Origin of the sequence: Planobispora longispora (assembly GCF_016863135.1) — a bacterium.
Classification (GTDB): domain Bacteria; phylum Actinomycetota; class Actinomycetes; order Streptosporangiales; family Streptosporangiaceae; genus Planobispora; species Planobispora longispora.
The window spans coordinates 57,554-110,993 of sequence record NZ_BOOH01000019.1; the positions used below are offsets into that span (position 1 = coordinate 57,554).

61 protein-coding genes (2 of these 61 cut by a window edge) are annotated in these 53,440 nt (G+C 71.5%); 21 read left to right on the forward strand and 40 right to left on the reverse strand.

Going from position 1 to position 53,440, the window contains the following annotated elements; all coding sequences use genetic code 11:
* From Plo01_RS11210 to Plo01_RS11295, 18 genes are all read right to left on the reverse strand, one after another.
* Positions 1-84, reverse strand: the start of a protein-coding gene (locus Plo01_RS11210) for a thiocillin family RiPP (RefSeq protein WP_203890485.1). The gene continues 102 nt to the left of window position 1, outside the view; 84 of the gene's 186 nt are visible here — the first part of the coding sequence; the start codon lies at positions 82-84; its stop codon lies off the left edge, out of view.
* An 18-nt stretch (positions 85-102) separates the two neighbouring features.
* Positions 103-276: a thiocillin family RiPP gene (locus Plo01_RS11215; protein ID WP_203890486.1), complete on the reverse strand. Its 174-nt coding sequence runs from the start codon at positions 274-276 to the stop codon at positions 103-105.
* A gap of 17 nt (positions 277-293) precedes the next feature.
* Positions 294-464, reverse strand: a complete 171-nt coding sequence (locus tag Plo01_RS11220; RefSeq protein WP_203890487.1) for a thiocillin family RiPP — start codon at positions 462-464, stop codon at positions 294-296.
* A gap of 221 nt (positions 465-685) precedes the next feature.
* Positions 686-865: a thiocillin family RiPP gene (locus Plo01_RS11225; RefSeq protein ID WP_203890488.1), complete on the reverse strand. Its 180-nt coding sequence runs from the start codon at positions 863-865 to the stop codon at positions 686-688.
* Positions 866-927: 62 nt separating this feature from the next.
* Positions 928-1,662 carry a nitroreductase family protein gene (locus Plo01_RS11230; protein WP_203890489.1) on the reverse strand — a complete coding sequence of 245 codons (735 nt, stop codon included), beginning with the start codon at positions 1,660-1,662 and terminating at the stop codon, positions 928-930.
* Positions 1,659-3,320: a TOMM precursor leader peptide-binding protein gene (locus Plo01_RS11235; protein WP_203890490.1), complete on the reverse strand. Its 1,662-nt coding sequence runs from the start codon at positions 3,318-3,320 to the stop codon at positions 1,659-1,661. Before Plo01_RS11235 ends, Plo01_RS11230 begins: the two co-directional genes overlap by 4 nt.
* Positions 3,321-3,328: 8 nt before the next feature.
* Positions 3,329-3,979 (reverse strand): TOMM precursor leader peptide-binding protein, encoded by a 651-nt coding sequence (locus tag Plo01_RS11240; protein ID WP_203890491.1) that lies wholly within the window; start codon positions 3,977-3,979, stop codon positions 3,329-3,331.
* A gap of 16 nt (positions 3,980-3,995) precedes the next feature.
* Positions 3,996-5,327, reverse strand: coding sequence for a YcaO-like family protein (locus tag Plo01_RS11245; protein WP_203890492.1), 1,332 nt, complete (start codon positions 5,325-5,327; stop codon positions 3,996-3,998).
* On the reverse strand, positions 5,324-6,118 hold the full coding sequence (locus tag Plo01_RS11250; RefSeq protein ID WP_203890493.1) for an ABC transporter permease: 795 nt from the start codon (positions 6,116-6,118) through the stop codon (positions 5,324-5,326). Before Plo01_RS11250 ends, Plo01_RS11245 begins: the two co-directional genes overlap by 4 nt.
* Entirely contained in the window at positions 6,115-7,098 is a 984-nt protein-coding gene (locus Plo01_RS11255) for an ABC transporter ATP-binding protein (protein WP_203890494.1), read from the reverse strand. Before Plo01_RS11255 ends, Plo01_RS11250 begins: the two co-directional genes overlap by 4 nt.
* Before the next feature lie 94 nt (positions 7,099-7,192).
* A complete protein-coding gene (locus tag Plo01_RS11260) occupies positions 7,193-7,762 on the reverse strand; it encodes a class F sortase (RefSeq protein WP_203890495.1) in 570 nt (189 codons plus the stop codon).
* A gap of 15 nt (positions 7,763-7,777) precedes the next feature.
* Positions 7,778-8,434, reverse strand: coding sequence for a hypothetical protein (locus tag Plo01_RS11265; protein WP_203890496.1), 657 nt, complete (start codon positions 8,432-8,434; stop codon positions 7,778-7,780).
* Positions 8,435-8,690: 256 nt separating this feature from the next.
* Positions 8,691-9,143, reverse strand: a complete 453-nt coding sequence (gene tsaE, locus Plo01_RS11270) for a tRNA (adenosine(37)-N6)-threonylcarbamoyltransferase complex ATPase subunit type 1 TsaE (RefSeq protein ID WP_307837375.1) — start codon at positions 9,141-9,143, stop codon at positions 8,691-8,693.
* A 55-nt stretch (positions 9,144-9,198) separates the two neighbouring features.
* Positions 9,199-10,269: an alpha/beta fold hydrolase gene (locus Plo01_RS11275; RefSeq protein WP_203890497.1), complete on the reverse strand. Its 1,071-nt coding sequence runs from the start codon at positions 10,267-10,269 to the stop codon at positions 9,199-9,201.
* A 22-nt stretch (positions 10,270-10,291) separates the two neighbouring features.
* Positions 10,292-11,419, reverse strand: coding sequence for an alanine racemase (gene alr, locus Plo01_RS11280; RefSeq protein ID WP_239316161.1), 1,128 nt, complete (start codon positions 11,417-11,419; stop codon positions 10,292-10,294).
* Positions 11,420-11,436: 17 nt separating this feature from the next.
* Positions 11,437-13,017 carry an NAD(P)H-hydrate dehydratase gene (locus Plo01_RS11285; protein WP_203890498.1) on the reverse strand — a complete coding sequence of 527 codons (1,581 nt, stop codon included), beginning with the start codon at positions 13,015-13,017 and terminating at the stop codon, positions 11,437-11,439.
* Positions 13,018-13,026: 9 nt separating this feature from the next.
* A complete protein-coding gene (locus Plo01_RS11290) occupies positions 13,027-13,377 on the reverse strand; it encodes a holo-ACP synthase (RefSeq protein WP_203890499.1) in 351 nt (116 codons plus the stop codon).
* Positions 13,378-13,454: 77 nt separating this feature from the next.
* On the reverse strand, positions 13,455-13,775 hold the full coding sequence (locus Plo01_RS11295) for a hypothetical protein (protein WP_203890500.1): 321 nt from the start codon (positions 13,773-13,775) through the stop codon (positions 13,455-13,457).
* 111 nt (positions 13,776-13,886) lie between these two features.
* On the opposite strand from Plo01_RS11295, the gene Plo01_RS11300 reads away from it, so the two are divergent.
* The 8 genes from Plo01_RS11300 (at position 13,887) to Plo01_RS11335 (ending at position 21,749) form a co-directional block, all read left to right on the forward strand.
* On the forward strand, positions 13,887-14,540 hold the full coding sequence (locus Plo01_RS11300) for a response regulator transcription factor (RefSeq protein ID WP_203890501.1): 654 nt from the start codon (positions 13,887-13,889) through the stop codon (positions 14,538-14,540).
* A 13-nt stretch (positions 14,541-14,553) separates the two neighbouring features.
* A complete protein-coding gene (locus Plo01_RS11305; protein ID WP_203890502.1) occupies positions 14,554-15,765 on the forward strand; it encodes a sensor histidine kinase in 1,212 nt (403 codons plus the stop codon).
* 12 nt (positions 15,766-15,777) lie between these two features.
* The gene (locus Plo01_RS11310) at positions 15,778-17,343 is read left to right on the forward strand and encodes a sigma-70 family RNA polymerase sigma factor (protein ID WP_239316163.1); all 1,566 of its coding nucleotides are present in this window, start codon (positions 15,778-15,780) and stop codon (positions 17,341-17,343) included.
* Between the two features lie 118 nt (positions 17,344-17,461).
* Positions 17,462-18,061: a dihydrofolate reductase family protein gene (locus Plo01_RS11315; RefSeq protein WP_203890503.1), complete on the forward strand. Its 600-nt coding sequence runs from the start codon at positions 17,462-17,464 to the stop codon at positions 18,059-18,061.
* Positions 18,062-18,313: 252 nt separating this feature from the next.
* Entirely contained in the window at positions 18,314-18,904 is a 591-nt protein-coding gene (locus Plo01_RS11320) for a superoxide dismutase family protein (RefSeq protein WP_203890504.1), read from the forward strand.
* 190 nt (positions 18,905-19,094) lie between these two features.
* Positions 19,095-19,847, forward strand: a complete 753-nt coding sequence (locus Plo01_RS11325) for a peptidylprolyl isomerase (RefSeq protein ID WP_203890505.1) — start codon at positions 19,095-19,097, stop codon at positions 19,845-19,847.
* Positions 19,848-19,977: 130 nt separating this feature from the next.
* Positions 19,978-20,517, forward strand: a complete 540-nt coding sequence (locus Plo01_RS11330) for a SigE family RNA polymerase sigma factor (protein WP_203890506.1) — start codon at positions 19,978-19,980, stop codon at positions 20,515-20,517.
* Positions 20,514-21,749 (forward strand): TolB family protein, encoded by a 1,236-nt coding sequence (locus tag Plo01_RS11335; RefSeq protein WP_203890507.1) that lies wholly within the window; start codon positions 20,514-20,516, stop codon positions 21,747-21,749. Before Plo01_RS11330 ends, Plo01_RS11335 begins: the two co-directional genes overlap by 4 nt.
* Before the next feature lie 159 nt (positions 21,750-21,908).
* Here the strand turns inward: Plo01_RS11335 and Plo01_RS11340 are convergent, their stop codons facing one another.
* Positions 21,909-22,805 (reverse strand): alpha/beta fold hydrolase, encoded by an 897-nt coding sequence (locus Plo01_RS11340; protein WP_239316165.1) that lies wholly within the window; start codon positions 22,803-22,805, stop codon positions 21,909-21,911.
* A gap of 380 nt (positions 22,806-23,185) precedes the next feature.
* On the opposite strand from Plo01_RS11340, the gene Plo01_RS11345 reads away from it, so the two are divergent.
* From Plo01_RS11345 to Plo01_RS11355, 3 genes are read left to right on the forward strand one after another with little or no spacing between them, the layout of a single operon-like run.
* Positions 23,186-23,710 (forward strand): PadR family transcriptional regulator, encoded by a 525-nt coding sequence (locus Plo01_RS11345; RefSeq protein WP_203890508.1) that lies wholly within the window; start codon positions 23,186-23,188, stop codon positions 23,708-23,710.
* Positions 23,703-24,431, forward strand: coding sequence for an ABC transporter ATP-binding protein (locus tag Plo01_RS11350; RefSeq protein WP_203890509.1), 729 nt, complete (start codon positions 23,703-23,705; stop codon positions 24,429-24,431). Before Plo01_RS11345 ends, Plo01_RS11350 begins: the two co-directional genes overlap by 8 nt.
* Complete coding sequence (locus tag Plo01_RS11355; RefSeq protein ID WP_203890510.1) at positions 24,428-25,762, forward strand: FtsX-like permease family protein; 1,335 nt, start codon at positions 24,428-24,430, stop codon at positions 25,760-25,762. Before Plo01_RS11350 ends, Plo01_RS11355 begins: the two co-directional genes overlap by 4 nt.
* A 32-nt stretch (positions 25,763-25,794) precedes the next feature.
* Here the strand turns inward: Plo01_RS11355 and Plo01_RS11360 are convergent, their stop codons facing one another.
* Positions 25,795-26,370 carry a TetR/AcrR family transcriptional regulator gene (locus Plo01_RS11360; RefSeq protein WP_203890511.1) on the reverse strand — a complete coding sequence of 192 codons (576 nt, stop codon included), beginning with the start codon at positions 26,368-26,370 and terminating at the stop codon, positions 25,795-25,797.
* A gap of 83 nt (positions 26,371-26,453) precedes the next feature.
* Between Plo01_RS11360 and Plo01_RS11365 the strand changes: the two genes are divergently transcribed.
* Positions 26,454-26,864 carry an organic hydroperoxide resistance protein gene (locus Plo01_RS11365; RefSeq protein ID WP_203890512.1) on the forward strand — a complete coding sequence of 137 codons (411 nt, stop codon included), beginning with the start codon at positions 26,454-26,456 and terminating at the stop codon, positions 26,862-26,864.
* A 13-nt stretch (positions 26,865-26,877) separates the two neighbouring features.
* On the opposite strand, the gene Plo01_RS11370 is transcribed toward Plo01_RS11365, so the two are convergent.
* Positions 26,878-28,293, reverse strand: a complete 1,416-nt coding sequence (locus tag Plo01_RS11370) for a PhoX family protein (protein WP_203890513.1) — start codon at positions 28,291-28,293, stop codon at positions 26,878-26,880.
* 237 nt (positions 28,294-28,530) lie between these two features.
* Between Plo01_RS11370 and coaA the strand changes: the two genes are divergently transcribed.
* The 5 genes from coaA to Plo01_RS11395 all read left to right on the forward strand — a co-directional run bounded on the left by coaA (position 28,531) and on the right by Plo01_RS11395 (position 33,117).
* Positions 28,531-29,463 (forward strand): type I pantothenate kinase, encoded by a 933-nt coding sequence (coaA, locus tag Plo01_RS11375; RefSeq protein ID WP_203890514.1) that lies wholly within the window; start codon positions 28,531-28,533, stop codon positions 29,461-29,463.
* A 211-nt stretch (positions 29,464-29,674) separates the two neighbouring features.
* Positions 29,675-30,580: an ABC transporter ATP-binding protein gene (locus Plo01_RS11380; RefSeq protein ID WP_203890515.1), complete on the forward strand. Its 906-nt coding sequence runs from the start codon at positions 29,675-29,677 to the stop codon at positions 30,578-30,580.
* Positions 30,573-31,487 (forward strand): ABC transporter permease, encoded by a 915-nt coding sequence (locus Plo01_RS11385; protein ID WP_203890516.1) that lies wholly within the window; start codon positions 30,573-30,575, stop codon positions 31,485-31,487. Before Plo01_RS11380 ends, Plo01_RS11385 begins: the two co-directional genes overlap by 8 nt.
* On the forward strand, positions 31,484-32,398 hold the full coding sequence (locus Plo01_RS11390) for an ABC transporter ATP-binding protein (RefSeq protein WP_203890517.1): 915 nt from the start codon (positions 31,484-31,486) through the stop codon (positions 32,396-32,398). The genes Plo01_RS11385 and Plo01_RS11390 overlap by 4 nt, the downstream gene beginning before the upstream one ends.
* A gap of 2 nt (positions 32,399-32,400) precedes the next feature.
* Positions 32,401-33,117, forward strand: coding sequence for an ABC transporter permease (locus Plo01_RS11395; protein WP_203890518.1), 717 nt, complete (start codon positions 32,401-32,403; stop codon positions 33,115-33,117).
* 104 nt (positions 33,118-33,221) lie between these two features.
* Here the strand turns inward: Plo01_RS11395 and Plo01_RS11400 are convergent, their stop codons facing one another.
* A complete protein-coding gene (locus tag Plo01_RS11400; protein WP_203890519.1) occupies positions 33,222-33,740 on the reverse strand; it encodes a hypothetical protein in 519 nt (172 codons plus the stop codon).
* 178 nt (positions 33,741-33,918) lie between these two features.
* Here Plo01_RS11400 and Plo01_RS11405 point away from each other — a divergent pair, with 178 nt between their 5' ends.
* Entirely contained in the window at positions 33,919-34,695 is a 777-nt protein-coding gene (locus Plo01_RS11405) for a helix-turn-helix transcriptional regulator (protein WP_203890520.1), read from the forward strand.
* On the opposite strand, the gene Plo01_RS11410 is transcribed toward Plo01_RS11405, so the two are convergent.
* From Plo01_RS11410 to rplM, 4 genes are all read right to left on the reverse strand, one after another.
* Positions 34,674-35,624, reverse strand: coding sequence for an alpha/beta hydrolase family protein (locus tag Plo01_RS11410; RefSeq protein ID WP_203890521.1), 951 nt, complete (start codon positions 35,622-35,624; stop codon positions 34,674-34,676). The genes Plo01_RS11405 and Plo01_RS11410 overlap by 22 nt on opposite strands.
* 292 nt (positions 35,625-35,916) lie before the next feature.
* Positions 35,917-37,284, reverse strand: coding sequence for a phosphoglucosamine mutase (gene glmM / locus Plo01_RS11415; protein ID WP_203890522.1), 1,368 nt, complete (start codon positions 37,282-37,284; stop codon positions 35,917-35,919).
* 1 nt (position 37,285) lies between these two features.
* Entirely contained in the window at positions 37,286-37,807 is a 522-nt protein-coding gene (gene rpsI, locus Plo01_RS11420; protein WP_068921193.1) for a 30S ribosomal protein S9, read from the reverse strand.
* A 70-nt stretch (positions 37,808-37,877) separates the two neighbouring features.
* The gene (gene rplM, locus Plo01_RS11425) at positions 37,878-38,321 is read right to left on the reverse strand and encodes a 50S ribosomal protein L13 (RefSeq protein ID WP_203890523.1); all 444 of its coding nucleotides are present in this window, start codon (positions 38,319-38,321) and stop codon (positions 37,878-37,880) included.
* A gap of 513 nt (positions 38,322-38,834) precedes the next feature.
* Between rplM and Plo01_RS11430 the strand changes: the two genes are divergently transcribed.
* The 3 genes from Plo01_RS11430 to Plo01_RS11440 all read left to right on the forward strand — a co-directional run bounded on the left by Plo01_RS11430 (position 38,835) and on the right by Plo01_RS11440 (position 43,226).
* The gene (locus Plo01_RS11430; RefSeq protein WP_203890524.1) at positions 38,835-39,596 is read left to right on the forward strand and encodes a CAP domain-containing protein; all 762 of its coding nucleotides are present in this window, start codon (positions 38,835-38,837) and stop codon (positions 39,594-39,596) included.
* Positions 39,597-39,631: 35 nt separating this feature from the next.
* The gene (locus tag Plo01_RS11435) at positions 39,632-40,660 is read left to right on the forward strand and encodes a hypothetical protein (protein ID WP_203890525.1); all 1,029 of its coding nucleotides are present in this window, start codon (positions 39,632-39,634) and stop codon (positions 40,658-40,660) included.
* Between the two features lie 139 nt (positions 40,661-40,799).
* On the forward strand, positions 40,800-43,226 hold the full coding sequence (locus Plo01_RS11440; RefSeq protein ID WP_203890526.1) for a hypothetical protein: 2,427 nt from the start codon (positions 40,800-40,802) through the stop codon (positions 43,224-43,226).
* A gap of 136 nt (positions 43,227-43,362) precedes the next feature.
* Here Plo01_RS11440 and Plo01_RS11445 read toward each other — a convergent pair whose 3' ends face one another.
* The 14 genes from Plo01_RS11445 to rplO all read right to left on the reverse strand — a co-directional run.
* Positions 43,363-44,319 (reverse strand): tRNA pseudouridine synthase A, encoded by a 957-nt coding sequence (locus Plo01_RS11445; protein ID WP_203890931.1) that lies wholly within the window; start codon positions 44,317-44,319, stop codon positions 43,363-43,365.
* Between the two features lie 83 nt (positions 44,320-44,402).
* Complete coding sequence (gene rplQ / locus Plo01_RS11450) at positions 44,403-44,951, reverse strand: 50S ribosomal protein L17 (RefSeq protein ID WP_203890527.1); 549 nt, start codon at positions 44,949-44,951, stop codon at positions 44,403-44,405.
* A gap of 275 nt (positions 44,952-45,226) precedes the next feature.
* Complete coding sequence (locus tag Plo01_RS11455; protein ID WP_068921185.1) at positions 45,227-46,243, reverse strand: DNA-directed RNA polymerase subunit alpha; 1,017 nt, start codon at positions 46,241-46,243, stop codon at positions 45,227-45,229.
* A 100-nt stretch (positions 46,244-46,343) separates the two neighbouring features.
* Positions 46,344-46,970: a 30S ribosomal protein S4 gene (rpsD, locus tag Plo01_RS11460; RefSeq protein ID WP_203890528.1), complete on the reverse strand. Its 627-nt coding sequence runs from the start codon at positions 46,968-46,970 to the stop codon at positions 46,344-46,346.
* A 20-nt stretch (positions 46,971-46,990) separates the two neighbouring features.
* A complete protein-coding gene (rpsK, locus tag Plo01_RS11465) occupies positions 46,991-47,395 on the reverse strand; it encodes a 30S ribosomal protein S11 (RefSeq protein ID WP_020542285.1) in 405 nt (134 codons plus the stop codon).
* A 48-nt stretch (positions 47,396-47,443) separates the two neighbouring features.
* On the reverse strand, positions 47,444-47,824 hold the full coding sequence (gene rpsM, locus Plo01_RS11470) for a 30S ribosomal protein S13 (RefSeq protein ID WP_184942315.1): 381 nt from the start codon (positions 47,822-47,824) through the stop codon (positions 47,444-47,446).
* A gap of 218 nt (positions 47,825-48,042) precedes the next feature.
* A complete protein-coding gene (gene rpmJ, locus Plo01_RS11475; RefSeq protein ID WP_003956441.1) occupies positions 48,043-48,156 on the reverse strand; it encodes a 50S ribosomal protein L36 in 114 nt (37 codons plus the stop codon).
* A gap of 24 nt (positions 48,157-48,180) precedes the next feature.
* Positions 48,181-48,402: a translation initiation factor IF-1 gene (gene infA / locus Plo01_RS11480; RefSeq protein WP_012887858.1), complete on the reverse strand. Its 222-nt coding sequence runs from the start codon at positions 48,400-48,402 to the stop codon at positions 48,181-48,183.
* Between the two features lie 476 nt (positions 48,403-48,878).
* Complete coding sequence (locus tag Plo01_RS11485) at positions 48,879-49,349, reverse strand: hypothetical protein (RefSeq protein ID WP_203890529.1); 471 nt, start codon at positions 49,347-49,349, stop codon at positions 48,879-48,881.
* 111 nt (positions 49,350-49,460) lie between these two features.
* Positions 49,461-49,904, reverse strand: coding sequence for a DUF1707 SHOCT-like domain-containing protein (locus Plo01_RS11490; RefSeq protein ID WP_203890530.1), 444 nt, complete (start codon positions 49,902-49,904; stop codon positions 49,461-49,463).
* A 33-nt stretch (positions 49,905-49,937) separates the two neighbouring features.
* The gene (map, locus tag Plo01_RS11495; protein WP_203890932.1) at positions 49,938-50,765 is read right to left on the reverse strand and encodes a type I methionyl aminopeptidase; all 828 of its coding nucleotides are present in this window, start codon (positions 50,763-50,765) and stop codon (positions 49,938-49,940) included.
* A gap of 134 nt (positions 50,766-50,899) precedes the next feature.
* Positions 50,900-51,550: an adenylate kinase gene (locus Plo01_RS11500; protein ID WP_203890531.1), complete on the reverse strand. Its 651-nt coding sequence runs from the start codon at positions 51,548-51,550 to the stop codon at positions 50,900-50,902.
* Positions 51,550-52,866: a preprotein translocase subunit SecY gene (gene secY / locus Plo01_RS11505; protein WP_203890532.1), complete on the reverse strand. Its 1,317-nt coding sequence runs from the start codon at positions 52,864-52,866 to the stop codon at positions 51,550-51,552. The genes Plo01_RS11500 and secY overlap by 1 nt, the downstream gene beginning before the upstream one ends.
* A gap of 175 nt (positions 52,867-53,041) precedes the next feature.
* Positions 53,042-53,440 carry the 3' portion of a 50S ribosomal protein L15 gene (gene rplO, locus Plo01_RS11510; RefSeq protein WP_203890533.1) on the reverse strand. 57 nt of this gene lie beyond the right edge of the window, so 399 of the gene's 456 nt are visible here — the last part of the coding sequence; its start codon lies off the right edge, out of view — the gene reads right to left on this strand; it ends in the stop codon at positions 53,042-53,044.

A 53,440-nucleotide genomic window follows, 5' to 3' on the forward strand; every position in this document is an offset into this window, starting at 1 on the left:
CGAGGTGACCTCGCCGAGCTCCTCGGCGCCCACCTCCTCGGCCGCCAGGTCGATGCGCTCGGCGTCCGGGTTCTGGTCGGTCATCTGCTGCTCCTGTCCGGTTCAGCCGAAGGACGAGGCGCTGGAGGCGCTGGAGGTGGTGGACGCCGGGCAGGAGGCGGAGCCGGCGCAGCCGGCGCTGCTCCAGGTGCCCAGCAGGTTGGTGTCGGCGAGCTCCTCCACGGAGAGCTCCGCCGGCTCCTCGGCGTAGAGGTCGATGTCCTTGTCGTCAGCCATGTCGTTGCCTTTCTGCTTCAGCCGAGCGAGGAGACGCTCGACGCGCTGGATACGGGGCAGGATGCGGAGCCGGCGGTGCCCACGCTGCTGAGCGCGCCGACCGCGCCGAGCTGGTGAGCCTCGTTGAGCATCTCCGCCTGGAGGTCGGCGGGCTCTTCCGCGTAGAGGTCGATGTTCTTGTCGGTCATGCCGGGTCCTTTCTCTGGGGGTTTCCTGATCTGCCGGGGAGTTGTCGGACGGACATGGCAGAACAGGGTGTTCAGGCCGTGCTCGCCGTGCTCAGGGAGCCCAGCAGCGTCGTCTCGTTGAGCTGGTACAGATAGAGCTCGTCGTCGCCGATCTCCTCGGCGAACAGGTCCATGTCCATTTCCGTCACCTCCTCAGCGGTTCACACGGTCAGCGGGATCCGTCACCCGTAGCTGCTGGCGGTGGTCGCCGAGCTGGCCGAGCTGACCGGGCAGGAGGCGGAGCTGGTCGAGGAGGCGGTGCTGAGGGAGGCCAGGGCGGTGTCGCCGGGGAGGTCCTCCGCCTGCAGCTCGGCCAGGTCCTCCGCGTAGAGGTCGACCGACTCTTCGGGGTGGTGGGCCATGTGGCCGCTCCTTTCTCGTGGTGTTTCTCGGTTTCCCGTACGGCGGGCGCCGCACGGAAGTCTCAGGGGCGCGGGTAGCCGAGGGAGACGGCGAACAGCTGCCGCTGCCGGTAACCGTCCAGGTCCACCAGCGGGCGCAGGCCCGACTGCAGGAAGCCCGCGAAGACGCTTCCCACCAGCCCGTACGCGCTCGCGTGGATCAGGGCCGCGTACGCGAGCCCGGACGCCCTCGCCATCAGCGACCGGTGGCCGTGGGCGCCGTGCCGGGCCAGCGCGGTGGACAACGACCCGGTGACGGCCAGGATGACGGGGCTGGCGGCGTACTCGATCTGCAGGACCATCTCCTCCGCCGCCCGCCCGTCCGCCGCCAGGCCGGCGAGCGGCACCAGCCGGGCCCCGTCCTCGTCGGCCCGGTAGACGGCCTGTCCGAGACCGGCGACGGTGCGGGCGGCGACGAGCACGCCGAGCTCGTGGCCCGCCGCGCAGTCGTCGGGCCAGCCCTCCCGGTCCATCCGGAACGCCGCGGCGAGGCTCGCCGCGATCACCTCGACGGGGACCGCCCTGTCGGCGTAGTCGCGGATCGAGACCCGGTCGGCGAGGATGTCCTCCAGCGGCCGGTCCGCGGGCGGGGCCGCCACCGGGCGCACCGGGGCGAGGTCCGTCCCGGCGCCGCGCGGGCCCACCGGCCGGGCCCGGTCCGTCCGGGGGGACGGTCCCCTCAGCACGTCCTCGGCCGTCAGCCGGGTCTCGTCGCGCAGCCGGGTGAAGATTCCGATGTGGTCGCGCAGGACGGTCACCGTGCCTCCTCCGTCGTCGGGTTGACCGCGAGGACCGCGGTGATCGGTTCGGTGTCGAGGTCGATGGAGAGCAGCGCGGCGAGCGCGGCGTCGTCCCAGCGCGGCACCACGCGGGTGGCGATCCCCCGCTCGGCCGCCACCAGGCGGAGCTGGGCGAGGGCGACGCCGGCGTCGAGGTGCACGACCCGCCAGGCGAAGGTGGAGTACTTGGACGCCACCCGGTTCAGAGCTCCGGTGACCACGATGGTCGCCTCGGCCTCGACCAGCCCGGCGATCGGCTCGTACGGGTCGGCCCAGGTCAGGTCGGCCAGCCGGTGGGTGTCGACGCGGTAGCCGTACACCGCGGGATCGAGGCCGTCGACGTCGCGGGCGATCACGTGGAGCTGCGCCGAGCCGAGGTTGCCCCCGGTCGGGGCCCAGCGCTGGACCTTGTGCGAGCCGCCCGCCCCGTCGTCGCGCAGCCCTCCCGCCCGCCGCAGCAGCGCGCCCAGGGCGGTCACGTCCAGGCGCCGGCCCGCGGCGATCCGCGTGCTCGCCGGGACGGGGCCGGAGCCCTCCCGGTCCGGGGCGTCGGGCAGCGGGACATGGCGCGCAGACGGCCAGCGCTTGCACTCGATCTGGAGCGCGATGTTCCCCGGCCGGTAGTGCACCTGGTGGTCGCGGGGGTTGGTCAGGCTGCGGGGCGGGAAGGCGACCGACTCCTCGTAGGCGAGCGCCGCGGGCGCCTCGGGTTCCGCGGCGCCCCCGTCGCCGCAGTTCGGGCAGCCGGGCAGCCCCGCCACCGGGTAGGAGCGCTGGTGCCAGCCGACCAGGTCGGTCCTGACCAGGCCGTGCAGCGTGTGCGTGGAGCCCACCCTGGACAGGAGCGCGACCGCCTCCGCCGTGACCAGCGCCGCGGTCAGGTCCGCCGCCAGGTCCGGATCCGGCTCCGACGGCTCGGGGACCTCGAGCGCCTCCCCGGCGTCCCGCTGCGCGGCGACGCACTCCACGCAGGCGGTGAAGGAGGTGTCGACGTACGGCCCCAGCCAGGCGACGCCGCCCTCCAGCCGCAGGGGCAGGACCGGCACTCCCGGATCGGCGGGCAGGCCCCCCGCCAGGATCAGCAGGTCCGCTTCCGCGCCCGCGCCGTCCCAGGACGTCACGGCGCCGATCCCGCCGTCCAGGAGCGCCCGCCGTACGGCCGCCGCGAGCCGGGTGTCGGCGACGGCGAGGGCGACCCGTGCGGCGGCGAGCCTGCGGGCCGCCTCTCCCCCGGAGACGTTGACCCGGCTGGAGTCGATGGACCGGCTCAGGAAGACCGCGCTCGGCTCGGGCGTGCCCTCCGGCATCGCCGGGCCCGCGGCGTCCTCCAGCATGCCGCAGGTGTAGAGCAGGGAGACGGCCTGGTGCAGGTGCGCCGGCGGCAGATCCAGGTCGGCGGCGAGTCCGTCGATGTCCCTGCGCCCGTCCAGCTCGGGCAGGAGCCGGGGGATCAGGGTCCGGGCCGCGGCGCCGCGCAGCGCCTGCCGGGTGGGGGTGCCCTCGACGAGCAGCCCGTCGGGCAGGGGCAGGGTCACCAGGCCGGGCACGAGGCGCGGACGGCGGGGCATCCGGAACTGCGGGTCGAAGGCCACCGCGTGGCTCATCGCCTCGGCGGGGATCAGGCTCGGTTTGGCCATCGGTCGTCCTATCCGTGGGTCGGGGCGAGCAGCTCGGGCAGTTCGTCCGCCAGGTCCCGCCACGTCGACTCCCGCTGGTCGGGCGTGGTGCGGCAGCGGCGGCAACCGTGCACGCCGACGACCGTGGACCGGCCCAGGGTGCCGTCCAGCAGGTGGAACTGGCGGACGTGGCCCGCTTCGGCGGCGCCGCCGTCGTCGCAGACCGACTTCACGAGCTGCACGGTGAGCAGGGCGGCCAGCTCGACGTGGTGGGGCAGGTACCCGCCGGGCCCGAGGGCGGGGTCGGCGGTGTAGGCGTCGGCCAGCGTCCCGGTCAGCCGCTGGCCCGGGTCGTGCTGCCGGCGCCGGGCCTGGAAGCAGCGGGCGCAGGCGCCGTGGCCGGGGGCGACGACGGGCCCGACCCTGAGGCGGGGGTGCTCCACGACGACCGGGAACCACGGGGTCCGGTAGGCGCAGGAGGCTCCGTCGAGGGTCTCCTCCAGCCTCGGCGCGGGCCGGAAGGCGGCCAGGGCGCGGACGCGGGCGTTGGGCCACAGCGAGGAGTCGAGGTAGCCGTGCTCGTCGGCCGGGGTGACGGCCACCGAGTCGAGACGCTCGCGCACCCGCTCGGCCACGGCGGCCCCGAAGGCCCCCAGAGTGATCAGGTGAAGCTCGTGCATGGTGTTCGTCCTCCTCTCAGGCGAAGGGCTGGGGAAGCGGGTTGAGGTCGGCCTCGGCGTGCACCGGATAGCCGAGGCGGGCCGGCGCCTCGTAGAGGCGGGGGTGGGCCGTGTAGCGGGCCGTGTGGATGAACGAGAGCGGCATGAGCTGGGGGATGATCACGCGGACCACCCGGAAACCGACGTCCCGGGCCTCGTCCGTGGTCATCTCGACGGCTATCACGTCGCACCCGGCGGACTTGAGCCGGTCCACCAGGAGGCGCAGGTCCCCCGCGGGGGTTCCGGTGGACAGGTCCGGCATGCTCGACAGGGTCCGCCGCTCCCGGCCCTCCGTCAGGAAGCCGAAGTCGCCGATCCGCTCCGGCGCCCCCATGTAGGAGGCTCCGTGGAAGACGTTGAGGAACTCGTCGGGGTCCTCCGGCCGGGGGCGGGGAACCTGCATGGCGATCCTGGACGACGCCGACTCCCGCATGATCTTCCCGACGGAGGTGACCGGGTCCAGCGCCGTGTTGCACATCACCAGCTGGCCCAGGACCTCGTTGTCCGGCGTCAGGTCGATGGAGTAGATCGTCGGGATGCCCAGGTCGGTGGTCGCGTCGTAGAAGCGGGTGCGCACGTGGCTGGCGCCGTACCGCTCCGCGTACGGCGCGAGCCGCTCGGGGATCTCGTCCAGCTCGATGCGCGGCCAGGGGATGCGCTGCAGCCAGGTCAGGGCGATCGAGTCGCGCTCCACCACCTCGCAGATCGCCCCGACGAGCGCCGCGGCGATGTCGGAGTGGGCGGCGCACCCGGTCGAGATCGGCATCGTCAGCCGCTCGGCGGCCGACTTGGCCCTGATGTGCATCCAGACCATCACCGCCGGCACCCAGACCGGCCGGTTCCCGGTGAGCGACCAGCCGCGGGCCCAGCGCATCGGTCCCGCCGGGTCGGGGGCGGTGACCAGGCTCTTGGGGTGGGCCAGCTCCCGGGGCGCGCAGCGCGGGACCGTGGCCAGGTCGAGGGCCTCCTCGCCCAGCTCCTCCGCGGTGGCCCACATCAGGGCCGACTCGTCGAAGACGCAGCTGGAGTAGCGTTCCAGCGCCTCGGCGACGCAGAGCCGGCCGGCCCGCTCGGCGCCGAGGGCGCCGCCGGCCCCGTCCATGCTGCCGCGGATGTCGGCTCCGGCCGCGGACTCGGCGATGTTCGCCGCGACGGCGGTCAGGTCCCCCATCGCGGCGGTGAAGATGGGGAAGCGCGGCTCTCCGGGGTGGTTGGGCAGCTGCTGCACGCGGCTGACCAGGCTGTAGGAACCCACCAGGCGGTCGAGGTCGGCCAGCCGGCCGAGGGAGTCCGTGGTCTCGGCGGTCATCGCTTCTCACCGTCCGTCCAGCTGAAGAGGGTGACGGCCACCGTGGCGGCGACGGCCGCCACTCCCGCCATCACCAGCCAGGCGGTGGTGATCGATCCGCCGGGCACCCCGACCAGGTCCTGGCGGAGCGCGTCGGCGAAGTAGGAGGTGGGCAGGCGTTCCGCGACGGCGCGGACCCCCTCGGGGAGGATCTCCAGCGGCAGGAAGACCCCCGAGAACATCAGCAGCACCGGCATGATCAGCGCCAGCACGCCGTTGGCGAGCTCGGGGTTGCGCATCCTGGCCGCGACCATGTAGCCGAGCGCGAAGAGCATGGCCAGGCCGAGGGCGCAGCTGATCAGGAGCCTGCCGATCGCGGAGGGCTCCAGGAAGCCGGTCGCCAGGGCCGCCGCCGAGAGCGCGGCCAGCTGACCGAGGGCGATGGCGAACCGCACCGGCGCCTGCGCCAGGATGAAGACCGTCCTGTTCAGCGGCGTCGTCCCCAGCATGCGCAGCGTTCCCTTCTGCCGGAGGGAGATCAGCGGGGTCGCCGTGCCGAAGAAGGCCAGGGACATGAAGGCCATCAGCAGGACCGCGGGGATGCCCGACCGGATGGGATCGAAGCCGCCGGGGCCGTCGGCGGGGTTGAGGGTGCCCATGAAGAGGAACAGGGCCATGAAGATGAGCGGGAAGACCAGGACGAAGAAGAAGTTCTTGGGATCCCTGATGAGCTCGCGGGCGTTGGCCTTGGTGAGCTCGGCGAACGCTCCGTACTCCCGGACGCGGGCCGAGGGGGTGGTGAGGGTCGTCATCTGCTCGCTCCGTTCCGCTCGGCGGCGGTGCTCTCGTGGTGCTCGGCGGCCAGCCTGAGGAAGACGTCCTCCAGCTGACCGGTGCGGACCTCGATGTGCCGGGCGGCGAGACCCGCCACCGTGCGGACGACCTCGTCGGTGTCGTCGGTGACGACCGTCACTCTCCGCCCCTCCGTCTTGACGGCCGTCACGCAGTCCAGGGACTCGACCGCGGCCAGGTCGGCGTCGGTTTCGAAGGACACCTCGTGGGCGACGCCGAGCCGGTGGACCAGCTCGCGGGGCGTCCCCAGGCAGACCAGCCGGCCGCCCACGACGATCCCCACCCGATCGCACAGTTCGGTGGCCTCCGTCATGTCGTGCGTGGTGAGGACCACCGTGGTCCCGTCCGCGCGCTCGGCCCTGATCAGATCCCACAGCCGCTGGCGGGCCTGGGGGTCCAGACCGGCCGCGGGCTCGTCGAGGACGAGCACCCGGGGATTGGCGATGACCGCGACCCCGAGGAGGAGCCGGCGGCGCTGGCCCCCGGACAGCGCCTTGGCCTTGACCCCGGCCTGCTCCTCCAGGCCGATCCGCCGGATCGTGTCGGCGACGCCGCGGGGGGCGGCGTGCAGGGAGGCCCACAGGCGCAGCGTCTCCTCGACCGTGAGAGTGGGGAAGAGCGACGCCTCCTGCGGCTGCACGCTGACCCGCCGGACGAACTCCGCCCGGTCGCGCAGGGGGTCGAGGCCGAGGACCTCGATCCTGCCCTCCGTCGGCTCGCGGAGGCCGACGAGGCACTCCACCGTCGTGGTCTTGCCCGCGCCGTTGGGTCCGAGCAGTCCGAAGACCTCTCCGGGAGCGACGTCGAGGCTGAGGCCGTTGACGGCACGATGCCCGCCGTAGACCTTCACCAGGTCGCTGATCTCTATCGCGGGTTTCCGGTCGGGGCTGGCGGGCGACTCCGTGCGCTCGGCACGTTTCCCGTTGTCGAGCATTACCATGCCGTTCTCTCTCACTGCCGTGACCTGCTCTTCGATCTACGGCTGTGAGATTAGGAACAGCTGATTTCTTCTCGGTTTCCTGCCTGTTTTCCGGTCAGGCCCCGCGGGCGGCGGGCTTGACCAGGGTGGCGTAGACGATCACGTTGTCGTCGTATTCGCCCTGGTCCCAGTCGAACCTGCCGCCGCAGGTGATCAATCTGAGGCCGTCCTCCAGGTAGACCTTGTCCGCCGGGAAACGGTCCTTGTCCACCTGCTCGATGGAGTCCACCCGGTACTGGGCCACCTTGCCGTCGCTCCGCACGACCTTGATGACCTGTCCCTCCCGCATGGTCTTGAGCTTGTAGAAGACCGCGGGGGCGGTCTTGGTGTCGACGTGCCCGAGGATCACCGCGGCCCCCTCGTCGCCGGGGACCGCGCTGTCCTTCACCCAGCCGGCGGTGTCCGGCTTCTCGTACGGCGGCAGCTCGACGTCGCCGTCGACGACGCCGAGCTTCATCAGCGGCGCCTTGATGCCCAGCGACGGGATGTCGATGCGGCTGGGCACGACCGCGGCGCGGACGGGAGCCTCGCCCGCGCCGCCCCCGCCCTTGTTGAAGGCGACCAGGACGGCGCCGGTGACGACCCCGGCGACGACGACCCGTGACCAGCGGGAGGATTCGGCCATCGGAGATCAGGACGGTCAGGAACGGCGCCGCCGGACGACCGCGAGACCGACGCCGCCGGCCAGGGCCGCGGCCAGCAGGACCCCGGTCATCCCGGCCGGCATGCCCGAGTCCTCGGGACCGCCGGCCGCGGTGCCGCCGCCGCCGGTGCCCGGTCCCCTGGTGCTGATGGGCGTGCGCGTGGTCGTCGGCCGCGCGGTGGGCGTGCTGTCCACCAGGACGCGCAGGTTGGCCGTGCCGGTGTCGTTGGTCCCGTCACACCTGACGTTGATGACGTACTCGCCCGGCTCGGTGTCGTCGGCGACCGTGGCCTGCCCGCGGACCCAGGGCCGGGGCAGCGGCGTGGCGGTGCCGGGGGGCGCCGGCGAGGCCGTCGCCGGGATGGGGTCGAGCGTGACCGCGGTGAGGAAGGCCTCCGAGGAGGCGGTGCCCCGGTGCTGGGGGCCGCCCTGGGGAATCGGGCAGTTGGCCAGGATCCAGACCCGCTGCCCGGCCCTCAGCCTGTCGGGCTGGAGCTGGACCTCGATGTTGGCGCGCGCGGCGCCCGACCGGGACACGGCCGGGGTGGGCGTTCCCGTGGGATTCGAGTTGGCCTCGGCCGTGCACCCGACCGTTCCGACGAGGACGGTGACCCCGAGGGCCCCGAGAACCGCGACACGCTTGACCCTTGGCACCGTCGTACTCCACTTCGCACTCCGGCCGACGACCCTCGCCCGGCACGACTTCCCACCTGTCCCCATTAAACATGGGCAAACCAGCAAGAGTCGATCATCATCCGTGATGATCTAGACCAAGTGGGACACAGTGTCAGAGTGCCAGGATTTCCCTGTCTACGTGGGTGAATCAGGCAGCATTGAGCGGACTCAGGCGGCACATGAGGACCGGAGGGCACGTCAGGACCACGCGCCGCGGGTCAACGGCCCAGCGGAGTCAGACGACGCCCTCCCAGCGGGGACCGACCCCGCGGAGCCGTACCGTGCGCTCCTCGCTCGCCTCGCCCGCCTCGCTCCGCTCGATGGAGATCTCCAGCCGGTCGTCGGCGAGGCCCTCGACCAGACCCTCGCCCCACTCGACGAGCGTCACCGACTCCTCCAGCGAGGCGTCCAGGTCGAGGTCGTCGACCTCCAGGTCGCCGCCGAGCCGGTAGGCGTCCACGTGCACCAGCGCGGGACCGTCCGCCAGCGACGGGTGGACCCGGGCGATCACGAAGGTCGGCGAGGTGATCGGCCCGCGCACCTTGAGTCCTTCTCCGATGCCCTGGGCCAGGGTCGTCTTGCCCGCGCCCAGCGGCCCGGAGAGCACCACCAGATCTCCCGGGCGCAGCAGCCCGGTCAGCTCGGAGCCGAGTTCGCGCATCTCCTCGGCGGTCGCGACGGCTCTCACCGTTCACCCGCTCCCGTGACGGCTCTCACCGTTCGCCCACCCCTTCGCCGGTCTCTCACCGGCCGTCGTCCGTTCCCATGTCCGCCGCCGCCCGCTTCAGCAGGTCGCGCAGCGCGTCGTTGACCGCGGCCGGCCGTTCCAGATGGACCAGGTGCGAGCTGTCGGGCACCTCGGTGAACCACGCGCGCGGCAGCGCCGCCGCGATGGCCTTGCTGTGCTCGACGGGCGTCAGCCAGTCCTTGTCGCCGACCACGATGGAGGTCGGCACGTCGTCCAGGACGCTCAGGGCGGTCAGCTTGTCGTGCGACATCAGCGCCGGGTAGAAGTCCGCGATCACCTCGAAGGGCGTCGAGCGGATCATCGACTCGACGAAGTCCACCACCGTGGGGCTGACGTTCTTGGAGTCGCCGAAGCCGAAGTTGCGCACGACCAGGAAGGCGATGTCACTGGCCGCATGACGGCCCCGGTCCACCAGCGCGCCCCGGCGGCCGAGCACCGACACCGCGCCCGGCGTGACCTTGTGCACCGCCTTGGACAGCAGCGCCGGCAGGCCGAGGGAGACCTCCGCCAGCTTCCCGGCGGAGGTGGCGATGAGCGCCACCCCTTTGATCCGGTCGCCGAAGAGCTCGGGATGCCGGTCGGCGAGCGCCATGATGGTCATGCCGCCCATCGAGTGCCCGACCAGCACGCACGGCCCGGGCACCAGCTTCTCGAGCACCTCGAACAGGTCCTCGCCGAGCCGGTCGATCGTGGAGTCCTCGGCCGCGCACCGCTGGGAGAGCCCGTGGCAGCGCTGGTCCCACAACACCAGGCGGTGGTAGTCGCGCAGGTCGCGCCGCTGGTAGTGCCAGGAGTCGAGATTGAGCGTGTAGCCGTGGCAGAACACCACGGTCAGCGGGGCCTCCTCGGGACCGTCCGCCTCCGCGTGGAGCTCCACGCCGTCGGAGGTCGTGATCGTGACCCGACGCCCGCGCAGCTCGCCCAGGGGCTCACTGGCCTCCGGGTCGGGACGGAGCCGGATGCGGCCCACGGCGTACCGCTTGGCGAGGGCGGCGGCCGCCACTCCGGCGGACGTGACGCCGACGACCGCGCCCGCGATCCCGACTCTGCGTCGTGTCGTAGTCATCCAGACCCCCTTTTACCCGCCCTCACCGGTAAACGCGTGGCACGCGCGAACCGATCCCGGTCACGATCTCATGGGTGATCGTGTCGAGGGAATCCGCCCATTCCTGCGCGGTCGGCTCCCCTTTCGAGCCGTCACCGAACAGAATCACCTCGTCCCCCTCGGTCAGCGGGTCGTCCCCCAAATCGATCACGAACTGGTCCATGCAGACCCGTCCGGCGATCCGTCTGCGCCGGCCGCCCGCGAACACCTCCGCCCGTCCGGTGGCGTGCCGCAGGATCCCGTCCGCATACCCGAGCGGGACAAGGCCAAGCTTTGTTTCGCGATCTGTGACATAAAGGTGCCCATAGGACACGCCGGAACCCGCCGGGACCCGCTTGACCAGCGCGAGCCGCGCCGTCAGCGTCATCGCCGGACGGAGCCCGAAATCCCCCAGCTCCGGGATCGGGCTCAGGCCGTAGGCCGCGATGCCCGGACGCACCATGTCGTAGCGGGCCCGCGGCAGCGTCAGGTTCGCCGCCGAGTTGGCGATGTGACGGATCACATGCGACCCGCCCGCGCCCGCCTTCTCCGCCACGGCCAGAGCCTCGTCGAAGGCGCCCAGCTGAGTATCGATCGACGGATGCCCCGGGATGTCGGCGCAGGCGAAATGCGACCAGAGACCGACGATCTCGATCGTCCCCTCCGCCTGCCGGGTCAGCGCCCGGTCCACCAGCGCCGGCCAGTCGGCGATCGGCGAGCCGCCGCGCCCGCTGCCGGTGTCGGCCTTCAGGTGCACCCGCGCCGCCCGGCCGGTACGGCCCGCCGCCTCGGCGATCGCGTCCACCAGCCACGGCGCGGCGGCCGACAGCTCCACCTCCGCCGCGACCGCCTCGTCCAGCGGCTCCCCCGGCGGGATGATCCACGACAGGATCGGCGCGGTGACCCCCTCGGCCCGCAGCTCCAGGGCCTCGCGGATGTAGGCGGTGCCGAGCCGCTCGGCCCCGCCCTCCAGGCACGCCCGCGCGGCGGCGGTCATCCCGTGCCCGTAGCCGTCGGCCTTGACCGCGACCATGGTCAGCGCCCCGGGGGCGTGGCTCCGCAACAGCGCGACGTTGTCCCGGATCGCCGAGAGGTCCACCCGCGCCTCGGCAGGAGTCATCGGGAAGCTCATCTTTCCATTCTGGCGGCTCAGCGCCGTTGCCGAGGCCGGTTTATGACGGACCTCATAACCTCCGGGAGAGCCCGCGCCACGTCTCCGGCGGCCACGGGGCCGTGCCGTCCGGCGATCCCGTGGAGGTACGCCGCGCAGGAGGCGGCGTCATAACAGTCCAGCCCGGCGGCCAGCAGCGCGCCCGCGAGCCCGGCCAGCACGTCGCCGGTGCCGCCGGTGGCCAGCCAGGGGCTGCCGGTCGGGTTGACCCGGACCGGCCTGCCCTCCTCGGCGACCAGCGTGGTCGAGCCCTTCAGCAGCACGGTCACGCCCAGCTCCGCGGCGGCCCGCCGGGCGTGCTCCAGCCGCCGGGCCTCGATCCGCTCCCGGGGCGTCTCCAGCAGGCGCGACAGTTCCCCGGCGTGCGGGGTGATCAGCACGGGAGCCCCGGTGCGGCGGCGCAGCAGCGACCTGTCCCGGGCGATCAGCGTCAGGCCGTCGGCGTCCACGAGCACCGGGACGTCGCCCGCCAGGACGGCGCGGGCGACGGCGTGCGCCTCGGGGCCGGTGCCCAGGCCGGGTCCGAGGACCCACGCCTGCACCCGGCCGACGTCCTCGATCTCCTCGCCCGGGTCCGCCGCGTCGTCGCCGTTCGCGGAGGCCAGTTCGGTGATCACCGCCTCCGGCCAGCGGGCGCGCACCTGGGCCACCGGTTCGGCGGCTCCGGCGTAGCGCACCATGCCCGCCCCGGCCCGGATCGCGCCGCCCACGGCCAGCACCGCCGCGCCGGTGTAGCGGCGGCTGCCGGCGGCGACGCCGACGACGCCCCGCCGGTACTTGTCGGAGGAGGCCCCGGGCCGGGGCAGCCGGAGCGCGACGTCCCCGTCGGTGAGCGCCGTCGCGTCGGGGTCCGGCAGGTACGGCCCCAGCCCGATGTCGACGAGCTCGACGCGGCCCGCGTGCCCGGCTCCCGGATCGACCAGCAGCCCCGTCTTGAACGCCCCGAACGTGACGGTGACGTCCGCCCGGACCGCCCGGCCGTCGACGTGCCCGCTGCTCGCGTCCACCCCGCTCGGCACGTCCACCGCGACGACGTCCCCGGCGCTCTCCGCGGTGATCGCCGCCAGCGTCGCGTACGGCTCCCGCAGCGCCCCCGCCCCGCCGATCCCGACCAGCCCGTCCAGGACCAGGTCGGCGGCGGCGACGACCTCCCGGACCGCCTCCGGCCCGCCGGCCGCCGCCCCTGAGGCGTCGTCTCCCGTGCCCGGAACGGCGTCGTCTCCCGTGCCCGACGAGGCGCCGCCCCGGAGGTCCACGACCCGGCCGCCCGCGCCGCGCAGGGCCGCCAGCCCGGCCTCGTGCACCCGCGAACCGGCCAGGACCGCGTGCACCCGGGCTCCCCGGGCCGCCAGCCGGGCTCCGGCGTAGAGGGCGTCGCCGCCGTTGTCGCCGCTGCCGACCAGCAGCGCGACGCGGGAGCCGTACACCCTCCCGAGCATCGCGGCGCAGCGCGCGGCCAGCCCGGCGGCGGCCCGCTGCATGAGCGTCCCCTCGGGCAGCGTCGCCGTCAGCGCCGCCTCGGCCGCCCTGATCTGGTCGGAGGTGTACGCGGTCCGCATGCTCCGAACCTAACCCTCGGCGATCACATAGGCGACGGCGACGCCCCCGTCGTGGGTCAGCGAGACGTGCCACCGGGTCACCCCCAGGGCCGCGGCCACCTCGGCGGCCCGGCCGGTCACCCGCAGCTCGGGGCGGCCGTGCTCGCCGCTCACCACCTCGGCCTCCACGTGGAGCAGGCCGGGCGGGGCCCCCAGCGCCTTGGCCACGGCCTCCTTGGCCGCGAACCGCGCGGCCAGGGACTCCGGCCGCAGGCCGCGCTCGGCCTCGGTGAACAGCCGCGTCCGCAGCGCGGGCGTCCGGGCCAGTGTCGCCTCGAACCTGGCCACGTCCACCACGTCCACACCGATCCCCACGATCACCCGCCCAGCGTAGTGTTCCGCCGCCGTCGTGACCCCGCGGGCCTGATGACAGGTGAGAGCCGGGCCACCCCCGCGGCTCAGGAGGGGAAGGACGCAGTGGACGGGGCGGACCGGGCAGGGCGCCTGGAGAGTGCGGCGAGGACGGCGAGCGCGGCGAGGACGGCGAGGACCGCGGGGGCGAGAGGCGCAAGAGGCGCCACGGGGGCGACCGGCGCGACAGGTGCGACAGGTGCGACCGGCGCGACGGGCGCCGCCGGTACGGCGGGCTGTTCCGGGGCCTGGAAGATCTTGACGACCTCGGGGACCTCCGGGACCCCCGGGATCTCCGGGGCCATTCCTCCCACCACCGCGACGAGGGCCGCGGCGAGGAGCACGTTCCTGATCCTTGAGCCGTTCATGATGGTTTCTCCGTTCTTCTCGGTGGGATCAGCCAAGCCGAGGACCGGTTACCGGGCGGGAACGGCGGCGGTTACCCCGTTGTAACCGGAGGCAGGGCATCCTGGTGGATCATGAGGGTGCTGGTGGTCGAAGATCTTGAAGAGCTGGCCCAGACGGTGGCCGTGGGGCTGCGCCGCGAGGGCATGGCCGTCGACGTGGCGCTGGACGGCGCCGCGGCGCTCGAACGCACCTCCGCCAACCACTACGACGTCGTCGTCCTCGACCGCGACCTGCCCGGCCTGCACGGCGACGACGTGTGCCGGGCGCTGGCCGGCGCGGGTCACCCCGCGCGGGTGCTGATGCTCACCGCGGCCGGGACGATCGACGACCGGGTGACCGGGCTGGGCATCGGCGCCGACGACTACCTTCCCAAACCGTTCGCCTTCGCCGAGCTGATCGCCCGGATCCGCGCGCTGGCCCGGCGGGCGGTCCCGGCCCTGCCGACGGTGCTCGTCCACGGCGACCTGCGCCTCGATCCGGCCACCCGGATCGCCACCCGCGACGGACGGCGGCTGCCGCTGAGCCCCAAGGAGTTCGCGGTGCTGGAGCTGCTGCTGATCGCCGGGGGCTCCGTGGTCTCCGCCGAGCAGCTCCTGGAACGGTGCTGGGACGAGTTCGCCGACCCGTTCACGCAGACCGTGAAGGTGACGGTCAGCCGGTTGCGCCGCAAGCTCGGCGACCCGCCGCTGATCGAGACGGTCCCGCAGGCCGGATACCGGATTTGAGGCGCGCGAGCATATGAGGTGGACGATACGGCTGCGCCTGACCCTGTTCTACAGCGGTCTGTTCCTGGTAGCCGGGGTACTGCTGGTGACCCTCATCTATCTCCTGGTGGAGCACTCGCCCTTCCCCACACCGCCGGACGCCCCCACAGCCCCGGACGCCCCGGCCGCCCCGAAGGCCCCGGCCGCCTCCGGGCCGCCGGTCGCTCCCACGGCGTCGGTCGCTTCCGCACCGCCCGCCGGGCCCGAACTGCCGGTCACGGCCCCCGCGGCAGCATCCGCACAGGAGAAGAACCTGCGCCGGTTGCTGGTCAACTCCCTGATCGCGCTGGTCGTCATGGCGTTCGCCTCGATGGCGCTGGGCTGGCTCATGGCCGGGCGCGTGCTGCGCCCGCTGGGCGAGATGACGGCCACCGTACGGCGCATCACGGCCGACCGGCTCGACCGGCGGCTGGCCGCCTCCGGACCGGACGACGAGCTCAAGGAACTGGCCGACACCTTCGACGAGCTGCTGAACCGGCTGGAGGCGGCGTTCACCGCGCAGCGGCGGTTCGTCGCCAACGCCTCCCACGAGCTGCGCACCCCGCTGACCCTGCAGCAGGCCATGGCCGAGGTCGCGCTCGCCGACCCGGAGGCCGACGCCGGGTCCCTGCGGGCCGTGCTGGAGCGCCTGCTGGCCGCCGGAAAGCACCAGGAACGGCTCATCGAGGCCCTGCTCACCCTGGCGCGCAGTCAGCAGGGCCTGCACCACCGGGAACCCCACGACCTGGCCGAGATCACCGGACAGATCCTGGACCTGCGCGGAGAGCCGGAGGTCCGCCTCACGTCCGTTCTCCGCCCGGCACCGGCCTCCGGCGACCGCGCCCTGCTGGAGCGCCTGGTGGTGAACCTGCTGGACAACGCCTCGCGGCACAACGTGCCCGGCGGCTGGGTGGAGGTGGCGACCTCCGTACGGGACGGCCGCCCGACCCTCAGGGTCGCCAACAGCGGCCCGGTGATCCCGCCCGGCCGGGTCCCCGAACTCCTCGAACCCTTCCAGCGCCTGGAGACCGGCAGGAAGGCCGTCGGCGACGGCCTGGGGCTGGGCCTGTCGATCGTGGCCGCCGTCGTCGCGGCCCACCACGGCACGCTGGAGGCCCGCGCGCTGCCGGAGGGCGGCCTCGAGGTGACCGTCTCCCTGGATCTCCCCGCCGATCGGGTGGTGACGGACGACGACGGCGTGGCTTAATGCGTAACGCGGATGCCGCGTGTCGTTTCCCCGTGGACGGTGATCATGCCGGAGAACAACAGCTGTCAGGTCTGCGGCCGGACGTTGCCGAGGCGGAGGGGGAAGCCGGGCCGGGCGTCGGTCTACTGCTCGGCCGCGTGCCGGCAGAAGGCCTACCGGTCCCGGCGCGACCCGTCGCCGGGCGAGACGGTGCACGAGCTGATCGCCGACATCGAGCGCCGGGTCCGCGGGCTGGCCCCGCAGCGTCCCGGGGTGTTCTACCGGGAGGTGACGGCCCTGTCGTCCTCGGTCGGCAGGCTCCGCCGCGTCGCCCGCACCGCGCTGGACGCCGCGCAGGTCACCGCGGAATCCGCAAGCTCCGCAGGCTCCGCAGGCTCCACGGGCTCTGAGGGTTCCACGGGCTCTGAGGGTTACGGGGAGGCTCCGGAAAACGTCACACCGGCGCCGGTGACGGAATCGGCGGCCGGATCCGGGGCGGACCCCGGGGCGGAGGCCGCGGCGGGGACGGAACCCGGGGCAGGGATCCCGCCGGGTTCCGGGTCGGACGGGGAGCAGGACGCCGCGGCCGCAGCCGCCCTCCGGTCGGGGGACGAGTGGGCCTTCGCCGGTCTGGTGGAGCCGTACCGGCGGGAGCTGCAGGTGCACTGCTACCGGATGGTCGGCTCCTACGACGACTCCGAGGACCTGGTCCAGGAGACCCTGCTGCGGGCCTGGCGCGGGCGGGACGGGTTCCAGGGGCGTTCCTCCGCCCGCGCCTGGCTGTACCGGATCGCCACCAACGCCTGCCTGGACTTCCTGCGGCGCACCACCCGGCGGCCGGGACGGTACGGGCCCGTCGAGGGGATGGACCACGGCAGCCAGGATCCCCCGCCGCGGGTCACCTGGCTCCAGCCCTACCCCGACCACCTGCTGGAGGACCTGGGGGGCGCGGTCTCGGGCGAGGCGTCGCCGGAGGCCGCGGCGGTGTCCCGGGAGACGGTGGAGCTGGTCTTCCTGGCGGCGATCCAGCACCTGCCGCCCCGGCAGCGGGCGGTGCTGATCCTGCGGGACGTGCTCGGGCTGCCGGCCGCCGAGACGGCGGGGATGCTGGAGATGAGCCTCGCCTCGGTCAACAGCGCGCTCCAGCGGGCCCGGCCCGCCCTGCGCGAGCACCTGCCCGGACGGCGCGCGGAGTGGACGGGCTCGGCCCAGCCCACCGAGGAGGAGCGCGAGATCCTGCGGCGCTACATGGAGGCCACCGACCGTTCCGACGTCTCCGCCGTGTCCGCCCTGCTCAGCGAGGACATCCGGCTGACCATGCCGCCGAACCCGTTCTGGTTCGTCGGCCGCGAGGCGATGCTGGCCTTCCTGGAGCCGTCCCTCGACCCCGCCTCCCCGAGCTATTTCGGGAAGTGGCGGCACCTGCCCACGCGGGCGAACGGGCAGCCGGCGGCCGCGGGCTACGTGCAGCGGCCCGGCACCGCGGTGTACCGGGCGCAGGTGCTGGACGTGCTGCGGATCCGGGACGGGAAGATCGTGGAGATCACGGCGTTCGAGCCCCACCTGTTGCCCGCGTTCGGCCTGCCGCTGAAGCTGTAGGGGCGACGCCGGGCCGTACGGCTGAGCGATGAGTTTCCGGGCCCGGGTACGTCTCAACGGTCGAACTCCGCGCGGAACGGACCCGCGCGGGCCGCGAGACGAGAACGGAGCACTCCCGATGGCCAAGGTGATCGCCAACATGTCGATGTCCCTCGACGGCTTCGTCGCCGACCCCTCCGACGGGGTGGAGCACCTGTTCGGCTGGTACGGCAACGGCGACGTCACCATCCCGACCGCCACTCCGGGCCTGACCTTCCAGGTCTCCGAGGCCAGCGCCGCCCACCTGCGCAGCGCGATGGAGAACGTCGGAGCCCTGATCGTCGGCCGCCGCCTGTTCGACATGACCGACGGGTGGGGCGGCCGCCACCCGATGGACGTGCCGGTGTTCGTGGTCAGCCACACCGTCCCGGACGGCTGGCCCCGCCGGGACGCCCCCTTCACCTTCGTCACCGACGGGGTCGAGAGCGCCGTCACCCAGGCCAAGGAGGTCGCCGGCGACGGCTGGATCGGCGTCGGGTCCAAGATCGCCTCGCAGTGCCTCAACGCGGGCCTGCTGGACGAGATCCGGGTGGACCTGGTGCCCGTGCTCCTGGGCGGGGGCGTCCCCTTCTTCGAGGGCCTCACCTGCGCCCCGGTCGAGCTGGAGGGGCCCCGGGTCATCGAGGGGACCGGCGTGACCCACCTCTACTACACGGTGAAATCCGGCGAGACCAAGTGAATCCGAAGAATCCGGATAAGGCCGGAATCACCCGACGGAATCCCGCCGGGCGCTCCGGCCCTCCCGGCGCTTGGGACGACTCGAATGACATTTCATGCTTGACCGGTATTTTCTGGATATATGCGGATAACTTCTGGAGCGCCAGGTCATCGCGGGCTCCCTGCGGGAATTTCAGTGAGCGTTCAGCGCCGGTAAAGCAGCCGAATTTACTCTCGCGAAAGACTGAAAGCTCTTCCGCGAGAGAGGCAGACCATGATTCTGCGCAGGACTCATCTGGCCGTCGCAGCCGCACTCACCGCCGGAGTCGCGGTCGTCGCCGTCTCCGCCGCGGCCGAGGCCGTGCCCTCGGGAGGCGATCATTCCGCGGCGGCCACCATCCGCGACGCCGAAGGCAAGGCCGTCGGCCGGCTCACCGTCATCCGCGAGGGGTACGGCAAGGCCCGGCTGACGGTCACGGTGAAGGGCCTGACCCCCGGCTTCCACGGCTTCCACATCCACGCCACCGGCAAATGCGACCCGAAGGCCGTCGACCCCGCCACCGGGAAGGTCACCCCGTTCTTCTCCGCGGGCGGCCACTTCAACCTGGGCAAGGGCTCCCACGGCGAGCATTCGGGGGACCTGCCCCCTCTGCTCGCCGGCAAGGACGGCACCGCCACGGCCTCCGTCGTCACCGACGCGTTCAGGGTGCGCCAGCTCTCCGACAAGGACGGCAGCGCCGTCATCGTCCACGCGCTCCCCGACAACCTCGCCCACATCCCCGAGCGGTACAGCACGAAGATCGATGAGATGACCCTGAAGACCGGTGACGCCGGGGGCCGGGTGGCCTGCGGAGTGATCAAGTGATCCGGCCCTGACACGACTCCCCCGGCCCTGACGTGACCCCGCCTCGACTCTGACGCGGCCGAGCTCCCTCCGGGCGACCGGCGGGCCCGCCCCCGGCGCCGCACCGTACCTTGACTGCCTCCCTTGACGGCGTCGGCTTGATCGGTTAGGACCGCAGAGGGCCCGTCGATCACTTTTCAGGGAGGACGTCATGTCTGGCAGAGCACTGGTACGACGCGCTGCGACAGCCGTGGTGACGGCGGGCTCACTGGTCGCCTTCGGCGCCCTGCCCGCCGCGGCGGCCGCGGGCGGGGCCGGGGACAGGCCGCCGAAGACGACGAAGGGCCCGTGCCGCTACGCCTCGACCCCGGACGAGCCGGCCGCGCGCAAGGTTCCGCTGCCCCCGGACCCGCGCCGCACCCCCACCCGGCCGGTCTCCGCGGTTCTCAAGACCAACCACGGCGACATCGGGCTCACCCTCCACCCGGACAGGGCGCCCTGCACGGTGCAGAGCTTCGTCCACCTGGTCAGGCACAGGTTCTACAACGACACCTCGTGCCACCGGCTGACCGCCTACGACCGGCTGAAGGTGCTGCAGTGCGGCGATCCGAGCTTCACCGGCGAGGGCGGGCCGGGTTACCGCTACAAGGACGAGCTGCCCACCGATCTGCCGCCGTGGCCGGGCGACCCCACCGGGGTGCGCAAGACGTACGCGCGCGGGGTGCTGGCCATGGCCAACGCCGGCCCCGACACCAACGGCAGCCAGTTCTTCCTGGTCTACGGCGACTCCGGGCTGGCCCCCAACTACACGATCTTCGGTACGGTCGACGCCGCCGGGCTCGCCGTCCTGGACCGCATCGCCGCCGGCGGCATCCAGCCTGTTCCGGACGGCCCGACCCCGCCGGTGGACGGCCTGCCCGTGCTCCCGGTCGACATCGACAAGGCCCGGATCGCCCGCCGCTGATCGAATGCCCACTCCCTCTCGCCGGGTGCCGTTCGTGTGCTCGCCCCGGAAATCACACGGAAGGAGGCGTGCAACGGTTTCGCCCGGAACGCCCTCTCGGAGATGAGGAACCGACGAAGGGCGGAGGCAGGTGGAGGCAGATTCCCGCTTTGCGGAGTTCGTTGCCGAGCGTGGCGACGCGCTGCTGCGCTACGGCTACGTGCTCGCCGGGAACCCGCACGACGCGGCCGATCTGGTGCAGGAGGCGCTGCTGAAGCTGCGGGCGGCCTGGCCGAGGGTGCGGCTCAAGGAGAACCCGGAGAGTTACGCGCGCACCACGATGGCCAGGCTGCACGTCGCCGCGTGGCGGTTGCGACGGCGGGAGCAGCCCGCCTGGGACCTGCCGGAGCGCGCCCATCACGACGCCCTGCCCAGCGGGGACGAGCAGGCGATGTGGCGGGCGCTGGCCGGGCTGCCGCGCAGGCAGCGCGCGGTCCTGGTGTTGCGGTACTACGAGCAGCTGAGCGACGCGGAGATCGCGGGCGTGCTGGGGATCTCGCGGGAGACCGTGCGCAGCCAGGCGTCACGGGCGCTCGACAAGCTGCGCGCGGCCGTACCGGAAGGGAACGGGAGCGGCCGCGGGCCGCGGTCCGGCGAGCGGGCTGCGGCCCGTACGGGGAGAGTGCGATGAACGACCTTGAAGAGACGTTGCGCAGGACGTTGGGGAACGCGGCGGAGCAGGCGCCGCGGTTGCCGGGCGGGCTGCCGGAGCGGTTGGAGACCGGATACCGGCGGCGCCGCAGGCGGGCCCGGACGGCGCTGGCGGCGGCCGCCGTCGTGGTGGTCGCGGGCGGGACGGCGGCAGGGCTGCGGGTCGGCGCGTCCCCGGTCGCGGCACCCGGGACCGACCCCACCGGCGTGTCGTCGGCGACGGTCGGCACGGAGCCCGGACCGCGGGCGGACGCGCTGCCGGAGCCGGTCGGGACCGTATGGCCGCAGGCGGTGCGCACGGTGCCCGCCACGGGGCCGGACGGACGGGACTTCGAGCCGCTCGCGTTCATCGACGATCGGACGCTGCTCGTCACGATGAACGCGGGGTTCAGGAAGAATGACGCCCTCTACGCCTACGACCTGGACGGCCGCACGTTCCGCAAGATCGCCGATGTGCCGATTCCGGTGGGGACCGTGATATCCCCGTCGGACTTCACCGTGGGCAACGGGCATGTGGTCTGGTGGACCGCGTCCGCGGACGCCTTCGGGCAGATCTGGAGCGCGCCGCTGGCCGGTGGCGAGGCCAGGCTCGTCGCAGACAAGAAGATCGCGGACGTGCCCGACAAGGGTCTCGGCAGCCTGGCGGTGATCGGTGACCGGATCGCGTTCTCCGAACAGGAGGGCGGGGTGTACACCGTGCCCGTCCAGGGCGGGACGGTGGAGGCGGTGCCGGACAGCGCGGGGATGCACCTCCTGGACTGGCCGTGGATCGGCGGGCCGGGACTGCGGGTACCGGCCGGCGAGGCGCGGTTCGGCCGGATCCGCAACGTCGAGACGGGCGAGACCGACACCGCGGTGATCCGGCCGGGCGAGCGGTCGGTCACATGCGACCGGACGACCTGCTCGGGGACGAGCCCCGGGGGCAGGGGCTTCCACCGGTTGCGCGACGGCTCTCAGGAGAAGGAGCTGCCCGGCGGGATCTCCCCGGTGGAGCCGCCGGCCCGGGGACGCTTCCACGTCGTGACGGTGTGGAACGAGGGCTCGATCCTCGGCGTCGTCCTCCAGGACCTGGCCACCGGGACGTCGGGCGGCCTCGGCGTGCGGCCGGAGGGCAGGTACGTCCGCAAGCCCCGGATCGGGAGGGACGGGAGGCTCCTGGCCTACCCGGTCGGGGACGAGATGTACGTCATCGACCTGGCGAAGATCCAGTAGACCGCCGCGCCGGATCGCGGGACGGCGCCCGTCGGTCCTCGGCTGAAGGCCCTCCGGCCGCGGGGATCCGGCCGGGCGGTACGGGGCGGCGGGCCTTCTTGCGGGCGCCTCGTGCCCAGGCTCGGGCGGCCTGGGCACGAGGCGGTTCCGAAGTTGTCGCTAGAGGGCCGACTTGTCGAGGATGGCCGCCACTTCCGCCGCCCTGAACACGAACCCCGCATGCGTGGTGTCCAGGGTGTGGACGTCGTAGGGGTTTCCGGGAGTCAGCGCGTCCGCTTCGGCGATCAGCCTGTCCTGCATGGCCGGCGGAATGGACCGGTCGCCGGTGAGACGGATGTAGGTGCGGGCGATCGTGCCCCAGGTGTCGGCGTGACCGCGGGCGTCGGCCGTCATCACCGCGATCGACTCGTCCGGCTGCAGGATGTTGAGGAAGGCCCTGAACTGCTCGTCGGTGACGTCGGCCATGGTCGCCGCCTTGAGACCGGCCAGCAGCTCCGGGTCGGCGGTGCGGTAGTTGGCCCGGCCGACGCCGAGCAGGGTCGGGTCTCCGACGTTGAACGCGGCCAGGGACGGCATCAGGCTGTCCGCGAACTCGGGCTCCTGCATGTACTCGATCGGGTTCGACCGTTGCACGCAGGCCCACGCGGAGATGTACACCAGCCGATCCACCAGATCGGGGATCGTGTTGCCGACCGCGGTGACGGTCGCGCCTCCGAGGCTGGCGCCCACCAGCACCACCGGCCCGTATCCGGCCACCCGGCGGACGACGTCGACGACCGTGTCGACGTTGTCCTGGAGGGTGGTCCCGGCCAGCGTCGACGGTTCGGCCGCCCACGCGTCGAGGTCCTGCGGAGCCTGGTAGGCGACGGGGTACTGCGCGTCGAGACCGTGTCCCGGCAGATCGACGGCGAAACTGCGGTGGCCGAGCAACGCCAGTTCACGCTGGACGGAGGACCACATGAACGAGCTGGATCCGGAGCCGTGGACCAGCACGAAGGTGGGAGCGGCGCCGGACGCGGACCGAGGGTGCGACAGGCCGGCGGGGATGGATGACATGTGAATCAGTCCGATCGGATCGAAGCGGGGCGAACGCGGCGGGGGCGGGCACGGCGGGGCGCCGGATGCCCCGGGTGGGGCCGCTGCTGATGCTGAGACGGTGGGCGCGCCCACCGGTGGACTCGCCGGGACGCGATGACGACACAGGAGACCGTGGACGCGGTGGCGGCTGATCGCCGGGCGACCGGCGGGACGGCGTCTCAGGCGGTCCGGAGACGGATGAACATGTAGACCATGATCGGGACCGTACCAGATGGAAGATCTTGTAAGCGACGGGAATAGCGTGCCGCTCCGCACGGGGGAGCCCTCGGCCTGCGGTGCCGCGGCCGCTCCGCGTTCAGTATTCACTGAGTGAATACATCGAGTGTATAGTCGCGATCATGTCGATCCGACACGTCCTGCTCGGGTTGCTCGCGGAGCGGCCCAAGCACGGATACGAGCTCAAGAAAGAACACGACCACCACCTGCCCGGGGCCAGGCCGCTCGCCTACGGGCAGGTCTACGCGACACTCCAGCGGCTGGAGCGGGATGGATTCGCCGAGGTGGCCGAGATCGCGCAGGGAGGAGGCCCCGAGCGCACGGCCTACGCCATCACCGGCGAGGGCCGGGCCGAGCTGGAGCGATGGCTGGCGGAGGTGGAGGAGCCGGCGCCGTACGTGGCGAGCCCGCTGTTCTCCCGCGTGGTGGTGGCAACCGTGACCGGCGGGGCCGCCGACGGCTACCTTCTCCGGCAACGTGCCGCCCACCTGGCGCGGATGCGGGAGCTCACCGCCGAGAAGAGGTCGGGCTCGCCCGCGCGGGTGCTGGCCGCCGACTACGCGCTTCAGCACCTCGACGCCGACCTGCGGTGGATCGAGACGGCGATGGAACGGCTGGCGGATCTGAGAGGGGAGATCGATGCTTGAGGCGCGTGCGCTCCGCAAGACCTTCGGCCGGACCACGGCGCTGGACGGGGTGTCGCTGGAGATCGGCGAGGGGGAGATCGTCGCGATCACCGGGCCGAGCGGCTCGGGCAAGTCCACCGCGCTCCACTGCCTGGCCGGCGTCATCCGCCCGGAGTCGGGGGAGGTCCGCCTGGACGGACGGCGGGTGGACACCCTCGGCGAGGACGCCCGGACCAGGCTGCGCAGGGAGAACTTCGGGATCGTCTTCCAGTTCGGCCAGCTGGTCCCGGAGCTGAGCGCGGTGGAGAACGTGGCTCTGCCGCTGCTGTTCAACCGGCACGGGCGGCAGGAGTCGTCGCGCGCCGCCCGGTCCTGGCTGGAGCGGCTGGATGTGGCCGGCTGCGCCGACCTGCGGCCCGGGGAGCTGTCCGGGGGCCAGCTCCAGCGTGTCGCGGTGGCCCGCGCACTGGCTGTCGGGCCCCGGGTGATCTTCGCCGACGAGCCCACCGGCGCGCTCGACTCGCTGGCCGGGGAACAGGTGATGGACGCGCTCGTCGGCACGGCGCGTGAGAGCCGTACCGCCCTCGTGGTCGTCACCCACGACAACCGGGTGGCCGCCTACGCCGATCGGGAGATCGTGCTGCGTGACGGCGCGGTGGCCGGGACGTCCACGGCGGGGGCCTCCACAGCGGGGGCGTCCGTGGCGGGACCGTCCGCGGCGGACGGGGAGGTGACGGCGTGATCACTGTCATGCGGATGATGGTCAGGGGCCGGTCCCCCCGCGAGCGGGCGCGGGCCCGCCTGATGTCCGCCGGCGCGGCGCTCGCGACGTTCCTGCTCTGCACCGCGGCGAACCTGCTGTCCTTCCGGATCGACGCGCCGCACGACCGGCTGTGGGTGTTCACCGAACACGAGCCGCGCCTGCTCGCCGCACTGACCCTGACCCTGCTGGTCGTGCCCGCCACGGTCTTCACCTACCAGGCGAGCCGCCTGGCCACCGCGACCAGGGAGCGGCGGCTGGCCGCGCTCCGGCTCGCCGGGGCCACGCCGTACGAGACGCGGCTGGTGGGGGCCTACGAGGTCGGACGGCAGGCACTGCTGGGCGGGCTGCTCGGCGGCGTGGCCCATCTCGCCGTCAACGTGGCGCTGTGGCGGTCGCTGGACGGAGTCGTGCCGCTGCTCTCACCGATGTGGACGCTCGTCGTGCTCGCCGCGGTGGTGCTCATCGGGGTGGGGTCCGGGCTGGCCGCCGGGCGGCACGTGGTGGCCTCCCCGCTGGGGCTGGTCCGGCGGGCCCGGCCGCGGGGGCCCAGGGCGGTGGACCTCCTCCTCGTCGGGCTGGGCGTCGCGCTGTTCGCCGCCGGGTTCATCGGGAAGGGCCGGTTTCCCGTCGGCGGGCCGTACGGCGCGGCTCTGTCCGTCACCGTCGGAGCGGTACTCCTGCTGTTCGGGCTGGTGCTGGCCGCCACCTGGCTGATCGGGGCGGTCGCCCGGCGGGCGGGCCGGACGGCCGCCGCCCCCGAGACGCTGCTGGCCGCCCGGATCGTCCAGGCCGACCCCCGGGCGTGGGCCCGCGCGCTGACGGTGGTGGGGCTGACGGTGTTCTTCGGCTCGGCGGTGGGAGCCCAGCAGGGAGACATCCTCTTCAGCCCCTGGCTCACCACTTCCAAGGTCGTGGCCTACCTGCTCATCGATCTCGCCCTGCTGCTGGCCCTGGTCACCTCCGCCGCCGCGCTCGCGGTCCACCAGGCGGAGGCGCTGCTGGACCACCGGCGCTCGTTCGCCGTCCTGGCCGCCTCCGGCGTGCCCGCCTCCGCGCTGGGCCGGGTGCTCACCCGGCAGGCGCTCATCGCGGCCTCCCCGGTGTGCCTCGTGGCCGCCGTCGCCGGGGCGGGGATCATCATCCTCACGACGGCGGACGCCCCCGGCTGGTCGCCCGGGACCTTCACCTTCGCCGCCGTCCGGGCGGCGGTCACGGCGGGTATCGGAGTGCTGGCCGCGGTGCTGGTGGCACGGGTCTCCCGGCGGACCCTGCGCGGAGCGCTGCGTCCCGAGGAACTCCGTGCCGGATGACGGCCCCGGAGTGAGCCGGCGGCCCGGCGATTTCAGGCCGGGACGGCCAGGACCCTGGTGACCGCCTCGCGGACCGCGAGGCGGACGGCGGCGGGGTCGTCGAGGTCGAAGCCGACCACGAGCCCGTCCCTGAGCAGGATGAGGATGTCGGCGGTGCGATCGGGGTCGGGGTGGCCGCAGTCGGCCAGCAGGCCGCGGAACAGGTCGCGGATCCAGGTCCGGTGCTCGTCGATGACCTGCCGTACGGGATGGGACGGGTCGGGGTATTCGGCCGCGGCGTTGAGGAAGGCGCAGCCGCGATAGCCGGGGGCCGCGCCGACCTGGCACATGAACTCGAAGGCCGCCGCCACCGTTTCGCGCGGCTCCCGCGCGGGGAGCCCGGCGACGACGGCGCGCTGCATCCGGCTCTGCTCGGCCAGGTAGGCGCGGACGAGGTCGTCCTTGGACGGGAAGTGGTGGTAGAAGGTCGCCTTGGCCACCGCGGCCTCGGCGATGATCCGGTCGATGCCCACCGAGTGCACGCCCTCGGCGTAGAACAGGCGCGCCGCGGTGTCGAGGACACGGGTGCGCGCCGGGCTCCTTCGGGTCTCCACCTTCTCCGCGTTCACTCCTTGACACTACCAGACAGGTCTGTCTAGCATCGTGCCATCCAACTAGACAGACCTGTCTGTCTATAACGAAGGGCAGGGAAATGAGCCTCTACACCGCGATCGCCACCGCCGCCGGACGTGACGGCCGCGCGGTCAGCTCCGACGGCAAGCTGGACGTCACGCTGGCCCTGCAGAAGGAATTCGGCGGCGACGGCGACGGCACCAACCCCGAACAGCTCTTCGCCGCCGGCTACGCCGCCTGTTTCGCCAGCGCCCTGCAGCTGGTCGCGGGCAAGAAGAAGGTCGACGCCTCCGAGGCGTCGGTCACCGCCGAGGTCGGCCTCCACCCCAACGGCGCGGGCGGCTTCCAGCTCGACGTCACCCTGCGGGTGGAGCTGCCCGACGCGCTCTCCGCGGAGACCAAGCACGAGCTCGTCGAGGCCACCCACCTGGTGTGCCCCTACTCCAACGCCACCCGCGGCAACATCCCCGTCTCCCTCGTGATCGAGTAGCGATCTCCGGCCGTCAGAAGCCGCCGCGGTGCCAGGGGCCCCAGACGGCGAAGCTGACGCCCTGGGAGGACTGGACGTTGACGTAGAGCGTGTGGCCGCCGGGTCCGAAGGTGGATCCGGCGAACTCGGCCCCGGTGTCGCCCGCGACGGGCTCCAGCCGGGAGAAGTCGAAGATCTCGCCGCGGCGGGTGAGTCCGCGCAGGTAGTTGTCGCCGCCGCCGTCCTCGCACAGCACCAGCGTGCCGCGGGGGCTGGTGGTGATGTTGTCGGGCAGGTCGAGGGTGACCGCGCCGGGCGACTCGTAGACCAGCCTCAGCCTGCCGCTCCACGTCTCGTACGCCCACACCTGGCCGCGTCCCTTGCCGAACCCGCTGGGCGGGGTGTCTCCGGGAGCGGTCGCGCCGCCCTGGGTGGAGACGAAGTAGATCGTGCCGTGGTGGTTGATCGCCCCTTCGAGGCGGGAGAAGAGCGCCGCGCCCTTGGCCCGGCCCTGGAGGCCGACGGCCTGGATCGCGGTGTCGTTGCTGGGCCTGCCGGTGAAGGTGGGATCGGGGTCATCGATGTCCACCCAGGTGGTGGCGTAGGAGGCCCCGGCGGGCTGGCCGAGCGAGAGGTCCTTGCCCGGCTCTCCCCGTACGGCCAGCATCTGGAGCCTGCCGCCGTCCAGGATCCTCCTCGCGTGCAGCGGGTTCTTCGGCGGCAGGTAGCGGTAGAAGCCCGAGGGGAAGGCGAAGTTGTCCTCGGTCAGATAGATCGCCCCGGTCCGCGATTCGAACGCGGCCGACTCGTGGGCGAAACGCCCGGCGCTCCTGATCGGCCCGCCCGGCGAGCCGTCGACCGGCACCTCGAAGATGTAGCCGTGCTTCTGCTGGAGCTTGGTGTTGTCCTGGCCGGTGAAGTCGTTGCCGACGTCGGGCCCGTTGACGGTCTCCTCGCACGTCACCCAGGCGCCCCAGGGCATCGGCCCGCCGGAGCAGTTCATCTGGGTCCCGGTCAGGCTGGGCCCGGATCTGACCACCCGGCCGTAGCGGGTCACCTGGAGCGTCGCCGTGCCGCCGCCCGCGGCCGGGTCGTAGGCCCTGGCCGGGTCGCCGAACGCGCCGACGGGTCCGTTGACCTCGTGGTTGCGGATCAGGATCGCGTTCCCGCGCGGCCCCCGGAAGGCGGCCATGCCGTCGTGCCTGCCGGGAGTGGCCGAGCCGTCGGTGAACGCCTCGCCGGCCGGGTTGAACGAGCGGTACTTGAACCCCTCGGGCAGGTGCAGCCGGACCTTCCCGTCGCGCTCGTCGGGGACGGGGACCAGCGGCCCGTAGCCGCCTCCGGGACGCAGCTCCCCGGTCTGTCCGGCCCGGGCGACTCCGGCGAAGGGCCCGGCGACGCCCACCGCCGCCAGCGTGGTGGTCCCGGCGAGGAAACGACGGCGGTCCATGCGCGACTCCCTTGGATCCGATTGATTCACGCTACGTTAATTCGTCATCACCTATCCGCTATATGGCATATATCGCCAATTAATGCCCCTGGGGTCACGTCACTCTCCGGGCGCTCCACGGCCCGGGACCCCCGTTCCGGACGGACTCGCAGGTGAGGCCGGGCGGGACGGCGACGCGGAGGGTCCCGGGGAACCCAGAGCCGATGCACCGGTGACCGGTCAGTAGGCTTGCGGGCTATGGCCAACGGGTGGGACACGACGCCGTACGTCGAGCTGAGCAGGGCTCAGTGGAGCGAACTGCGCAAGAACACGCCGCTCACGCTCACCGAGGAGGAGCTGGAGGAGCTGCGCGGCGTCGACGACCCGATCGACCTGACCGAGGTCACCGACGTCTACCTGCCGCTGACCCGCCTGCTCAACCTGCACTTCACCGGGTCCCGGCAGCGCAACGCCGCCCTCAACACCTTCCTGGGCACCGGCCGGGAGCCCGCGCCGTACATCCTGGGCATCGCCGGGAGCGTCGCGGTCGGCAAGTCCACCACCGCCCGGCTCCTGCACACGCTGCTGGCCCGCTGGCCCGAGCACCCCCGGGTGGAGCTGATCACCACCGACAGCTTCCTCTACCCGAACAAGGTCCTCTCCGAGCGGGACATCATGCACCGCAAGGGCTTCCCGGAGAGCTACGACCGGCGGGCCCTGGTCAGGTTCGTGGCCGACGTCAAGGCGGGGGTCCCGGAGGTCGGCGCCCCGGTCTACAGCCACCTGGAGTACGACATCGTGCCCGGCGCCGCGCAGACGGTGCGCCACCCCGACATCCTCATCGTCGAGGGCCTCAACGTCCTGCAGCCCGCCCCGCCGGCCGCGCTGGCGGTCAACGACTACTTCGACTTCTCGATCTACGTGGACGCCAGGACCGAGCACGTCCGCGAGTGGTACGTGGACCGCTTCCACAAGCTCCGCCGTACCGCCTTCGAGGATCCCAAGTCCTACTTCCGGCGCCTGACCGAGCTGTCGGAGGAGGAGGCCACCGCCTTCGCCAAGGACGTCTGGCGCGACATCAACGAGCGCAACCTGGTGGACAACATCGCCCCCACCCGGGGCCGCGCGGATCTCGTGCTGCACAAGGGGTCCGACCACTCCATCCGGAAGGTACGGCTGCGCCGAGGCTGACGGCCGGGACCGGGTGCGCCGGGACCGGAGTCGGGATCGGGATCGGGATCGGGTGCGTCGAGGGCGGGGCCGGGCGCGCCGCGGGCGGGCGGCCCGGGGCCGGTCGGGGATGACCCCGGGGCGGGTCGGGGATTCCCCTCCCCCGCGGATGAGGGACGGGTCATTCCAATGGCCGAGGCGCTCGCCGGGCCCAGACGGATAACCTCCGCTCATGACTATCCTCGCCACCGACGAGCTCAGCAGGAGCTTCCCCCGGGTGACGGCGCTCGATCGGCTGACCATCTCCGTCGGCCCGGGCGTGACCGGGCTGGTCGGTGCCAACGGCGCGGGCAAGTCCACGCTGATCAAGATCCTGCTGGGCCTGCTGGAGCCGTCCGGCGGGAACGCGCAGGTGCTCGGCATGGACGTGCGGACCCGCGGCGCCGAGATCCGCCGGGTCGTGGGTTACATGCCCGAGCACGACTGCCTCCCGCCCGACCTGTCCGCCACCGAGTTCACCGTGCACATGGCCCGCATGTCGGGCCTGCCGCGCACCGCCGCCCGTGAGCGCGCCGCCGACGTGCTGCGGCACGTGGGGCTCTACGAGGAGCGCTACCGCGTCATGGGCGGTTACTCCACCGGCATGAAGCAGCGGGTCAAGCTGGCCCAGGCGCTCGTGCACGACCCGCAGGCGGTCTTCCTCGACGAGCCCACCAACGGCCTCGACCCGCAGGGCCGCGACGAGATGCTCGCCCTGATCCGCCGGATCGGCGCGGAGTTCGGCATCAGCGTGCTCGTCACCTCGCACCTCCTCGGCGAGCTGGAGCGGATCTGCGACCACGTCGTCGTGATCGACGGGGGCAGGCTGCTGCGCTCCTCGGCCATCGCCGAGTTCACCCAGGCCACCGAGACCGTCACCGTCGAGGTCGAGGAGGGGCAGGAGGCGCTGGCCTCCCGCCTGGCCGAGCGGGGCGAGTCCGTCACGGCCGACGGCCGGACGCTCCTGGTCCGGGTGCGCGCCCCGGAGACCTACGACGCGCTCCGCGACGCCGTCGCCGACCTCGACCTCTGCCTGATCCGCCTCGAACAGGGCCGCCGGCGCATCGAGGACGTCTTCAAGGAGCCCGCCGATGTCTGAGAGCCTTCCCGCACCCCCGTCCTCCGCCCCGGCTTCTGCACCGGCGGGCGTCATCCACGACATCGGATACCGCCACTACGACGGGCCGCGCCTGAGCCGCGGCCACGCCACCCTGGCCCTGACCGTGCACAGCCTGCGCGGGGTCTTCGGGCTGGGCCGCACGGTGCGCGCGAAGATCATCCCCTTCGCCCTCTTCGGGATCATGATGCTCCCGGCCGTGGTCTCCATCGCGATGATGGCGATGCTCAAGGAGAGGGGGATGGCCTACAGCCAGTACACGGTCATCATGCAGGCCATTCCGGCGATCTTCCTGGCCTCGCAGTCGCCGTACACCGTGGCCCCCGACCTGCGCTTCCGCGTGCTGCCGCTCTACCTGTCGCGGCCGGTGACCATCCGGGACTACGTGTCGGCCAAGCTCGCGGCGATGACGGCCGCGCTGTTCCTGCTGCTGGCCGTGCCGCTGACCGTGCTGTTCGTCGGCGAGCTGGTCGTGGACATGCCCGGCCCCGCGCAGACCTCCGAGTACCTGGCGAGCCTGGCCGGGGCCGCCGGCCACGCGGTGCTGCTGGCCGCGCTCGGGGTGGCGATCGCCTCCTTCACCCCCCGGCGCGGCCTGGGCGTCGCCGCGGTCATCGCGTTCTACCTCCTCTCCTCGGGCGTCTCGGGAGCCCTCGTCGGGATGATGGAGTCGGTCGGCGACGACGCCGCCGCCGCCTGGGCCTGGCTGATCAGCCCGTTCTTCGTGGTGGACGCGGCCATCCACGTCGGCGTCTTCGGCCTGGACCCCGCCGCCGACTCCTACCCCGGGGGATTCGGCGTGGCCGCCGCGATCCTGATCATGCTCGGGTTGATCGCGCTGTCCGTGACCGCCCTGATCCTGCGCTACCGGAAGGCCGCCTCACGATGAACATCGAACTGGCCCAGGTCTCCCGCTGGTACGGGAACGTGGTGGCCGTCAACGACGTCACCATGACCATCGGCCCCGGCGTCACCGGGCTGCTCGGCCCCAACGGCGCGGGCAAGTCCACACTGCTGCACATGATGGCCGGTTTCCTCGCGCCCTCCGGCGGGACCGTGACCCTCGACGGCACCCGGATCTGGCAGAACCACGAGATCTACCGCTCGATCGGCCTGGTCCCCGAGCGCGAGGCCGTCTACGGCTTCCTCACCGGCTGGCAGTTCGTGCTCTCCAGCGCGCGACTGCACCGCCTGCCCGACCCGGAGGGCGCCGCCCGCAAGGCGCTGGCCACGGTCGAGATGGAGGACGCCGCGAGCCGCCGGATCGAGACCTACTCCAAGGGCATGCGCCAGCGGATGAAGGTCGCCGCGGCCCTCGTGCACGAGCCCCAGGTGCTCCTGCTGGACGAGCCGTTCAACGGCATGGACCCGCGCCAGCGCATGCACATGATGGACCTGATCCGGACCATGGGCACCGCGGGCAAGACGATCCTGTTCAGCTCGCACATCCTGGAGGAGGTGGAACGGGTCGCCCAGCACATCGAGGTCCTGGTCGCGGGCCGGCACGCCGCCTCCGGCGACTTCCGCGAGATCCGCCGCCGGATGACCGACCGGCCCCACCTGTTCCGGGTGCGCTCCAGCGACGACCGCCGCCTGGCCTCGGCCCTGATCGCCGACGCCTCCTCCGGGACGGTCTCCCTCACCGAGGCGGGACTGGAGGTGCGGGCGGTCGACTTCCGGCGCTTCACCTGGTTGCTGCCCCGCGTGGCCCGGGACGCGGGCGTGCGGATCTGGCAGGTCTCCCCCGCCGACGAGGACCTGGAGAGCGTCTTCTCCTACCTGATCAACAGGAGCGGCTGATCATGAACGGTGTCATCGCCGGAATCTCCTACCGGTCGCTGCTCGGCCGGCGGCGGGTCTGGCTCCTCGTCCTGCTGCCGGTGGTGCTCCTCGCCCTCGCCGTCCTGCTCCGCGTGATCGGCGCCGACGGCGAGCGGGCGACGGTCACGCTCCTGCAGACCTTCGCCATCGGCACCATGCTGCCGCTGCTCGGCGTGATCGCCGGGACCGGGGTGATCGCTCCCGAGATCGACGACGGGACGGTCATCCACCTGCTGTCCAAGCCGATCTCCCGCCCGGTGGTCGCGCAGACCAAGTTCCTGGTCGCGGCCTCGGTCGTGGCCGCCTTCGCGGCCGTGCCCACCTTCGCCGCGGCCTACCTGCTCGTCGGCCTCGAATCGGGGGTGGCCTCCGGCTTCGCCCTGGCCGCCCTCGTCGGCGGCGTGGCGTACGCGGCGGTGTTCATGCTGCTGGGCGTGGTCACCCGGCACGCGGTCACGATCGGCATCATCTACGCGGTGATCTGGGAGGGCGTGGTCGGCAACTTCGTCCCCGGCGCCCGCCGCTACTCCGTCCAGCAGTGGGCCCAGACGGTCGCCGACCAGGTGTCGTCCTCGGTCTTCCTGACCACCGACATCGGGATCGGTTTCGCCGTGTCCGCCCTGGTGATCGTCGTCGTCGGCGCCGTCTTCTGGGCCGGACGCCGGCTGCGGAGCTTCTCCCTCACCGGTGACGAGTGACCCGCGTGTCATAGCGGGACGAGAGGCCGTGCTGAAGAACTGAGGGGCCGTCCGGTCATCGCACCGGACGGCCCCTCATGCGTCACACGGGGAAGCCCCCCGGGTCACGCGGGGAAGTCCTTCGGGTTGACGCCGCTGGTGCTGGCGTTGCCGCCGGGGACGGCGTTCAGGGTCAGCGTCCAGACCGACCAGGCGGTGGAGGTCGAGACGAACTTCAGCTTGTCGTTGAACCGCTGGTAGGAGGCGGCGCTGGCGAAACGGCCCTTGGAGACGCTGAACCGGTAACCGGTGGTGAAGTAGATCCGGTAGGTGCCGCCCCTGACGGTCTTGATGCTCGCGGTCGACCGGGCGCGGACGTAGATGCTGATCGCTTTCTTCTTGCCGCGGACGAGGGTGACGACCCCGTCCTTCCTGGTCCCGTTCTTGATCTTGAGGACGCCCCGCCCGCCGCTGATGCCGGCGTAGAGGATCTTGCCGTTCTTGGGACGGGCCGCGGTCTCGGCCGAGGAGACTGCGGACTCCTGGGTCGAGGGCGCGGTGGCAGCCGAGGCCGGCGCCGCCGCATAACCGGAGAGAAGAGCAGCGGCGAGCGCAAATCCCGCTATAGGCCGTAAAGAGATCATTTCGCAATGATCTCGGATTGATCTTCGACCCGTCAACGTGATAGGAAGCTCAATTCCCTACTCAACCGGCAAGGCCGATGTCGCCTTCCCGGGGCTTCTGCCGTACGGCTCCCGCCCCCACCGGGGGAGATCGGGGGCGGCCCTGGTCCGATCGGCCCGGGTGGCCTACGTTCGAGCGATGAAGGGCCCTTACCAGGTCTACTTCGAACGCGCCCGGGTGCCGATCGTCGCGGTGGACGGGCTGGGCCGGATCAGGGAGAGCAATCCGGCCTTCCACGCGGCGCTCGGCCGCGACGGCGCCGCGCTGCTCGGGCGCCCGGCGGAGGAGTTGCTCGCCCCCGGTGAGCGGGAGGCCCAGTGGCCCCACTGGCGCCTGCTCGCGACCGGGCGGCTGGACGCCTACCGGACGTGGATGCGGCTGCTGCGGGGGGACGGTACCGTCATCGTCGCCCGGGTCAGCGCCTCGGTCGAGCCGCGCCGCAACGGGCTGCCGTGGCGGGCGGTGGCGGTGCTGGAGGAGGTCGCCCCGGAGGCCCCGGCGCTGAGTCTGCTCCAGCGCGAGGTGCTGCGCCTGGTGGCGGCCGGGGCGTCCAACCGGGAGATCGCCCGGCGGCTCTACGTCACCCGCCAGGCCGTGGACTACCACCTGGCGCGGCTGCGCGCCAAGCTCGGCGCCGGCAGCCGGTCCGCGCTGGTGGGCCGGGCCTTCGTGCTCGGGGTGTTCGTCCACGACGTGTGGCCCCCGACGTTCTGCCCGGCCCGGACCGGCGGCCGGACCGGCGAGCGGTCCGGCGACCGATCCGGGCCGGGCGGGTCAGACGATCCGGGCAGGTCAGACGGGTCAGACGGGTCAGACGGACCGCGCGGGTCGCGCGGGCCGGACGGGTCAGACGGACCGGACGGGTCAGACGGACCGCGCGGGCCGGGCGGGCCCTATTCGACGCCGAGGAACTGAACGGCCGGATCCGTCCGGGCCGCGGCGCCCCAGACCGCGTCGTACTGGCCGCCGTCGTCGGCCAGGTAGTACAGCAGCCAGGACGTCGTCACCCGCTTGGTGATCGACTGCTGTACGGCGCGGCTGATCGACCCGCTGTCGCAGCCGAAGCCGCCGGAGTCGGTGAACCCGCAGTGGAAGCCGCCGACGATCGTGCGCAGCTGCTTGGGGGCGAGCTTGGCCTCGTAGATCGGGATCTGGTGCCCGGACGGCCCCGCCACCGTGTCCCTGGACCCCGCCACCAGCTGCATCGGAACCCGCGTGGTGGCCGCGGCGGCTCGGGCCGAGGGGTTGGTCTCGGCCGCGGCCAGGTTGGTGACGGTCCGCACGCCCGGGTTGCGCGCGGCGGCGAGAACGCTGGCCCCACCGCCCATGGAGTGGCCGGACAGGGCGAGCCGGTCGGTGCGGACATGGGCGCCGAAGCGGGAACCGGGCGCGGTGTCCTGCTGGACCATCCAGGTGAGGGCCGCGTTGAGGTCGTCCGCGAAGGCGCTGTGGCTGGGGAAGAGGCCCCCCTGGGAGGCCGGCATGATCGTGATCATCCCCCAGGAGGCCCAGTGCCTGCCGAGCGAGGCGTACTTGCCGATGCTCTGGAAGAAGCCGTGGCCGAACGAGACGACGGGGAAGCGCCCGGCGGCGACGGCCGTGTTGTTCCCCGCCGACACGGCCGGATAGTAGACCCGGGCCGAGAACGACCTGCCGGACGCCGAGACGTTGACGTCGGAGTACCCCACCGCCTGCGGGCCGGGAGCGGAGAGGTCCAGGGCGGTTCCGGCGGGGGTTCCCGCGGGGGTCCCGACGGGGGCGGAGGGGGCGGCGTGCGCCGGGACCGCGGTGAGCAGGAGCAGGGCCACGCCGGCGAGGCAGACCCTGGACAACCAAGCGCGCATAACGCTTCACCAGACTTTCTGCGGGGGGATGTCACACCGATTTTGGAAACGCCGGTTCCCTCACGGCAACAACCTCACGCAGAAGACTGGGCGAATGCCAAAACACCCCCGCTGCGGCGCCCCCGGAAAGCGACCGGCCCCGGCTCCCTGAGGGAGCCGGGGCCGGAATGCGATCAGACACGGACCTCGCGGCCGGGACGGACCTCGCAACGTCAGACCCAGAGCTCGCGGACGAGACGACCCTCGTAACGGTCAGCCCCAGACCTCCCAGCCGGGACCGACCCCGCAACGGTCAGACGCAGACCTCGCGGACGACGCCGGCCAGGCGCTCGGCCAGCGCCTGGGCCTGCTCGGCGGAGGCCGCCTCGACCATCACGCGGATCATCGGCTCGGTCCCGCTCGGCCGGAGCAGCACCCGGCCGGTCTCGCCCAGCTCGCTCTCGGCCGCCTCGACGGCCGCGACCAGCTCGGGCACCGACGCCTTGGCGCGATCCACGCCCTTGACGTTGATGAGGACCTGCGGGAGCCGGGTCATGACCGACGCGAGCTCCGCCAGCGGCTTGCCCGCGCGGGCCACCGCGGCCAGCAGGTGGAGCGAGGTCAGCAGGCCGTCCCCGGTGGTGGCGTGATCGAGCATGATCACATGCCCGGACTGCTCGCCGCCGAAGGTGTAGCCCCCCTCGCGCATGGCCTCCAGGACGTAGCGGTCGCCCACGGCGGTCTCGAGCACGTCGATCCCGGCCTCCCGGAGCGCGAGCTTGAAGCCCAGGTTCGACATGACCGTGGCGACCACGGTGTCGCGCGCCAGCTTCCCCTCGGCGCGCAGGGCCAGGGCCAGCACCGCCATGATCTGGTCGCCGTCGATCACCTCGCCGTTGTGCGCGACCGCCAGGCAGCGGTCGGCGTCGCCGTCGTAGGCGATCCCGACGTCCGCCCCGCGGGAGACCACGATCTGCTGGAGCTTGTCCAGATGCGTGGAGCCGACACCGGCGTTGATGTTGAGGCCGTCGGGGCGGGCCCCGATGGTCTCGACCTTGGCTCCGGCCCGCGTCAGCGCCTCGGGGGCGACCGTGTGGGCCGCGCCGTGTGCGCAGTCGATGACCACGCTCAGGCCGTCGAGCCGCCCGGGCAGGGTGGACAGCACGTGGGAGACGTAACGATCGGCCTCGCCGTACGCCTCGCGCACCCGGCCGACGGACGCGCCGGTCGGCCGGTCCCACTTCTCGCCGAGCCGCTGCTCGATCTCGTTCTCGACCGCGTCGGGCAGCTTGAAGCCGCCGCGCGTGAGGAACTTGATCCCGTTGTCCGGGGCGGGGTTGTGGGAGGCGGAGATCATCACGCCCATGTCGGCTCCGAGAGCCGTCGTCAGGTAAGCGACCGCCGGGGTGGGCAGCACGCCGAGCCGGAGGACGTCCATGCCGGACGACGCAAGGCCGGCGACCACCGCGGCCTCCAGGAATTCTCCTGAAGCCCGGGGGTCCCGGCCTACGACGGCGATCGGGCGGCTGTGCGAGGCACTGGGCCGCCCGTCGCTGGCACGGAACGCTCCGGCATCGCCGAGGACATGAGCCGCGGCCACGGACAGGTCCATGGCGAGCTCGGCCGTGAGGTCGCGACCAGCGACCCCACGGACCCCGTCGGTGCCGAAGAGGCGCCCCAACTTAACGCTTGCTGTACTGCGGGGCCTTACGGGCCTTCTTGAGGCCGTACTTCTTGCGCTCGGTGGCGCGGGCGTCACGGGTCAGGAAGCCGGCCTTCTTCAGCGGCGGGCGGTTGACCTCGACGTCCAGGACGGCCAGCGCGCGGGACAGGCCCATGCGCAGGGCGCCGGCCTGGCCGGTGACGCCGCCGCCGTCGATGCGGGCGATGACGTCGAACTGGTCCTCGGCGCCGAGCGTCACGAAGGGCTCGTTGACGATCTGCTGGTGGACCTTGTTCGGGAAGTAGACGTCAAGCGGACGGCCGTTGATCGTCCACTTGCCGGTGCCCGGCACGATGCGCACGCGGGCGACGGCCTCCTTGCGGCGGCCGGTGCCGTACGAGTTGCCCAGGGTGATGGGCTTGCGGACGGCGGCCTCGCCGCCGACCGCGGACTCGCTGGTGTACTCGGAGGGGAACTCCTCCGCGTTGTAGTCGTCCAGCTCGCCCTCAATGGGCGTCTCGACACCGGTGGGCTCAGCCACGGTTCTCCTCAAACTTTCCTACTCGGCGTCGGCCATCGGCCAACGCTGCTGGCGACAGCAGCTCGTGCGACTACTGGGCGATCTGGGTGATCTCGAAGGGCACCGGCTGCTGCGCCTGGTGCGGGTGCTCGGAACCGGCGTAGACCTTGAGCTTCTTGATCATCTTCCGGCCGAGAGCGTTCTTCGGCAGCATGCCCTTCACGGCCTTCTCGATGGCGCGGTCGGGACGCTTGTCCATGAGCTCGGCGTAGGTCACGGAGCGCAGACCGCCGGGGTAACCCGAGTGGCGGTAAGCCTTCTTCTGCTCGAGCTTGTTGCCGGTCAGCGCGACCTTGTCGGCGTTGATGACGACGACGAAGTCGCCGGTGTCGACGTGGTTGGCGAAGATCGGCTTGTGCTTACCGCGAAGCAGCGTCGCGACGTGGCTTGCCAGCCGGCCGAGCACGATGTCAGTGGCGTCGATGACATACCACTGACGCTCGACTTCAGCAGGCTTGGGTGTGTACGTGCGCACGGTCGTATGCCTTCTTTGTTCGCGTCTTCGGGACTGCCGGGAACGGCAGCCGCTTGGTCGGTAGGTGCGGGCACACGACAGCCCGGACCTCCCGTCTCCCGAGATGAAGGAGATGACGCCGGACGCGCCGCGCATCGGTCTCAAGCGATGGAGACCAATTCGCACACAACGAAGTAGCAGGATACAGGCCGGAAAGAGGAGGGGTCAAAAAGATCTGGCCCTCCGGGCCCGCACCACAGAAGAGTTTACCCGCCGCGGGAGATGTCCCGGCCGGATCGGGAGCCGTTCAGAGGTGGAGCCGTCAGACGCGGAGCCGGCCGGATCGGCGGCGGGAGTCCTGCCGGGGACCCGCCGGATCGGCGGCGGAGGTCCCGCCGGCCTCGGGAACGACCCCGCCTGCGACGACGGAGATCCGCTGGCCGCTACCACATTCGAGGCTCCACCGAACGGTTACAACTCATTCTCGACATTCTCTTCTTCAACTATCTCAACATCCCTATCTTTGTTAGCGGTATGTGGCAGTCCCCTTACCCCAGGCATACCCAGCGGGCCCGGCTGCGCCGCGTGGGGGCCTTCGCGTGCCTGACGGCGGTCCTGCTGGTCGGGTTCGTCCTCGGCAGGAGCAGCCGCGAGCCGGAGACGGTCGAGCAGGTCTACCTGAACGACGCTCCCGGCACCCCCTCGCCCACCGTGGTCCGGGGGGCGGGCCGGGCCGTGGAGCGGCGAGCCCCCCTCGGCCGGGTCGCCCGGCGCGCGGAGGTCTCCCCGACCCCGCAGCCGTCCTCCACCCCACGCCTGTCGAGCAAGCCGAGGGACATGATCAACGGCTCTTTCGGCGACGGCGACTCCCGCTCCCCCCTCCGCGGACAGGACGGCACCGGCACCACCCGGGCGCTGGTCACGCTGGAGAACGAGGTCGTCCAGCTGACCAACGCGGCCCGCAGGAAGGCCGGCTGCGCCCCGCTGCGGGTCGACTCCCGGCTGCTCAGGGCGGCGCGCGCCCACTCCGCCGAGATGGCGGCGAGCGGCGACTTCTCCCACACCTCCCCCGACGGATCGTCCCCCTGGACGCGCATGGAGAACGCCGGCTACAGCGACGGCGGCGCGGAGAACATCGGCCGCGGCGCCGGCTCCGCCGATGAGGCGATGCGGACCTGGATGTCCAACCCCGGCCACCGCGGGAACATCCTCAACTGCGCGCTCAGGGCCATCGGCGTCGGGGTCGTCGAAGGTCCGGGCGGCCCGTGGTGGACGCAGGATTTCGGATATTCGTGACCGGATCCGTCCCGATACCCGGCTACGCTCACCCCATGGGTTCTCCCGGTGATTCGCCGCGCCGCCAGCCGTACGGACGTCCCGGCGCGCCGCAGCCGTACGGCCGTCCCGACGTGCCGCGGTCACCGTCCGCGCCGGAGAACGGGGGTGAGAACTGGTTCGCCCCCACACCGCACGGTCAGGCCTCCCCGTCGCCCGACACGGCTCCCCCGCCGCGCGGCCAGACCTCTCCTCCGCCGGACCGGACCGTCCCGTCCGGGACCCCGGAGCAGCCGACGGCGCCGCGGAAGCGGGCGGAACGGCCTCGCCGGGAGATGTGGAGCCCCTACGACGAGGGCCCCCGTTCCCGTCGGCCGATCATCATCGCGTCCGCCGGACTCGCCGTGCTGATCGCCGGCGGCGTCGGGCTGGCCATGCTCGCCAGGTCCGACGACGGCGTCCAGCCCGTGGCGACGGACTCCGCGTCCCCGTCGAAGGACACCGCCGTGCCCCCCGCCGCGCCCGGCGACGAGTTCGGCTTCGCAGCCTCCCGCGCCACCGATCCGCACGCGCTGACGGAGAAGGAGCTCTTCGGGAAGACGAAGGTGCGGGTCAAGGGCCAGACCTACACGATGACCGTCTCGCGCAACGACAAGAAGTGCAAGAACGCCGTGGTGGGCCCCAAGCTGCAGAAGGCCCTCGCCACGGGCAAGTGCAACCAGCTCGTCCGCGCCAGTTTCCGCGACCCGTCCGGGAAGATCATCGGCACCGTGGGCGTGGCCAACCTGGGCACCTCCGCCTCGGCGTCGCGGGTCGTGAAGGCGGTCAGCGGCAAGAAGCTGGAGGACTACCTCAAGGTGCTGCCCGGCAAGGACAAGGTCACCAAGTTCCTGGGCACGGGCGAGGCGTTCGCGGGCGGATGGCGGCACGGGCACTACGCCGTCCTCGTCTGGTTCCAGTACAAGGACGGGCACGCGCCGAGCAAGAAGGAGGCGAAGCAGCTCAACGCCGCCGCGTTCGGCGTGGCCGACGCGACCGTCACCCCCGCGCTCGAGTCGCGTTCGCTGACCGGCAGACGCCCCTGACGGGGACCGGCGAGAGGCCCCGGCGGGAATTCCGGTGGAAGATTTTTTCCATCGTTTTTCGCGGTAGAACCGGCAAGGGGCGCGGTTGGGAACACTCATACCCGCGTGGCGATCTCCAGCTGTCGCTACGCTGCCGAGTATGCGTGGCCAGGAATCCGGGTCCGAACACGAGCACGACGCCGGTGATTCGGCCGTACCGGCGACGCCGCCGCCGAGTTTCGGCCGGCCTTCGCCGCACGTGCCGCGGACCGATCACACAGGTGAAGAGCAGCCTCACACCCCTCCGGGGTGGCCGGAGCCGATCTCTCCCACGCCCCCGGCCGAGCAGCCGTGGACGGTTCCCGACGACGGAGGGGCGCCCTACGACTGGCTGGCCGACACCGGGAGCGGCCTGCCCGGTCCCGATGCCCCGAGCACCTCGCCGACCGGTCCCGACATCCTGAGCGCCTCGCCGACCGGTCCCGACGCCCTGAGCGCCTCACCGACCGGTCCGGACGCTCCGCTGACCGCCTCCGACGCCTCTCCGGCCGGTCCGAACACCCCGGACGCCTCGCCGTCCGGGTTCACCTCCTCGATGGCCGCCCCCGACGGGCCGCCGTCCGATCCCGCCGCACCGCCGCCCGCAGGCCCCACGGGCTCCCCGGGCTCCCCGGGCTCCACGGATCCTGTTCAGTCTCCCGCCTTCCCGCCGGAGCATCCCTGGGTGAGCCGTCCGATCAGCGGTGAGGCCGCGGCGCCTCCGGCCCCCGTACGGCTGGACAACCCGCCGCTCCCCGGCGCGCCCGTTTCGCCGGAGGCCTCCGCCTGGCAGCCGCCTCCCGCCTTCACCGCCGCCGCGGCGGGCATGCACGTGTGGCCGTCCCCGACCTCCGGGGCCTCGGACAACCCGCCGTGGCCCGCCGCCACGGGTGAGCCGGTCGGTGAGTCGGCATGGCCCGAGCCCGATGAGTCGGCCCGCCCCGGCGAGCCCGGCGACGTCGCCGTCTGGCCCCCGCACCTGGCAGCCCAGGGGAACACTGGGGAAGAGGAGGAGGGAGAGGACACCGTCAAGGTCCGTCTCCCCGCACCCGCCGTACCGGAGGGACAGGCTCCCGCGCCTGAGGGGCGGATCGCCGAACCTGAGTGGCAGACCGGCACGCCGGCCGCGCAGCCTCCCGCGCCCCCCGCGTCAGCCGCGCAGTTCGCCCAACCGAGCAGCCAGCCACCCGCACCGGCCGCGCGACCTCCCGCGTCGACCGGCCGGCCGCCCGTCCCTTCTGCCCAGCCGTCCGCACCGGCTGCGCAGTTCCCCCAGCCGAGCAGCCAGCCACCCGCATCAGCTGCGCAGTTCCCCCAGCCGAGCAGCCAGCCGCCCGCACCGGCCGCGCAACCTCCCGCGTCGACGGCTCAGTTCCCCGATCCGGCCGCACCCCCGGCCGGATGGTCCTCCGCTCCGCCCCCGGCGGCCTTCCCCGCCGACATCCTGTCCCAGGGGCCCGCGCGGCCCGCGGATCCGGGCGTGCCCCCGCCGTCCCTCGGGCCGGTCCCCGGCTCGTTCCTGGCCGACCAGCCGACCCCGCCGGGCGGCATCCCGGTGGTCTCGCCCCCGGTTCCGGCTCCGCCGGGCCTCCCGGGCGACCGGTCACCGGTCCCGCGGCCCCCCGCTCCCCCGACGGGTCACCTCCCGGTCCCGCAGCCTCCCGCCCCGCCGGTGGGAGATCGCCCGCCGGCGTCCTTCCCTCCGGGAGCGCCCGGAGGCCGGCCGCCGGTCTCCGGACCCGGCGGCCCAGCGCCGGACCGCACCTCGCTCATGCCCGCTCCGGCCGCCGCGCCCGGTCCTCCGGGTGCCCCCGGCGTCCGCCCGGTCAGGGGCAAGGGCGCGACCGTCCTGGCCGCGGCGGCCGTGGCGATCGTGGTGGGCGGCATCGGCACCGGCGTCTTCCTCGCCTACCGTTCGTCGGACTCCGGGAAGACCCCCGACGCCGCCACGAGCGCCCCCATCACCGGCGCCCCCTCCGAGGAGCCCGCGAGCTCGCCTTCCGAGCCGTCCCCGGCCAACACCACGATGCTCAACTCCGAGCTGACCGACCCGGGCAAGATGACCCTGTCCGACGCCTTCAGCAAGAAGGTCACCGTCGGCGGGACCACCTTCACCCGGGTCAAGACCCACCTGACCCAAGACTGCGACAAGGCCGCGGCGGGCGCGTTCGCCACCGCGCTGCGCAAGGAGGAGTGCCGCCGCGTGCTGCGGGCCACCTATGTGGACAGCACCAAGAAGTACGCCGTGACCACGGGCGTCGCGGTGCTGCCCACCCGGGAGTCGGCCGTGGCCGCCGACCAGGCCAAGAACCTGGAGCGCAACCTGTGGTTCCGCGGCCTGCCCGGCACCCCCGGCAGCGGGGCCGAGCGCGTGCACATCGCGGGCGGCTACGCGGCGGGGCTGGTGTGGGGCCGCTACATCGTGTTCAGCTACGCGACCTTCGCCGACGGGCACACCCCGACCGCGAAGGAGAAGGGTCTCGGCAAGGTCAGCGGCGCCTTCCGCGACCAGACCGCCAAGGTCGTCGAACGCCGCGTCACCGGTTAGCCGTACCGGCGGCTGACCGGGGAACGTGCCGTATCGTCGATCCCCGTCGCGACCGGAGTCCGGCGGGGGCGGGGCGAGGGGGCGGGGCCGAGGAAGCCCTGTCCGGGGCCCGCGATGATCCTGTGCCCGTCCGGGGTCACTCTCCCAGGGTGCGTACTCTCCGGGTCGCCGCGGCCCGCCGGGCGAGCTCCGCCGCCTCCGGGTAGCTCACCTCTTCCAGGCAGAGCCCGTGCGCCGGTGCGACGTGCACCCTGGAATCCCGTACGGCTCCCGCCAGCACCTGCCCCGGCCAGTCGACCGGCAGGCGGCCCTCCCCCACCGCGAGCAGCGATCCCACCAGCGCCCGCACCATCGAGTGGCAGAACGCGTCGGCGACCACGGTGGCGACCAGGAGACCGTCCTCGTGAACCCAGTCGAGCCGCTGGAGTTCGCGGATGGTCGTCGCGCCCTCGCGCTTCTTGCAGAACGCCGCGAAGTCGTGTTCGCCGATCAGGTGGGCCGCGGCCGCGTTGAGCCTGTCGAGATCGAGGGGCCGCGTGTACCAGACGACCTCGCGACGGCGGAGCGGGTCCACACCGCCGGGCGCGTCGCAGACCCGGTAGGCGTAGCGACGGGACATCGCAGAGAAACGCGCGTCAAAGCCCTCAGGAGCCACCGTAACGCGATAAATCCTGACATCTGGGTCCAGGATGCCCGCCAACCTTCTCCGGAGGATGTCGAGGCGCTCAGCGACGCCGCTCTCCCCTTCCCACCCGGGCAACCGCTCCCCGCCCAGCGGACCCGCCCCTGCGGATCGGCCCTCATCCGGGGACTCGCCTCCGGCGGGCCCGTGCGCGGGCGACGAGCCGCGCCTGCGGCGGTTCTCCAGGACCAGGAGCGCGTCGGGCTCCACGTCCAGGTGGGCCACCTGTCCCCGCGCGTGGACCCCGGCGTCGGTCCGCCCCGCGACCGTCAGCGAGGGCGGTTCGGTCAGCCGCAGGGCCTTGGCGAGCGCTTCCTCGATCTCCCCCTGGACCGTGCGCCTGCCGGGCTGGCGGGCCCAGCCGGAGAAGCCGGTGCCGTCGTAGGCGAGATCCAGGCGCAGCCGTACCACCACGATGTTCCTCCCGGAGAACGCGAAGCGGGCCCGGCACCCCAGATGCGGGGATGCCGGGCCCGTTCACACGGCCTGACGGATCAGGCGTTGTCCTTCTTGGCCTCGGTCTCCTCGGCCGGAGCCTCAGCGGTCTCCTCAGCCGGAGCCTCGGTGGCCTCGACGGTCTCCTCGGCGGGAGCCTCGGTCACGGCCTCGGTGGTCTCCTCGGCCGGGGCCTCGGTCACGGTGGCCTTGGGAGAGGCCGGCGCCTTGGAGACGCTGACCTGGTTCAGGGCCTCGGTGACCAGCTCGATGACCGCCATGGGAGCGGCGTCGCCCTTGCGCTGACCGATCTTGGTGATCCGGGTGTAGCCACCGGGACGCTCGGCGAACGTCGGGGCGATCTCGGTGAAGAGGTGGTGGACGACGCTCTTGTCACGGACGACCGTCAGCACCTGGCGACGGTTGTGCATGTCGCCCTTCTTCGCCTTGGTGATCAGCTTCTCCGCCAGCGGGCGCAGGCGCTTGGCCTTCGTCTCGGTGGTCTTGATCCGGCCGTGCTGGAACAGCTGGGTGGCGAGGTTCGCCAGGATCAGCTTCTCGTGGGCCGGGCTGCCGCCGAGACGGGCACCCTTGGTGGGCCTGGGCATTTCTTGTTCTCCTTGAGAGTTAACCTGCCCCGGCCGTGTCAGGTACCGGGATCAGGCCGCGGGAGCCGCTTGCGGTTCCCGCGTCACCGAACCCCCTCCGAAGAGGGACTTTGCCGGGGACGGGAACCGCGAGTGGTTCCCGTCCTGCCGGACGCCCCGGACACGGCGATGCGTGCCGGGGACGTGGGGATCGCATGCGATCCCCGCTTCCAGGACCTCTCCGAAGGGGACGGTGCCCTCTCGGAGAGTCGCGGGGGCGAAAAGCCCCCGCGAGGTCAGTACTGCTCGGTCTCGACGTACGCGCTGTCGTCGTCGTCGTAGCCGCCGCCGGCCACCGAGGTCGGGTCGAACCCGGGCGGGGAGTCCTTGAGCGCGAGCGACATCTCGTGCAGCTTCTGCTTGACCTCCTCGATGGACTTCGCACCGAAGTTGCGTATGTCCAGCAGGTCCTGCTCGCTGCGGGCGACGAGCTCACCCACGGTGTGGATGCCCTCGCGCTTGAGGCAGTTGTAGGAGCGGACGGTGAGGTTCAGCTCCTCGATCGGCAGCGCCAGGTCGGCGGCCAGGGCCGCGTCCGTCGGCGACGGGCCGATGTCGATGCCCTCGGCCTCGACGTTCAGCTCGCGGGCCAGGCCGAACAGCTCGACCAGGGTCTTGCCGGCGGAGGCCACCGCGTCACGCGGCTTCATGCTCGGCTTGGTCTCGACGTCCAGGATCAGACGGTCGAAGTCGGTGCGCTGCTCGACACGGGTCGCCTCGACCTTGTAGGTGACCTTGAGCACCGGGGAGTAGATCGAGTCGATCGGGATGCGGCCGATCTCCTGGCCCGGCTGCTTGTTCTGCGCCGCGGAGACGTAGCCGCGACCGCGCTCGACGGTGAGCTCCATCTCCAGCTTCGCCTTGCCGTTCAGCGTGGCGATGCGCAGCTCGGGGTTGTGCACCTCGACGCCGGCCGGAGGGGCGATGTCGGCGGCGGTGACGTCGCCGGGGCCCTGCTTGCGCAGGTACATCACCACGGGCTCGTCGTGCTCGGAGGAGACGACCAGCTCCTTGAGGTTCAGGATGATGTCGGTGACATCCTCCTTGACCCCCGGGACGGTCGAGAACTCGTGCAGCACGCCCTCGATGCGGATGCTGGTCACGGCCGCGCCCGGGATGGACGACAGCAGCGTGCGCCGCAGCGAGTTGCCGATGGTGTAGCCGAAGCCGGGCTCCAGCGGCTCGATGATGAACCGGGACCGGTTCTCCTCGAGGTTCTCCTCGAGGAGGGTGGGACGCTGAGCGATCAGCATGTGGGTTCTCCCCTGGCCGTGCGGCGCCCGCTATTTGACGCCGCTCGTTAACAACAGCATAGGTGCCGTACGGCGAACCGTACGGCACCTTGCGAGAGCGCTACTTGGAGTAGAGCTCGACGATCAGCTGCTCCTGGACCTGCGTGTCGATCTGCTGACGGACCGGCAGCTGGTGGACCAGGACGCGCATGCTCTCCGGCGCGACGCCCAGCCAGGCCGGGAACGTCTTGTCACCGGCGGTGGCGCGGGCGACCTCGTACGGCATGAGGTTGCGGGCCTTGTCGCGGACCTCGACGATGTCGTGCTCGCGGACGCGGTACGACGGGATGTCGACCTTCCTGCCGTTCACCAGGATGTGGCCGTGACGGACCTGCTGGCGGGCGGCGTCGCGGGACTCCGCGAAGCCGGCGCGGTAGATCACGTTGTCGAGACGGCTCTCCAGGATCTGGAGGAGGTTCTCACCGGTCTTACCGGCCTTGCGGTTGGCTTCCTCGTAGTAGTTGCGGAACTGCTTCTCGAGGACGCCGTAGATGCGGCGGGTCTTCTGCTTCTCACGAAGCTGGAGCTGGTACTCAGACTCCTTCGGACGGCCGCGGCCGTGCTCACCCGGGGGGTAAGGACGGATCTCGATGGGGCACTTCGCGGACTCGCACTTCTTGCCCTTGAGGAAAAGCTTGACCTTCTCCCGGCGGCAGAGCTTGCAGTCCGCACCCGTGTAACGAGCCATTTCTCTCTATCTCCTGGAGCTCAGACGCGGCGGCGCTTGGGCGGGCGGCAGCCGTTGTGCGGCACGGGGGTGACGTCCTGAATGGAGCCAACCTCGAGGCCGGTCGCCTGCAGCGAACGGATCGCGGTCTCACGGCCGGAGCCGGGGCCCTTGACGAAGACGTCGACCTTGCGCATGCCGTGCTCCATGGCGCGGCGGGCGGCGTTCTCGGCGGCCATCTGCGCGGCGAACGGGGTGGACTTACGGGAGCCCTTGAACCCGACGTGGCCGGCGCTGGCCCAGGAGATCACGTTCCCGTTCGGGTCGGTGATCGAAACGATCGTGTTGTTGAACGTGCTCTTGATGTGGGCGTGCCCGTGAGCGACGTTCTTCTTTTCCTTGCGGCGCACCTTCTTCGGGGCGCCCTGGCGGCTCTTAGGAGGCATTCTTTGCCTTCACTCCTGAGGTCTTCGGTCCTGCGGCTGCGCGGACTACTACTTCTTGCCGGGCTTCTTCTTGCCGGCCACGGTCTTCTTCTTGCCCTTGCGGGTGCGTGCGTTGGTCTGCGTGCGCTGACCGTGCACGGGGAGGCCGCGGCGGTGCCGGATGCCCTGGTAGCACTGAATCTCGATCTTGCGACGGATGTCGGCCTGGACCTCGCGGCGGAGGTCACCCTCGATCTTGAAGTTGGCCTCGATGTAGTCACGCAGCGGCACGAGCTCTTCGTCCGTGAGCTGGTGGACCCGCAGGTCGCCGCTGATGCCGGTGGCCTTCAGGGTCTCGAGCGCGCGAGTGCGGCCGATTCCGAAAATGTAGGTGAGAGCGATCTCCAGCCGCTTGTCGCGGGGGAGGTCGACGCCAACCAGGCGAGCCATGGTCGGGCATTCTCCTTCTTTGTGGCGGAGGTCCTGCGCTCCACTGCCCCTCCCCATGCCCGGGGTGAGGGCCCCGGCCTCCGACCGGGGGTCTCCCGCGGGGTACGGCCCTGCCGGACCGCCTGCGCGGGTGTGGAACGCGATTACTGTGCTGTGGCCTCACATGGATCGAGCCCGCCTCTTGGAGCGGACTCTGTGTAAGACCGGATTTTCTGCGACTAGCCCTGGCGCTGCTTGTGGCGCAGGTTGTCGCAGATCACCATGACGCGACCGTGCCGGCGGATCACCTTGCACTTGTCGCAGATCTTCTTGACGCTCGGCTTGACCTTCATAGTCCTTGTTCGTCCCTCAGACGCTTACTTGTATCGGTAGACGATCCGCCCACGACTCAGGTCGTAGGGGCTCAGTTCGACGACAACCCGGTCGTCGGGAAGGATGCGGATGTAGTGCATGCGCATCCGCCCGCTGATGTGGGCCAGGACCTTATGGCCGTTGTCGAGCTGCACCCGGAACATTGCGTTCGGGAGCGACTCAACCACAGTGCCCTCGATCTCGATGGCGCCGTCCTTCTTGGCCATGTCCCTCGCGTTTCGCTGATCGGTCGTCTGAGGCTTCGGCACACTAAGCAGCCGCGACCACGCGCCTTACGGGAGAGCGGCGGCAACGAGGCCGCGAAGGCGCAATAGTCATAGTGAACCGAAAAAGGAGTGTACGGCACCGGGCGATGAAATGCGAAACAGACGGCCGGTACCTTGACACAACTGCCACCCAGGATACCTCCATTGCGGGGGTGGGTGCGCACCCATCCCACGGTTCCCGGCCCGTGGACGGACATCGCCCTCTCCCCCGTGCGGCTCCCGCACAACCGGAGAGCTTCCCGCACCATCGATGACCTCTCCCGCGTCCCACCCCCGCGCAACCGAAGACCTCTCCCGCGCATCCCGCCCCCGCACAGCCGAAAGCCCGCCGGTGACCTGGTCACCGGCGGGCTCTGCGAAGTCGGCTTCCCCCCTGGACCGGTCCTCCGCCTCAGCGAAGGTCCGGCGCGATGGGATTAGAAGGCGTCGCCCCAGTTGCCGCAGTGCTCGAAGCGGCTGTCGCCCTCGCAGACGCGGATCTTGAAGTCGTCGAAGCCCTTGCTCTTCTTGAAGCCGCCGAACTTGTCGAAGTGACGGAAGCCCTTGGTCTTGTAGTACTTGGTGTGGTGACCGAACTTGTCGTGCCAGCGGAACCACACGTAGCTGTACTCGTTGTCGCGGTCACGGTCGACCAGGTCGCCGAAGAACCAGTAGCGGCCGTCCTTCTTGTACCAGTAGCCCTTGAAGTAGGACCGCTTGCCGAAGCTCTCGCCCTTGCCGTACTTCGAGTAGTACGGGCCGAAGAAGTGCTTCTTCGGAGCCTGCGCCTGCTGGGTGGCGGCGCTGTCGGCGGTCGCGGTCGCGGCCTGGGCCGGCGCGGCGGCCAGACCGGCGGCGAGGGCGCCGGCGAGAGCGGTGCCGACGAGAGCGGTACGGATCTTGCTCATTTCTTTCTTCCTCCTGTGAAGGGTGTCCTGCCGTTCGGACACCGCTCACGTTAGGAAGATTCGATCCGCCCTTCTGCGGAGGAATGCACACTCATCCCCCAGCGTGCACTATTACGACTTGTCGTCCCAGCCGAGCTTCGTCGCGATGGTGCCGACCAGCAGAATCGCCCCCCACGGGCCCATCACCCACAGCGGCCAGGGGTACGGGAAATCGAAGCCGTCCGTCGCCCCGATGATGAACCAGATCACCCAGTTGATCGAGCTGGCCACCGCCCAGAAGGACCAGTGCTCGACCAGGTCCTTGCGCTTCTTGCGCTCCGCGAGCTCCTTCTGCCTGCGCTGCTCCGCGACGTCGGGGAGGTTGCGCAGATCCACGCCCGGGAGGTCGGAGGTGAGGGTGGCGAGCTCGCCGTACGTCTTGCTCGTGTAGAGCCGCTCCAGCCGCTCGTCGAACTCCTCGACGGTCAGGCGCCCCTGCGCGTAGTGCTCACGCAGCACCGAGGCGACCTTGTCCCGGTCTCCGTCGGACGCCCGCATCTCTGGACTCGCCGCCATCGTCACCCACATCCGCTCACCGCGACGGGCCGGTCACTCCCGGCTCGCATCGTCTCCCAGCAGGCCGGCAAGCCGCTCTTTCCCCCCGTCAAGGGCGGTCAGGACCCACGGTCCATTATGGGTCACGGCGACGCTGTGTTCGAAGTGCGCGGAGGCCTTTCCGTCGATCGTGACGACGGTCCAGTCGTCCTCCAGCACCTTCGTGCGGTCGGTGCCCAGGTTGACCATCGGCTCGATCGCGAAGCACATGCCCGGCTCGAACTCCGGCCCCTTGCCGGGTTTGCCGTAGTTGGCGACCCAGGGATCCATGTGCATCTCGGTGCCGATGCCGTGCCCGCCGTACTCCTTCGGGATGCCGTAGCGCCCCTGGGCACGGATGTACTTCTCCACCTCGTAGCCGATGTCGGACAGGTGGCGGCCCACCGTGAGCGCGGCGATCCCGTGCCACATGGCCTCCTCGGTGACCCGCATCAGCTCGGTGAGCCGGGGGTCCACCTCACCGACCGGGACCGTGATCGCCGAGTCCCCGTGCCAGCCGTCGAGGATGGCGCCGCAGTCGATGGAGATGACGTCGCCCTCGCGGAGCGCGCGCCGGTCGGTCGGGATGCCGTGCACGACCTCGTCGTTGACGGACGCGCAGATCGTCGCCGGAAAGCCCTGGTATCCCTTGAACGAGGGGATGGCGCCCTCGTCCCTGATGGCCTTCTCCGCGATCGCGTCGAGGTCCAGCGGGGTCATGCCGGGCTGCACGCTCTCCCGGAGCAGCTGCAGAGTACGGCCGACCACCAGGCCGGCGGCCCGCATCTTCTCCAGCTGCTCAGGCGTCTTGACTTGAATCCCGTGTCTCTTCTTCTTGAACACGTCCACACCCCCGGGTGATAAAACGGGCGACTTTAAGCACAATTCCCCTGATTGTGCCCCAGCACCTGCCCTAACAACAGCACGCCACCCATGAGGGAACCCATGGGTGGCGTGCCGGTGAAGTCGTCGGACCGCTAGCCGATGTAGGGGGCCAGGGCCTCCATCGCGCGATGGGTGACCTCTTCCACCGGGCCGGCCGCGTCCACGCCGACGAGGATCTCCTCGTCCGCGTAGAACGTGATGAGCGGAGCGGTCTGCTCCTGGTAGACCTCCAGACGACGCCGGACGGTCTCCTCCTTGTCATCGTCCCGCTGGTAGAGGCTGCCGCCGCAGGCGTCGCAGATGTCGTCCTTCTTGTCGTCGAAGTCGACGTGCCAGATGCGGCCGCACTGGCTGCAGGTCCGGCGACCGGCGAGACGGCGGACCACCTCGTCCTCGTCGACCACGAGCTCCAGGACGATGTCCAGGACGACGCCGAACTCCGCGAGCATCTTCTTCAGGATCTCGGCCTGGGGCACGTTCCTGGGGAAGCCGTCGAGCAGGAAGCCGTCCTGCGCGTCGTCCTCGGAGAGGCGGTCGCGGACCATGGCGATGGTCACCTCGTCGGGCACGAGGTCGCCCCGGTCCATGTATTCCTTGGCAAGCTTGCCGAGCTCCGTGCCGCCCGAGACGTTGGCACGGAAGATGTCACCTGTCGAGATTTTCGGGATGGACAGGTTCGATGCGATGTACTGGGCCTGCGTCCCCTTACCCGCTCCGGGGGGCCCCACCAGGACGAGACGCACTACTTCAGGAAGCCTTCGTAGTTGCGCTGCTGGAGCTGGCTCTCGATCTGCTTCACGGTGTCAAGACCGACACCCACCATGATCAGAATGCTCGTCCCTCCGAACGGGAAGTTCTGGCTCGCCCCGACGAGCGCCAGCGCGACGATCGGCACCATGGAGATCAGGCCCAGATAGAGCGATCCGGGAGCCGTCAGCCGCGAGAGTACATAGCTGAGGTACTCGGCCGTGGGGCGCCCCGGGCGGATGCCCGGGATGAAACCACCGTACTTCTTCATGTTGTCGGCGACTTCAACGGGGTTGAAGGTAATGGACACGTAGAAGTAGGTGAAGAAAACGATCAGCAGGAAGAACGTGGCCATGTAGACCGGAGTGTCACCGGTGACCAGGTTCTGGTTGATCCACTGCACGATCGCGTTCGGCTCTTCCTGGGTGTTGCTGAAGAGCGTGGTGACCAGCTGCGGGAGGTAGAGCAGCGAGGAGGCGAAGATGACCGGGATGATGCCGGCCTGGTTCACCTTGAGGGGGATGTAGGTGGAGGTGCCGCCGTACATCCGGCGGCCGACCATGCGCTTGGCGTACTGCACCGGGATGCGGCGCTGCGCCTGCTCGACCATGACGACCAGGGCGATCATCGCGATGCCGACGGCCATCACCACGGCGAAGACGAAGTAGCCCTTGGTCTGGGCGATGCGCAGCAGTTCGGCCGGGAAGACCGCGATGACCTGCGTGAAGATCAGGATGGACATGCCGTTGCCCACGCCGCGGTCGGTGATGATCTCGCCCAGCCACATGACGACGGCGGTGCCCGCGGTCATCGTCAGCACCATCGTGACGATGGAGAAGACGTTGTCCTTGTCCAGCAGGACGTCCTGCTGACATCCGGGGAAGAGCTGCCCGCTGCGCGCCAGGGCGATGAAGGCGGTCGACTGGAGGATCGCCAGGCCGACCGTGAGGTAACGGGTGTACTGCGTGATCTTCGACTGGCCGGCTTGGCCCTCCTTCTTGAGGGCTTCCAGGCGAGGAATGACCACGACCAGCAGCTGGAGGATGATGCTCGCGGTGATGTACGGCATGATGCCGAGCGCGAACACCGACAGCTTCAGCAGTGCGCCACCGCTGAACAGCTGCACCATCCCATAGATATTGCTCGAGCTGCCCGCCTGTGCGTCCTTGAGACACAAGGCGATGTTCTCGGTGTGAACACCCGGGGTCGGAAGCACGGACCCCAGACGGAACAGGGCGATGATGCCCAAGGTGAAGAGCAGCTTCTTACGCAGGTCCGGCGTACGGAACGCTCGGGTAAACGCGGTCAGCACGGTCCCTCCTGCGCGCCTGAAAGGCGAGGTCGGTCAGCGATGGGGCGGGGGTGGTCCATCTTGCTATCTCAAGTCAACGAGCGCGTGGAATGTGATTTGACACTCACTGTCCAGCGAACTCTAACGCACCACGGGCGCGAGAGCCCATTGCGGGCCCTCGCGCCTCGTGTCATGCCTACAGCTCGGAGACGGAGCCCCCGGCAGCGGCGATCTTCTCCTTGGCACTGGCGGAGAAAGCGTGCGCCTGCACGTTCAACGCCACGGAGATGTCGCCGGTTCCCAGGACCTTCACCAGCTGGTTCTTGCGGACCGCGCCCTTGGCGACCATCGTCTCGACGGTGACGTCGCCACCCTCGGGGAACAGCTCGCCGAGCTTGTCCAGGTTGACGACCTGGTAGGTCGTCTTGAAGGGGGCGTTGGAGAAGCCCTTCATCTTGGGCAGGCGACGCTGCAGCGGGACCTGGCCACCCTCGAAACCGAGGGGAACCTTGTTCCGGGACGTCGTGCCCTTGGTGCCACGACCGGCGGTCTTGCCCTTGGACGCCTCGCCGCGGCCCTTGCGGACCTTCGACTT

Bases quoted from the DNA above. Each gene is read 5' to 3' on its own strand.
- Plo01_RS11285 (WP_203890498.1), bottom strand. From the start codon at position 13,017: ATGCGGACCGCGTACACCTCCGACCAGATCAGGGCGGCCGAGGCGGCG.
- Plo01_RS11400 (WP_203890519.1), bottom strand. From the start codon at position 33,740: ATGATCTCTTTACGGCCTATAGCGGGATTTGCGCTCGCCGCTGCTCTT.
- Plo01_RS11275 (WP_203890497.1), bottom strand. From the start codon at position 10,269: ATGACTACGACACGACGCAGAGTCGGGATCGCGGGCGCGGTCGTCGGC.
- Plo01_RS11440 (WP_203890526.1), top strand. From the start codon at position 40,800: ATGCGTGGCCAGGAATCCGGGTCCGAACACGAGCACGACGCCGGTGAT.
- Plo01_RS11295 (WP_203890500.1), bottom strand. From the start codon at position 13,775: ATGAACGGCTCAAGGATCAGGAACGTGCTCCTCGCCGCGGCCCTCGTC.
- Plo01_RS11260 (WP_203890495.1), bottom strand. From the start codon at position 7,762: ATGGCCGAATCCTCCCGCTGGTCACGGGTCGTCGTCGCCGGGGTCGTC.
- Plo01_RS11485 (WP_203890529.1), bottom strand. From the start codon at position 49,349: ATGAGCAAGATCCGTACCGCTCTCGTCGGCACCGCTCTCGCCGGCGCC.
- Plo01_RS11410 (WP_203890521.1), bottom strand. From the start codon at position 35,624: ATGCGCGCTTGGTTGTCCAGGGTCTGCCTCGCCGGCGTGGCCCTGCTC.
- Plo01_RS11310 (WP_239316163.1), top strand. From the start codon at position 15,778: ATGCCGCGTGTCGTTTCCCCGTGGACGGTGATCATGCCGGAGAACAAC.
- rpsM (WP_184942315.1), bottom strand. From the start codon at position 47,824: ATGGCTCGCCTGGTTGGCGTCGACCTCCCCCGCGACAAGCGGCTGGAG.
- Plo01_RS11300 (WP_203890501.1), top strand. From the start codon at position 13,887: ATGAGGGTGCTGGTGGTCGAAGATCTTGAAGAGCTGGCCCAGACGGTG.
- Plo01_RS11340 (WP_239316165.1), bottom strand. From the start codon at position 22,805: ATGTCATCCATCCCCGCCGGCCTGTCGCACCCTCGGTCCGCGTCCGGC.
- Plo01_RS11370 (WP_203890513.1), bottom strand. From the start codon at position 28,293: ATGGACCGCCGTCGTTTCCTCGCCGGGACCACCACGCTGGCGGCGGTG.
- Plo01_RS11490 (WP_203890530.1), bottom strand. From the start codon at position 49,904: ATGGCGGCGAGTCCAGAGATGCGGGCGTCCGACGGAGACCGGGACAAG.
- rplQ (WP_203890527.1), bottom strand. From the start codon at position 44,951: ATGCCCAGGCCCACCAAGGGTGCCCGTCTCGGCGGCAGCCCGGCCCAC.
- Plo01_RS11255 (WP_203890494.1), bottom strand. From the start codon at position 7,098: ATGGTAATGCTCGACAACGGGAAACGTGCCGAGCGCACGGAGTCGCCC.
- Plo01_RS11315 (WP_203890503.1), top strand. From the start codon at position 17,462: ATGGCCAAGGTGATCGCCAACATGTCGATGTCCCTCGACGGCTTCGTC.
- Plo01_RS11240 (WP_203890491.1), bottom strand. From the start codon at position 3,979: ATGCACGAGCTTCACCTGATCACTCTGGGGGCCTTCGGGGCCGCCGTG.
- Plo01_RS11245 (WP_203890492.1), bottom strand. From the start codon at position 5,327: ATGACCGCCGAGACCACGGACTCCCTCGGCCGGCTGGCCGACCTCGAC.
- coaA (WP_203890514.1), top strand. From the start codon at position 28,531: ATGGCCAACGGGTGGGACACGACGCCGTACGTCGAGCTGAGCAGGGCT.
- Plo01_RS11390 (WP_203890517.1), top strand. From the start codon at position 31,484: ATGAACATCGAACTGGCCCAGGTCTCCCGCTGGTACGGGAACGTGGTG.
- Plo01_RS11350 (WP_203890509.1), top strand. From the start codon at position 23,703: ATGCTTGAGGCGCGTGCGCTCCGCAAGACCTTCGGCCGGACCACGGCG.
- Plo01_RS11320 (WP_203890504.1), top strand. From the start codon at position 18,314: ATGATTCTGCGCAGGACTCATCTGGCCGTCGCAGCCGCACTCACCGCC.
- Plo01_RS11345 (WP_203890508.1), top strand. From the start codon at position 23,186: ATGTCGATCCGACACGTCCTGCTCGGGTTGCTCGCGGAGCGGCCCAAG.
- Plo01_RS11385 (WP_203890516.1), top strand. From the start codon at position 30,573: ATGTCTGAGAGCCTTCCCGCACCCCCGTCCTCCGCCCCGGCTTCTGCA.
- Plo01_RS11380 (WP_203890515.1), top strand. From the start codon at position 29,675: ATGACTATCCTCGCCACCGACGAGCTCAGCAGGAGCTTCCCCCGGGTG.
- infA (WP_012887858.1), bottom strand. From the start codon at position 48,402: ATGGCCAAGAAGGACGGCGCCATCGAGATCGAGGGCACTGTGGTTGAG.
- rpmJ (WP_003956441.1), bottom strand. From the start codon at position 48,156: ATGAAGGTCAAGCCGAGCGTCAAGAAGATCTGCGACAAGTGCAAGGTG.
- Plo01_RS11365 (WP_203890512.1), top strand. From the start codon at position 26,454: ATGAGCCTCTACACCGCGATCGCCACCGCCGCCGGACGTGACGGCCGC.
- Plo01_RS11250 (WP_203890493.1), bottom strand. From the start codon at position 6,118: ATGACGACCCTCACCACCCCCTCGGCCCGCGTCCGGGAGTACGGAGCG.
- Plo01_RS11215 (WP_203890486.1), bottom strand. From the start codon at position 276: ATGGCTGACGACAAGGACATCGACCTCTACGCCGAGGAGCCGGCGGAG.
- Plo01_RS11335 (WP_203890507.1), top strand. From the start codon at position 20,514: ATGAACGACCTTGAAGAGACGTTGCGCAGGACGTTGGGGAACGCGGCG.
- Plo01_RS11405 (WP_203890520.1), top strand. From the start codon at position 33,919: ATGAAGGGCCCTTACCAGGTCTACTTCGAACGCGCCCGGGTGCCGATC.
- Plo01_RS11325 (WP_203890505.1), top strand. From the start codon at position 19,095: ATGTCTGGCAGAGCACTGGTACGACGCGCTGCGACAGCCGTGGTGACG.
- alr (WP_239316161.1), bottom strand. From the start codon at position 11,419: ATGAGCTTCCCGATGACTCCTGCCGAGGCGCGGGTGGACCTCTCGGCG.
- Plo01_RS11220 (WP_203890487.1), bottom strand. From the start codon at position 464: ATGACCGACAAGAACATCGACCTCTACGCGGAAGAGCCCGCCGACCTC.
- Plo01_RS11235 (WP_203890490.1), bottom strand. From the start codon at position 3,320: ATGGCCAAACCGAGCCTGATCCCCGCCGAGGCGATGAGCCACGCGGTG.
- Plo01_RS11435 (WP_203890525.1), top strand. From the start codon at position 39,632: ATGGGTTCTCCCGGTGATTCGCCGCGCCGCCAGCCGTACGGACGTCCC.
- Plo01_RS11305 (WP_203890502.1), top strand. From the start codon at position 14,554: ATGAGGTGGACGATACGGCTGCGCCTGACCCTGTTCTACAGCGGTCTG.
- Plo01_RS11225 (WP_203890488.1), bottom strand. From the start codon at position 865: ATGGCCCACCACCCCGAAGAGTCGGTCGACCTCTACGCGGAGGACCTG.
- Plo01_RS11395 (WP_203890518.1), top strand. From the start codon at position 32,401: ATGAACGGTGTCATCGCCGGAATCTCCTACCGGTCGCTGCTCGGCCGG.
- Plo01_RS11455 (WP_068921185.1), bottom strand. From the start codon at position 46,243: ATGCTGATCGCTCAGCGTCCCACCCTCCTCGAGGAGAACCTCGAGGAG.
- Plo01_RS11430 (WP_203890524.1), top strand. From the start codon at position 38,835: ATGTGGCAGTCCCCTTACCCCAGGCATACCCAGCGGGCCCGGCTGCGC.
- rpsK (WP_020542285.1), bottom strand. From the start codon at position 47,395: ATGCCTCCTAAGAGCCGCCAGGGCGCCCCGAAGAAGGTGCGCCGCAAG.
- rpsD (WP_203890528.1), bottom strand. From the start codon at position 46,970: ATGGCTCGTTACACGGGTGCGGACTGCAAGCTCTGCCGCCGGGAGAAG.